Genomic DNA, 55,665 nt, shown 5'->3' with positions numbered 1-55,665 from the left:
AACCAAGCCGCTGGTAGACTTCTACCAGAAGATGGCTGCTGCTGAAGGCACGCCTAAATACAGCGCCATCGCAGGTGTTGGCTCGGTTGATGAGATCACCACCAAGGTCATGGCTGCGCTGTCTTAAGGTCAGACTGCACTCCCACAACGGCTCGCTTAGGCGGGCCGTTGTTGTTTCTGGACTTGAACACAGGCACGCCTACAGCTTCTGGTCTCTAGCGTTTATACTGCGCGACCATCTGTTTGCCGGACTCCGCCATGACCACCTTGTTGGCCCTCGATACCGCCACCGAAGCTTGCTCGGTTGCTTTGCTGCACGCCGGCAAAGTGATCAGTCATTACGAAGTGATACCGCGCCAACATGCGCAACGCCTGTTGCCGATGATCAAGACCTTGATGGCTGAGGCCAATCTGCCCTTGTCGGCGCTCGATGCCATTGCATTTGGCCGTGGGCCCGGGGCATTCACCGGTATTCGCATTGCTATCGGCGTGGTGCAGGGCCTTGCATTCGCCTTGGATCGACCGGTTATTCCAGTCTCCAATCTAGCGGTGTTGGCGCAACGAGCCATGCGCGAGCAAGGCGCTGTTCAAGTTGCTGCCGCGATTGATGCGCGCATGGATGAGGTCTATTGGGGTTGTTACCAAGCCCAGCAAGGTGAAATGCGCTTGCTCGGGCGTGAAGCGGTAATGGCCCCGGAGCTTGCCACGCTGCCGGACGGTGCCACGGGTGACTGGTTTGCCGCAGGCACTGGCTGGGGCACTTTTGCCGAGCGCATTGGGGTCAAGCCAAGTGCCCAGGATCCATCCATGTTGCCTCACGCCCAAGATTTGCTGACGCTGGCCCAATTTGCCTGGGCACGGGGTGAGTCGCTGGTGGCGGATGAGGCGCAACCTGTTTACTTGCGTGATCAAGTCGCGACGCCTAAGGCACCGAAATAGAGGTCGTCCGGCACTTTTTCGTTGATCTGTCTTGTGCCTGCGTACCTCGGTAAGTCGCTTAGATCTGACAGTTTGCGCATAAATGCTCGCGGCTGATCAGTTGCGGATTGCCAAGTGGTTTACACAGGGTTAAATTGCTGCTGCAAGCACCGTAGTTACTGAAGCTCAGAGTTTTAATTGATGCGCATTGATGGCTCCATAGCCCCATACTCGCCGGATCGCGGCCCTCGCTCGGGGACTGCGGTCACCCCGTATCGCGAAGCCCAGCGCGAGGCTGAGACGCGCCGTGAACAACCGGCAGCGGTGGGTGCGACTCAAGGTTTTGAGCCAACGCCACAAATTCGTCGTGTGCAAGCGTCCAGCGAAGGTGAGCAGAGCCGTGCAATGCAGGCGCAGGATCTTGTCTACCAACAGCCGGCGATCAGCAATCGTGCCTCGCAAGCGATTGCCAGTTACAGCACCACCGCACAATTCATCACCGAATCCGATGCGCAGCAGGTGCTGGGTCTCGATCTCTACGCCTAGTGCTCCCGTATTTTCTTGGCTGCCCATCATGGAGTGAAGTCGCCTGGCGCGGTTCGGTCTATGCACAAGGCACGCGCTCTACTGATTTCCTCAAGCACTATTGCCAACTGTTCAATGCAGTCGAAGGCAATACCACTTTCTATGCCCGACCCGCGGCTGAAACCATTAGCAAGTGGTCCCAGGCAATGCCTGAGCATTTCCGCTTTTGCGCAAAATTGCCACGGGATATCAGCCACTGCGATGATCTGCGTGGGCAGCTCCAGGCGCTGGATGACTTTCGCACACTGCTGGCCCCGCTAGGCGCGCGCGTGGCGCCCTATTGGTTGCAATTACCGGCAAGCTTCGGCCCTCAACGCTTGTCTGAACTGGCGCTATTGATTGAGCATTGGGGCGCGGGCGAGGGGCATTTTGGTGGTCGGGCCCTAGCAATAGAGGTGCGTCACCCTGAGTTCTTTGCCAAGGGCGAAGCTGAGCGTGCGCTTAATCGCTTATTGCTCGATCAGGGAGTGGAGCGCATTTGCCTGGATTCGCGGGCGTTGTTCAGCTGCAACTCCGGCGAGCCGCATGTTATCCATGCTCAAGACAAAAAGCCGCGTTTGCCCACACGACCCACCGCGTTTAGCCAGGCGCCGCAACTGCGCTTTATTGGTCATCCTGAAGTGCTTGAGAATGATCCATTTATGGTGCCTTGGCTGGATAAGGTCGCCAGTTGGATCGAGCAGGGCTTGAGCCCCTATGTGTTTTTGCACACTTCGGATAATCGCCTCGCGCCGCAGTTGGCTCGGCGCTTTCATCAGCAACTGATGACGCGTCTACCCGGATTGCCCGACTTGCCTGTACTTGAGGTAGAAGCCCCGGCAGAGCAACTGGGGCTTCTATAGACGAGTTGCTCCTTCAATCCCCGCGTTTTTTACTCATCAATAGATAGGCCGCCGGCAGCACCAATAGCGACAGCAGCGGTGCGGTGATCATGCCGCCGACCATTGGCGCGGCGATCCGACTCATCACCTCGCTACCGGTGCCGCTGCCCCACATGATTGGCAGCAAGCCAGCAATGATCACTGCCACCGTCATGGCCTTGGGGCGTACACGCTGCACTGCACCTTCGCGAATCGCCTCCAGCAGTGCACCTTGATCCTCTCGCCCTTGTTGAATACGCTCAAACCAGGCGTTTTTCAGGTACAGCAGCATGATCACGCCAAACTCGGCCGCCACTCCAGCCAGGGCGATAAAGCCGACGCCGGTTGCGACCGAGAGGTTGTAATCGAGCAGGTACAGAAACCAGATACCGCCCGTGAGGGCGAAGGGCAGTGTGGCCATGATCAGCAACGCCTCGCTGAAGCGCGTGAATGTCAAGTACAGCAGCACGAAGATAATCATCAGTGTGGCCGGTACCACCAGCTTCAGGCGTGCATTGGCACGTTGCAGGAACTCGAATTGCCCGGCATAGCTCAGGCTCATGCCGGGTTGCAGGGTTACCTGCTGATTGATCGCGGTGCGCAATTCGGTCACCACCGAGGATAAATCCCGTCCGCGCACATCCACGTAAACCCAGCCGGAAGGTCGCGCGTTCTCGCTTTTAAGCATGGGCGGACCATCGCTTATCTTCAGCTCGGCAACGCTGCCCAGGGTGATCTGGCTGCCTTGGGCGGTGTAGATCGGCAGGTCTTTCAAACGGCCCAATGAGTCGCGCCATTCACGCGGGTAGCGCACATTGATCGGGTAGCGGGCGAGCCCTTCAATGGTTTCACCGACATTGGCCCCACCAATGGCGCTGGCGACTATTGCCTGGACATCTGCGATATTCAAGCCGTGGCGTGCAGCCGCTTGGCGATTGATGTCGACGTCGATATAGCGCCCGCCGGTAAGGCGTTCGGCCAGTGCGGAGCTAACGCCATCGACCTGCTTGGCAACGTGCTCGACGGCTTGGGTGACTTGGTCAATTTGCAACAGGTTGGTGCCCGCCACCTTGACTCCTATCGGGCTCTTGATGCCGGTTGCGAGCATGTCGATACGGTTGCGGATAGGCGCAATCCAGATGTTGCTCAGTCCTGGCACTTTTACAGCGCGGTCGAGTTCCTCAATCAACTTCTCTGGTGTCATGGATTCGCGCCACTGATCGCGCGGCTTGAACTGAATGGTTGTCTCAAACATTTCCAGTGGCGCTGGGTCGGTCGCACTTTCAGCCCGCCCAGCCTTGCCAAAGACGCGAGCGACTTCCGGCACCGTCTTGATCAGTCGGTCCGTCTGTTGCAGCAACTCTGCGGCTTTTTGTACGGATAGACCCGGCAGGGCAGAGGGCATATAGAGCAGGTCGCCTTCATCCAGCGGCGGTAAAAACTCTCCACCCAGTTGAGAGGCTGGCCACGCTGCGCTGAGAAAGATCAGCGTGGCAACCACCAGGGTCGTTTTAGGTTTGCGTAGTACCGCGTCCAGCGCTGGCTGATAGACCTTGATTAATCCACGGTTGATTGGATTGTTTTGCTCGCTTGGGATCTTTCCGCGAATCCAGTACCCCATCAGGACCGGAATCAGGGTAACGGATAAACCAGCGGCGGCTGCCATTGAGTAGGTCTTGGTGTAGGCCAGGGGGGCGAACAGCCGGCCCTCCTGAGCTTGCAAGGTGAAGACTGGGATAAACGACAAGGTGATAATCAGCAGGCTGAAAAACAACGCGGGCCCAACCTCGATGGCGGCATCGCTGATCACTTGCCAATGCTGTTCGCCGCGCAGTGTTTGATTGGGGTGCTTGGCATGCCATGCCTCAATCTTTTTATGGGCGTTCTCGATCATCACCACGGCTGCATCGACCATCGCTCCAATGGCGATGGCCAGGCCACCCAGAGACATGATATTGGCGTTGATACCTTGCTGGCGCATGATGATAAATGCGACCAATATACCGATTGGCAGCGAAACAATTGCTACCAACGAGGAGCGCAGGTGCAAGAGAAATATCAGGCAGACCAGCGCCACTACGATGAACTCTTCGAGTAGCTTGAAGCCAAGGTTGTCAATGGCCCGGTCTATCAGCTCGCTACGGTCGTAGGTGGTGACGATTTCGACGCCGGACGGCAGGCTGGCCTTGAGTGATTCCAGTTTGTTCTTGACGGCTGTCAGGGTCTCGCGCGCATTTTTGCCGCTGCGCAGGATCACCACGCCGCCAGCCACTTCACCTTCGCCATCGAGCTCCGCAATGCCACGGCGCATTTCTGGACCGATCTGGATGCTGGCTACATCTCCCAAGGTGATGGGCACTGCGTTGGCATCCAGGCGCAGTGGGATCGCACGGAAATCATTGAGCGTATTCAAATAACCCGAGGCTCTGACCATGAACTCGGTTTCAGCAAGGCTCATTACCGCGCCGCCAGTTTCCTGGTTGGCCATGCCAATGGCGTCGGTCACTTCGCGTTGGGTAATCCCAAGGTGGGCCATCTTCAGCGGGTCGAGCTGAACCTGATATTGCTTGACCATGCCGCCAATACTGGCGACCTCGGCAACATTGGGCAGGGTTTTCAACTCGAACTTGAGAAACCAGTCCTGTAGCGAGCGCAACTGCGCGAGGTCATGCTTGCCACTGCGGTCGACCAGTGCGTACTGATAAATCCAGCCGACCCCGGTTGCGTCCGGCCCAAGCGATGGTTTGGCGCCATCAGGCAACTTGCCCTGGATCTGGCTGAGGTACTCAAGCACCCGTGAACGTGCCCAATACAGATCTGTGCCGTCCTCGAACAAGACATAGACATAGCTGTCGCCGAAGAATGAATAACCACGGACCGTCTTGGCTCCTGGCACCGACAGCATGGTGGTTGTCAGCGGGTAGGTCACCTGGTTCTCGACAATTTGCGGCGCCTGCCCGAGGTAGGGCGTGCGAATGATGACCTGCACATCGGACAAATCGGGCAGGGCATCGATTGGCGTATTTTGCACTGACCAAACGCCCCAGGCAGTGGCAAAAACAGTGGCAAGTAGCACCAGAAAACGGTTGCCGATTGACCAGCGAATCAGAGATGCGATCATGGTTGCACAGCCTTTTCCATGAGTTCTACTTGTTCGATTATCAGGCCGTTATCACCTTCACTTACCGCTATGCGAATGCTGTCTCCAGCCTGTAAACCTGAAAGCAACCGAGCATTTGCAACCGGGAATTGCATGGTCATTCCTGGCATGGACAATGTTTTGAAGGGGCCGTGGGCAAGGGTCATGCTGTCTGCATCCAGACTGATGATTTGGCCTTCGGCTTGGTGCAAGGCGTTGTTCAGTACTTGTGGCTGTGAGTCGCCGAGCGCTGTTATCTCGATGCCGTGCAAGCTGGCTTCCGAATCCAGCAGAAACTGACCGGAGACCACAACCTGTTGGCCAGTTTCCAGGCCCTGGGTAATTTCGACGTGTTCGCCTGTCTCCTGGCCGAGCTGCACTTGCGTGGGCTGGTAGCGACCATTTTCGGTTGCTAGCATCACCAAGGCGCGACGCCCGCTGCGGATAACGGCCTCGCTAGGCACCACTAACCTGGGTTCAGTGGCGATTTGTGCAAGCCGTACGTTGGCGCTTTGCCCTGGGCGCAGCTTGCCTTCCGGGTTATCCAGCTCAACGCGTACGCGCAAGGTCCGCGACTGCAAATCAGCTTGTGGCAAGACCGCGCTGATGCGGCCTTGGATTGCCTCCCCAGCAAGCCCTGGCAAGTGCGCCTCAACAGGTTGCCCGGTCGCCAAATGCGCGGCTTGTGCTTCTGGAACCGCGACATCGAGCCAGATGCTGCTCAAGCCGTTTATTCGAGCGAGGGTCATCCCGCTGGAAACCGTCATGCCCTGGCGAACATCAAGTTGTTCGATCATGCCGGCAATCGGGCTGGTAACTGTCCACAGCGGCTGTAGTTTTGCGCTGCGCTCGACTTTATTGACAAGGCTTGCAGGCATGCCAGCAAGGCGCATGCGTTGCTTGGCCGCCGCAATCAGGCTGTGTGCGCCACTGCTGCGTAGCGCCAGGTAATCTTCTTGAGCGCTGACCCATTGCGGAACCAATATGTCCGCCAGCGGAGCGCCGGCCGCAATCACATCTTGGGTGGCGCGTGCATACACACGTTCGACAAAACCCGCGCTACGGGCTTGCACAACAGCAACCTCACGCTCATTCAGAGTCAAGACGCCTGCTGCTTGTATCTCGCGCTCAAGTGACGCCAGTTTCACTGTGGCCAGACGCATGCCAAGGTTTTGCGTGATGCTTGAATCGATGCTGATACCGGCGATATCGCCACCGTCTTCTTCGTAACGGGGTACCAGTTGCATGTCCATGAAGGGTGACTTGCCAGGTTGGTCGAACTTTTGTTGCGGGAACATCGGGTCGTACCAGTACAGCGCTTTTTTCTCTGTGCTGGCAGCGTCAAGCATCTGGGGTGAGCTATTTTTGTTGGCGAACCAGTAGCCGCCAGTTGCGCCAAGCGCAAGTAACAGGCTGCTGAAGATTAGGGATTTAGTGTTCACAGGCCAGCCTCGATGTCAGTGAAATGCAGGCGTGCGCTGATCAGTGCCCGCTGTTGTTCGATATCAATCTGTTTCAGTTGCGCCTCTATAAGTGCTTGGCGTGCGCTGATTACGGCTGACAATTGGTTGCGAGCGGCACGGTAGTCCGCCATCGCCAGTTTGACCTTGTCTCTGGCCAGTGGAATCAATGTCGTCTGGTTGCGTTTCAAGGCGCGGTCCAGGCGTTGATAGGTTGCAAGGTCGTCCTCTAATTGCTGGGTGTGCATGCGCAGCTGGGTCTGATACTCAGCTTCGATTTTGTCCAGTTCGGCGTGGCGTGCGGCAATCTTTGGGTCTTGGCGTGAACCACTGAATACCGGTAGATCAATGCTCAGTTGCAGGCTGACCATGTCACCGAAATCCTGATCGCGGTTCTGGTAGGCGACTTCCCAGCTCCAGTCGGACTTTTTCTCGGCCTTCGCCTCGCGAAGCTGGGCTTGTTTTTCATGGGTCATTGGCCCATATGCCGCAAGTTCGGGGTGGCGTGCGAGGCTATGTTTGTAGTGCTGCGCATCCACAGGCCAGTTGGGCATTGCTCCTGTCAGTTTCTCGTTCGCTCGCACTCCAACCCAGCGCCGTAATGCGGCGCGTTGTTGCGCCAGTTCCTGATGTAGCTGGTCTTCTTGCTCTTCCAGCAATGCCGCCTGGATTTTCGGAGCAATGGTGTCGGCAGTCTGTCCATTGCCGCTGGCAAGACGCGCCTGCACTGCTTTGCCAAGCAGTTGGTTTTCAGCGTATAGCGTCTTGAACAGGGCGATCTTATGTTCAACCGCCAAGGTCGAAATCCAAGCCATTGCGGTTTCACGGCGCACATTCAGGCGTTCAATCTGCGCTTCAATGCTGGCCCGTTCGACGCTCGCTTGGGCTGTATCGACCCGTGCTTCACGCTTATCGCTGTTGAGCATTTGCTGCATGACACCAATCTTGGTTGATGTCATGGGTACAGCATTGAGTTCGCCGCGATCCGGGCCATTGATGGGGAAGTTTTGCAAGCCAAGCAGTAGTTTGGGGTCAGGCAATTCGCCTGCGGGTATTGCGTTATTGCGCGTGACTTCAAGCTGAGCCGCTTGAGCCGCTAGTGAGGGGGCATCACGTTCTGCCTCTCGCATGGCTTCTGCGAGTGTCAAGGCGTAGGCGCCATCGCTGAGCTGCGTGACCAGCACAGCTGTGAATGCCGACGCCAGTGTGCGCAGGCATGGATATCGAAGTTTCATTACGGCGATTCCAATCATGTTGAAGTTGCGCCAAGTGCTGCATCCCGAAGCGGGAAGCCAGACACACAGCGCTCAGCCGGGGCAAACCCAGCTGGAACTCAATGCACAGAAAAGGAATCAGGCGCGGGGAGGGCGCCAAACACTGTCGGGGGAGGAGGATGCAATGAAGTCGTTTGGCGCCAACACGGGCGCTTGATGAGCAAAATTTGCCGGGGACTTAATGCTTAGAACCTGGACAGTAACGCTATTGGCCTGGCATTCCAGGCCGCTTTTGCAGAACTTTTCAGCGATGTTCATTTGCTCGGCGCAGCACTCCATGGCGTCGTGCTGCGCCGAGCTGCTGTTACCCATTGGGCATGGCAAGCGCACGTCTGCTTGAACCAGTCCATTAAAGGCCAGTGTCAGGCAGATCATGATGCGCAGGGCATGTCGAATAAGCAGGTTCATCTAATAGCCGTAGCCGGACTTAGTGGTTATAACCATAGCGCCGTGCAATTAGATGGTCTATAGAAAATATGCCAGGCCCTTTGCTCATCAGGATTAACAGCACCGCAGCCCAGACGCCATGAGTCGGATAAGCACCCGGATAGACAAATAGCTGGATAACCAAGGTCATCATTAGCAAGCCGAGTGCAGAGAAGCGTGTGGCAAAGCCAAACAGGATCAGAATAGGCAGCAGATGCTCGCCAAATGCGGCCAGAGTGGCCGCAAGTTCAGGGGATAAAAAAGGCAACTTATACTCTTCCGTGAATAATGGAATTGCCGAAGGGGATAGTTTCGGGATACCAAGCACAAATGTGCCGGATACGATATCGATTTCAAGGCCTGAAACCTTGGTTTGCCCAGATTTCCAAAACACGGCTGCAATGGCGAAGCGACCGATAAAGGCGATCAGGCTGTATGGAATCTGTTTGAACAGCTCGATGGCGTTACTGATGATGCGTACCGGCGCAGGAGCCTGTGGGTTGGTTGAGTCAGTCATGATGCATCCTTGTTAAACAGCAGAGTTGGAAAGGCTATAGCGGGTGATTGCACCTGTTTGAATCAGGTGGGCCAGCAGTGGGGTCAAGTCAAACTCTGGCTCGCAAGCAATGGCGTACTCAGTCGCCTCTGCAAGGGGTTGCCGGTCCATCAGTGCACCAAGAAACGCTGCTGCAGCGGCTGATATCTGCAGCACTTCAACCTCCATGCGGTTACGCAGTATCAGTGCATGCTCAGGTGTGTTCGGGTTGACCTTGGCGATATCAATATGGCCTTGGTGCGCGGCCCACAGCGAGACAATTGCATGGCGCGAATTAAGCACCGTAAGCGATGGGTGCAGGCTAAACGACATGCGCTCTAGCGCTTCGGGCTGACCCAATATCCGGCCAATTTGCTCAGGGCCAAGTGCGACTACATCGGCACTGTGATAGGCCTGGATGCGGGCAAACTCAAGGCGTGCCACGTCCGCTAGATAAGGCAGGCCTTGAGCAGGAGGAAATGCCTCTATAAACCGGGCAAGGCCAGCGCCGTAATAAGCCAGAATGCGTGTTTGTGGTGGAAATTCACGAACAAAGATATTCGCCATCGCCTTGAAAAATTCATCACCAACCAACTGCATTACCACAGGGAAATTATCGGCAAGTGCGTTGATAAGTGAGCTGATAACGTTGTTGCGATACACCGCAAAACGACTGCTGCTATCCGAGCCATTCCAGGTTTTAAACTGAGCGGGACAAGGCTGCTCAGCATTGGTCAATGCGCTAGAAAACTCATACTGGTAGCCCATGTTCATGCACGCTCCAACCATTGGCCGTGTTGTGCTAACAAAGCTTCGGCCTGCTGTACTTCAGCCAGCAGCACTGCAAGGGGGGGGATGTCATTGTCCCGTTCAATCAATGTCGGCAACGGGCCGGTACGGTTGAGGACGTCGCGGTATAACGCCCAAACAGCGTTATCGACTGGCGCACCGTGTGCGTCAATCAACAGCCGACTGCCTGCACTGTCTTGATCCTCCACAAAGCCCGCCAGGTGGATTTCGCCGACTGCTTCAAGTGGCAGGTTGTCGATGTATTGCTGCGGCTCCCAGTTATGGTTGACGCAGGATACATACACATTGTTTACATCGAGCAGCAAACCACAGCCGGTACGCTCGACAACTGAGCGGATGAAGTCGGTTTCGCTCATGCTTGAATGTGCAAACTCAACATAGGTCGAGGGATTTTCCAGCAGCATTCGCCGCTGTAGGCGCTCCTGAATGCGATCGATGTGTTCACAGACTCGGGCCAAGGTGGCCTGGTCGTAAGGAACGGGCAACAGGTCGTTGTAGAAATTCTCGCCGTGGCTAGACCAGGCCAGATGCTCCGAAAACGAGTGGGGCTGATAACGGTTGAGTAGCTCGGCCAAGTGGTTCAGGTGGTCTTCGTCTATGGCCTGTTCAGCGCCGATCGACAAACCAACACCGTGAATCGACAGGGCGTAGCGCTGACGAATCTGGGTTAGATAATGGTGAAATGGCCCGCCAGCAACCATGTAGTTTTCGGCGTGTACTTCAAAAAAACCAATATCGGGTTGTTCACTCAGAATCTGCGGGATGTGCTGGGTTTTTAAACCTAACCCCGCTCGGACGGGCAGGGTCAGGTGTCGATCGGAAGCGCTGCTTGCATGCGGCAATGGGGGGGAAGTCATGGGCAGCGTTCCTTATCGTTCGTACTTAAGCCTTTGGCTTGTACTCAGTCAACTGGCCGAAACCGGTTGGCGAAGTTGGTGATTCAGTTTTTTCGCAGGTGCCAGCCGGTACATATGTCCAGGCGTTGGCTTGGTAATCAGTTTTTGAGGTGCCTGCGCAAGTAGTGCCAGCGCCTGCCGCGCAATCGTTTTTACCCTTGAGGGAAATACCGAAGCATTTTTCGTTGTCGGCAGCGTGTGCGGTGCTGACAGCTGCAGAAGACAGTGCCACGGCAGCGCCCAGTGCGAGTGCGAGGCTAGCAGCAGAAACAGTACGGGTTTTAGCATTCATAAAGGTGAATCTCCGTTCGTTGGATGCATAGAGTCAAACTCAGGGTTGACGATGAATGTGGCTATCGTCGTGAACGCACGGATCTAGTCAAAAGGGGGGACAACCCTTTGTTTGATTTAGTGCGCCTACTAACAGAGAGGGAGCAGGTATGGATTTATTACAGGGCAGGCTGAAAAAAACTAAGAAATTCACAGGCGTGAGCCTGATACGTTTAGCGGACACAAGGCCGTTATGCAGATGACTCACCCATGCCGGTTCGGCTCTGGCAAAATAGCGCTCGGTTAAGCGCGGGTTATTTCTGCGCAGCCAAGCCAAATTAGATGCAGATGAGCAGATGTTGATGAGCGAAGACAAACCCGACAGCGCTGTCCGTATGGACACCTTGGCGCCTCATTTAGCCGTTGACGCTACGCAATGGGCGACGCGGCTTGGCCTGCCGCAGACAGGCGAGGCGGCGTTTGCTCTGCAACTGACGGACAATGGCTTGCAACTGGCCGAGCTGGGGCCGCAAGCGCCCGGGCCGGTGCGTGTGGATTTCGTCGAGGGAGCCGTTGCTCACCGGCGATTGTTTGGCGGCGGTAGCGGCCAAATGATCGCCAAGGCCGTGGGCATTCAGGCGGGGGTGCGCCCGTTGGTATTGGATGCAACGGCTGGGCTTGGCCGCGATGCTTTCGTGCTGGCGAGCCTGGGGTGTTTCGTGAATATGATCGAACGCCAGCCATTGATAGCGGCGCTGCTTGAGGATGGCTTGGCCCGTGCGGAGCAGGACCCGGATGTAGCGCCGATTACCGCACGCATGCGCTTGCATCTGGGCAATGCGATCAGCCTGATGAATGAATGGCAATGCGAGCGGCCGCAGGTAATTTACCTGGACCCAATGTTTCCCCATCGCGACAAAAGCGCCTTGGTCAAAAAAGAAATGCGCGTGTTTCGCCCGTTAGTCGGGGATGACATGGACGCCCCGGCCTTGCTGGCGGCGGCACTGCAGTTGGCGACCCATCGAGTGGTGGTCAAGCGTCCGCGTAAAGCGCCAGTCGTGGAAGGTGCAAAGCCAGGTTATGCGCTTGAGGGAAAATCCAGCCGTTACGATATCTATCCGCTGAAAAAGCTGGTTCCAGCTGGCAAGTAAGGCCGTGGGCGCTGCTTGGGGTCAGTCTGGCTTGTAAGCACGCATGAACATGGCAACGTGCTGTTCAATGTGTTCCAGCGCAGCGTCGCCTTCCAGGGCTTCCTCCAGGCCGATCAGTACACAAAAGTTGGCTCCGCCCTTGATCAGGCAGAAAAACTGGTCGGCTGCGATATGTGTATCGTCGATTTTTAACTTGCCGCTGGCGTTGGCGCGCTCCAGCAAACGCTGCATTGCATCGAGCAGGCGTTGGGGCCCTGCCTCGAAGAACAGCTTCGAGAGCTTGGTGTCCTGGCCACTGAGGCTGACCATGACCCGGTGCAGCTCAATCGACTCACGGCTGTTGATCAGCGTATGAAAGGCGAGTGCAACCTTGAGCAGGATTGTTTCGATTGGGGTTTCGTCGGGCAACTCGAATAGCAGTTCAGGTATCTGCTCTTCGCATTTGGCCTGGACCGCCGCCGAGAACAGCGTCTCTTTGTCTGTGAAGTGGTTGTACACCGTGAGTTTGGATACGCCTGCCTCGGCGGCAATCGCGTCCATGCTGCTACCGTCGTAGCCGTTGCGCAGAAACAGGGTTTTCGCAGCCTCCAGAATAGCGCTGCGTTTTGCGAGATCCTTGGGGCGACCCGGGCCGTTTGACTGTAACAACTTGTTTGGCATTGGCGATTTTTAATACTGGACTGGTGAGTTTGGTATTTATACTATACCGCCAAGTATAAATATTCTAAAACTTTCCTGAAAGGCCAACGGTCATGTTCCAACATGTCTTTCGAATTGCGCTTCCCCTGAGTCTCATTGCTGTCCTTGCGGCCTGTGGTAATGGTGAGAAAACCGAACCGGTGATACGTCCGGCAATGGTGGTCCAGCCCGTGCCTTCTACTGCGTTAACGGATACTTATCCGGGCGAAGTGCGCGCGCGTTATGAGCCTGATCTGGCATTCCGCATCGGCGGCAAGGTGCTCAAGCGCCATGTTGATGTGGGTGATCGCGTCAAGAAAGGCCAGGCGCTGGCTGAGCTTGACCCGCAAGATGTGCGTTTGCAGCTTGAGTCCGCGCGCGCGCAGGTGGCTTCTGCGCAGGCGAATCTGCAACTGGTCAAAGCAGAGCGAGACCGCTACAAAACCCTGCAGGGTCGTCAGTTGGTCAGCCGTTCGCAGTATGACAATGCAGAAAACCTGTATCGCGCGGGGGTTGCCCGTCTCAAGCAGGCCCAGGCTGACTTCAATGTCGCCAACAACCAAAGTGACTACGCAGTATTAGAGGCCTCTCAAGATGGGGTCATTGCTCAACGTGCTGTTGAAGTTGGCCAGGTGGTTGCTGCGGGTCAAACGGTCTTCTCATTGGCTGTGGACGGTGAGCGTGAAGTCCGTATTGATTTACCGGAGCAGGCATACAGCCATTATCGTGTAGGCCAGCAGGTGAGAATTGAGCTCTGGTCACAACCTGACAAGCGCTTTGACGGGCATATCCGTGAAATGTCACCGGCAGCTGATGCGCAATCGCGCACCTTCGCGACCCGGGTTGCGTTCGACGCAGGAGATGTTCCCGCTGAGCTGGGTCAGAGCGCGCGGGTGTTTATTGCCCGTGAAGGCGAGGTTGCGCTGGCCATTCCTCTCTCGGCTTTAACCGCGGATGCAGGCAAGCCTTATGTATGGGTGGTTGACCCGCAGAGCTCAACGTTGAAGCGCACAACCGTACGGGTCGGCCCCTACAGTGATAATTCGGTGCCGGTTCTGGCTGGGTTGAAAGCTGAAGACTGGATTGTCGCGGCTGGCACGCAAGTCTTGCAGGAGGGGCAACAGGTCAAGCCGCTTGATCGTGAGAATCGTGCGATCCAACTGACGGCGAAGGAGTAATCCATGGATTTCAACCTTTCGCGCTGGGCCCTGCAAAATCGGCAGCTTGTGCTCTACATCATGATTCTGCTGAGTGTTATCGGCGCGCTGTCCTACACCAAGCTTGGCCAGAGTGAAGACCCGCCGTTTACCTTCAAGGCGATGGTTATTCGTACCAATTGGCCAGGTGCTTCCGCTGAAGAGGTTTCGCGGCAGGTTACCGACCGCATCGAAAAGAAACTGATGGAAACCGGTGAGTACGAGAAGTTGATCTCCTACTCGCGTCCCGGCGAATCACAAGTGACCTTTCTGACCAGTGATTATCTCAAGGCTGATGAAGTCAAAGAGCTGTATTACCAGGTCCGCAAGAAGGTCGGTGATATCCGCCATACCTTGCCGCAAGGTATTCAGGGGCCCTTCTTCAACGATGAGTTCGGTGACACCTTTGGCAATATCTATGCACTGACCGGCAAGGGCTTCGACTATCCGATCCTGAAGGACTATGCCGACCGGATTCAGTTGCAACTGCAGCGGGTCAAGGATGTCGGCAAGATAGACCTGCTCGGCCTGCAGGATGAAAAGATCTGGATTGAGCTATCAAATACCAAGGCCGCGACGCTGGGCTTGTCCTTGGCCACGGTGCAACAAGCGCTCAACCAGCAGAACGCGGTGACCACCGCTGGCTTCTTTGAAACGCCAACCGACCGTGTGCAGGTTCGTGTAGACGGACGATTCAAGACCCCCGAAGAAATTCGTGATTTTCCGATTCGCGTCGCTGGCCGCACCTTTCGCCTGGGTGATGTAGCCGAGGTCAAGCGCGGCTTCAATGACCCTGCTGCGCCGCGCATGCGCTTTATGGGTGAAGATGCGCTTGGTATTGCCGTGGCGATGAAGGACGGTGGCGATATCCTGCAACTGGGCGCTGCGCTGCAAAATGAATTCGCCCGTATTCAACAAACCCTGCCCGCAGGCATGCAACTGCATAAAGTGTCTGATCAGCCTGCAGCGGTTAAAACGGGTGTCGGCGAGTTTGTTCGGGTGCTGGCCGAAGCGCTGGTTATCGTATTGCTGGTGAGCTTTTTCTCTTTGGGCCTGCGCACCGGCTTGGTGGTGGCGCTGTCGATACCGCTGGTATTGGCGATGACCTTTGCCACCATGTATTTCCTGGACATAGGCCTGCATAAAATCTCGCTGGGCGCGCTGGTGCTGGCGCTTGGCTTGCTGGTGGATGACGCAATCATTGCGGTTGAGATGATGGCGATCAAAATGGAGCAGGGCTACGACCGTCTCAAGGCGGCGAGTTTCGCCTGGACCAGCACGGCTTTTCCGATGCTTACCGGTACGTTGATCACGGCGGCAGGCTTCTTGCCAATCGCCACTGCGCAGTCTGGAACCGGCGAATACACGCGCTCGATCTTCCAGGTGGTGTCCATTGCTCTGCTGGTTTCGTGGATTGCGGCGGTAGTCTTTGTGCCTTACCTAGGCGCCAAGTTCCTGCCTGACCTGGCCAAGCTGCACGCTCGCAAACACGGCGGCAGTGAAACCGGGCACGACCCCTATGCAACGCCATTCTATCGGCGTGTACGGCGTACTATCGCCTGGTGCGTGCGCCGGCGCAAAACCGTCATCGTTATTACCGTGGTGATGTTTTTGACCTCGTTGGGGATGTTCAAGCTGATTCCGCAGCAATTTTTCCCTGCGTCCAATCGTCTTGAATTGATGGTCGATTTGAAGCTGGCCGAAGGCGCTTCCTTGCGCGCCACCGAAGAACAAGTCAGTCGCTTGGAAACCATGCTTAAAGCGCATAAAGGCATTGATAACTACGTGGCGTATGTAGGCACGGGCTCTCCGCGTTTTTACTTGCCGCTTGACCAGCAACTGCCGGCGGCGAGTTTTGCCCAGTTTGTGGTGTTGACCAAGAGTATCGAGCAGCGTGAGGAGATTCGCAGCTGGTTGATTAAAACCATGAATGAGCAATTCCCAACCTTGCGCACACGTATTTCGCGTCTGGAAAACGGTCCGCCGGTTGGTTATCCGGTTCAGTTGCGGGTTTCGGGTGAACACATAGATAAGGTGCGGGCGCTGGCACGGCAGGTTGCGGTCAAGGTGCGTGAAAATCCGTACGTAACCAATGTGCATCTGGACTGGGAAGAGCCGAGCAAAGTCGTGCGGGTCAATATCGACCAGGCGCGAGCGCGTGCGCTCGGTATTACGTCTGAGGATGTTGCCAACTTTCTGCGTTCTACTCTGGTCGGCAACAGCGTAAGCCAGTTCCGTGATGATGACGAATTGATCGAGATACTCCTGCGCGGTACCGATCAGGAGCGGCGCAGCCTGGACATGCTGCCGAGCTTGGCGATCCAGACCAGCAGCGGCAAGAGTGTTGCGCTGTCACAAGTGGCGACACTGGAGTATGGCTTCGAAGAGGGCATTATCTGGCACCGCGAGCGCTTGCCAACGGTCACAGTGCGCGCGGATGTCTACGGCAAGGAGCAGCCCTCAAGCATTATCCAGCAGATATTGCCGACCCTTGATCAAGTGCGCGAGCAATTGCCAGCGGGCTATCTGTTGAATGTCGGTGGCACAGTCGAGGATTCGGCCAAGGGCCAGAAGTCGGTGAACGCGGGCATGCCACTGTTTATTGTGGTGGTCTTGACCCTGTTGATGCTGCAACTGAGAAGTTTCTCGCGTACGGCAATGGTGTTTATCACTGCACCGCTGGGGTTGATTGGCGTGACCTTGTTCTTGTTGCTGTTCAACCAGCCCTTTGGTTTCGTCGCCATGCTCGGCACCATCGCGTTATCGGGGATGATTATGCGCAACTCGGTGATTCTGGTTGACCAGATCGAGCAGGACATCAGCGCGGGACAAGACCGCTGGAATGCAATTATTGATGCCACAGTACGGCGGTTCCGTCCCATCGCCCTGACTGCGTTGGCTGCGGTGCTTGCAATGATCCCGTTGTCCCGCAGTATCTTCTTCGGGCCGATGGCGGTGGCGATTATGGGCGGCCTGATTGTCGCGACAGCCTTGACCTTGCTATTTCTGCCCGCGCTCTACGCGGCCTGGTTCAGGGTCAAGGAGCAGCCGCAAAACTAAATGTGCAGGCTCCCGCAAGGGAGCTATTGCGCGTTTGACTTGTCTACCCCCTGGCGAGGCGCGTAATAGGCACTACGTTTGGGAGCGTGCCCGTCACCACCAGCTTTGGTAACACAGCCTGTACTTCACAGTGCTTTCACATGCGAGAGTGCATTGTATGCAGGGTGTTCACTCAATGAGGGCATCACTTTGAAATTGTCGTACATAAAAGCACTAGCCGTATCAATTCTCGCATTGGGCCTCGCCGGGCCGGTAGTTGCAGCTCAGTCGGCCAAGGTTTTTGGTTGGGTAGAGGAAGGCGAGATCGAGCCGGAAGGCATCGCCGTCAAGATCAAGCTCGACACTGGCGCCAAGACCTCATCAATGGATGCCAAGGACCTGGACCGGTTTAGCAAAGATGGCGACGAATGGGTACGTTTTAATGTTGAGCTGGAAGACACTGATACCGGCAAGCTGAAAACCATGGAGGTTGAACGCAAAGTCGTGCGCAATATCAAAGTGCGCGGTGCCGGTGGCTCAGAGCGTCGTCCGGTGGTGATGATGAGCATGTGCATTGGTGATCAGGTTTACAAGGAACAGTTCTCACTGAAAAACCGTGGCAAGATGAACTATCCCGTACTGATTGGCCGTAGCACCATCGAGCACTTGGGTTTGGTCGATGTCTCCAAGACATTCACCAGCGAACCCAATTGCAAAAAATAGCTATTGTTGGCAAATATCAGCCATGAAAAAGCCGCGATTATCGCGGCTTTTTCATGGCGTCTGGCTTAACAGTTCGCGGGTTTAAACCAGCTCGGCCCACATGTCGTATTCGTCTGCATCGACTATCACTGCCCGGACTTTATCGCCCGGTTTTACGTCTGTGCTGGCGATAAATACGCTGCCGTCGATTTCCGGGGCATCGGCGTAGCAGCGAGCCACGGCGCCTTGATCGTCAACTTCATCGATCAACACATCCATCTCTTTGCCGACTTTCAGTTGCAGGCGGGCGGTGCTGATGGCTTGTTGATGCGCCATGAAGCGATCCCAGCGATCCTGCTTGACATCGTCCGGCACTAGGTTGTCGAGCAAGTTGGCTGGTGCGCCTTCAACCGGGGAGTACTGGAAGCAACCTACGCGGTCGAGTTGGGCTTCGGTCAGCCAGTTGAGCAGGTACTGGAAGTCTTCTTCGGTTTCGCCGGGGAAGCCAACAATAAAGGTCGAGCGGATGGTCAATTCCGGGCAGATTTCCCGCCAGTTCTTGATCCGCGCCAAGGTTTTGTCTTCAAAGGCCGGGCGTTTCATCGCTTTAAGCACTTTCGGGCTGGCGTGCTGGAACGGAATATCCAGGTAAGGCAGGATCTTGCCTGCGGCCATCAACGGGATCAGTTCGTCGACGTGCGGGTATGGATATACATAGTGCAGGCGCACCCAAACGCCCAGGCTAGAAAGCGCCTCGCACATTTCGGTCATGCGGGTTTTAACCGGCCGTCCGTTCCAGAAATCGGTTTTGTACTTCACATCAACGCCGTAAGCGCTGGTGTCCTGAGAGATAACCAGCAGTTCTTTGACGCCGGCTTTAACCAAGCGCTCAGCCTCGCTCAACACTTCGCCAACCGGCCGGCTGACCAGCTTGCCGCGCATCGACGGGATAATGCAGAAGCTACAGCTGTGATTACAGCCCTCTGATATTTTCAGGTAGGCATAGTGACGCGGCGTCAGCTTGACGCCTTGCGGCGGTACCAAGTCGATCAGGGGGTTGTGGTCCTGGCGCGGCGGCACCACTTCATGCACGGCGTTGACCACTTGCTCATACTGCTGCGGGCCAGTAACCGAAAGCACACTAGGGTGAACGTCGCGGATCGAGCCTTCTTCAACGCCCATGCAGCCGGTGACAATTACCTTGCCGTTTTCAGCAATGGCTTCGCCAATCACTTCCAGCGACTCAGCCTTGGCACTGTCGATAAAACCGCAGGTGTTAACCACCACCACGTCGGCGTCTTCGTAGGTCGGCACGACCTCGTAACCTTCCATACGCAACTGGGTCAGGATGCGCTCGGAGTCCACCAGGGCCTTGGGGCACCCTAAGGAGATAAACCCTACACGCGGATTACTTTTAGTATTTAATGTCGACATGGGCCATTCACGGGAGAGCAAAAATTAGCGCACGAGTATACAGTTATCTGCGGTTTTCTGATCCACGGCAATCGACCGGCAGCAGTGCCGACCGTCAGCTGCTATACGCCCAGCGGTGGGCGGCTGAGCGGGGATTGGTGCTCGATGAGTCTCTGTCGCTTCGTGATGAGGGACTATCAGCCTACCATCAACGTCATATCAAGCAGGGTGCGCTTGGGGCGTTCCTGCTTGCCGTCGATGAGGGGCGCATTCCTGAAGGGTCGGTGCTGATTGTCGAAGGTCTCGATAGACTCAGTCGAGCTGAGCCTCTGCATGCACAGGCTCAGCTGGGTCAGATCATTAATGCGGGTATCACTGTCGTGACTGCCAGCGATGGTCGTGAGTACAACCGGGTCGGGCTTAAAAATCAGCCTATGGATTTGGTCTATTCGTTGCTGGTGATGATCCGCGCCCATGAAGAGTCGGACACTAAAAGCAAGCGAGTCAAAGCCTCGATCCGGCGCCTCTGTGAGGGCTGGTTGGCTGGTTCTTACCGGGGAATTATCCGCAATGGTAAAGACCCGAGTTGGTTGCGCTGGGATGGCCAGGCATGGCACCTGATTCCTGAGCGTGTTGAGGCCGTGCGGTATGCCATCGAGCTATACAAGCAGGGCAATGGTGCAACACGGGCCGCCCGCAAAATGGCTGAAAGCGGCATGGCTCTTACAGACAGACCTATGGCCGGGCAGCAGCTATACCGTTTAGTGAAGTTACCGGCATTGCGTGGCGCCAAGCGCATCAGCGTAGATGGAGAGGATTATCTCCTCGAGGACTACTACCCGCGTTTGATGAGTGACGACGAATTCAGTGAGCTTGAATCGGTCGGTGCCGTGCGCCATGGCCGACGCGGAGCCAGTGACATCGTCGGTATCGTCACAGGAGTTGGGATAACCTATTGCGGATACTGCGGCACGGCTCTGGTCGCGCAGAACCTTGTGAGCCGGGCGCGTGAAGATGGCTCAATCGCAGATGGTCATCGTCGCTTGCACTGCGTTTCCTATTCCAATGGACTTGGATGTTCGGCTGCGAGTTGTAGCTCTGTGCCGGTGGAGAAGGCGGTGCTGTCTTATTGTTCAGACCAGATGAACCTTACTCGACTGTTGGAGCCTGCGGAGGATGGCCAGCTATTACAGAAGCGATTGCAGACCGCTCGCCGCAAGCACGGTGAGGTCGAGAAAAAGTTATCGCGGGTGACTGACGCTTTGTTGGCTGCCGACCAAGGTGTTGCCCCTCTGGCATTTGTGCGCAAGGGGAGGGAGTTAGAGGCAGAGCTGGCAGTACTGCAGGCTGAGCTTGATCAGTTGGAGCGGGAGCAGAATGCACAGGGTAAAAGTAGAACGCCTGCAGCAGCTGAACAGTGGGAGAAACTAGCGTCCGTAGCAGGTGATATATACAACCCTGCGCGGGAACAGTTGCGCCAGTTGGTGTTAGATACCTTCAGCCGGATTGTGGTTTACATGCGAGGATTGGTGGCTGACCCGAAGAGTAAGACCATCGCTGTCTTGCTCGTTTCCCGTTCGGGCCAGCGGGTTTTGCTTGAAGTAGATCGCCGGTCTGGCGAATGGGTCTCCCGCTCAGACCGGGTATAGTTCGGTTGGGTTACGCGGCTTTGCTTTTATTCGTACTAGCCGCTGGCGCAACAGGTGGGCCGCTATGTACCACCAGATGCCCTTGGCCTTCCCAGAAGTTCTCTTGTACTTCAATGCATACCCGCCAAGCAGCCCATGCCACGGAGCTGCCGGACTCTATGACCTTTCCGTCTTGATCGACAATGGCCAAGTATCCCGGTCGACCTTCAGTGGTTGTGGCGCTGAATCCTTTGCTGACGGTAGCGCTGATGCGTGCAGCATTCAATTGTGGGTTAGGCACTGAGTTTTTCACGCCGCCTCCTTTGTTGGCCATGCGCCGACAGCATCGTAAATTTTCGCAGCTTGCTCTTCGTCGAGCGAAGCGCCGCATGGGTTTGCAATCCAGCCCGAGCCGACCAGGTGTTGCTGGTTGCACTCGTTCACCAACTGGCGATAGTAGGTCTCGATCACGTCAGTGATTTGATCGGCTCGATATACACCTTGCGGTTCGACCTCGCTGCTTTTGATGTAACGCTGACCTGCTTGATCGATACACAGGGCGCTGAAGTAAATCACCCAATGGTGCGGGATATCGCAAACTGCGTCTGCAATCGCCTGGCCGGGTGCAATTGACTTAGCGCTCTTGTAATTGATCAACCCCTGTTTGCCGCTTGGGTCGATGTTGACCACGGCCACATAGTTGGTGCTGAGGATTGCGCGTAGATTGCGTTCTAGGCGGCGTCGGCGGTTGTACGGGCGTCGTGTGCTCATGCCACAGCCCTCCCGCGATTTGTGCTGCTAAGCAATTCCATCAGTCGGTTGAAATACAGAATGCTTGCAGCGCTTGGTGGCAAGGGCTCAATGCGTTCGGCCATCGGTTGAGTGCCGGCGAGGCAGTCCCATGCTGCAGGGTGGTCCGGCATCAGATCCCGGCGCTCAGTTGCCAGCGCGATCATGTCGGCGTCGTGCACGCAGGGAGGCAGTTCGGGATTGATCTGGAAGTGACTGCAGATGGCCAGCCAAACCCGTCGCTCTACAGTCTGGTAGATTGGCTCGATACCCATAGCGTAGGAGTATTCGCGCATCTCCATTTTTAGTGGCCGAACAAGGTCGCCAACATAGGCTTCAGCCGCGTCATGGAGGAGGGCAACCAATTGGTGCTCTTCGGGTACCAGGTCAGCCACGATGCAGGAATGCTGAGCAACACTGTAAAAGTGCTCGGTGTGACCGTTGAAGCGGCACTGCATGCTAAGGCTGTGAGCAATGTCCATGGGATGAATCATGGCGGCAGTGGGCGTGAGCAAATCGAACTTCACGCCGCTGCGTGTGAGTATCCACGTCATACCGCTACCTCCGGATCAGCTGCTTTCAGTGCTGTGCGAAGTCGTGCGGCCATATCGAGCAAGCCCTGATTGGCTTGTCTCGCAAGCTTTCCTTGGTCAGGCGCGTCCAGAGCATGAAAGGTGGTGGCTGCAATGCCCAGCAGCTGCGCCGCCTGACTAAGCGCCATACGGTCTTGCTCTGTGAAAGGATTCGCTCGGCGCGCATAGACTGCGATACGGGCATCGCAGTCCTGCAGGATGCTTTCAATGCGTTGTTGGTGACCTTTTTTCTCTAAGTCCCGGGCGTGTTTTACCCGACACAGATCAGCGTTCAATGCGCCGAGTCGTTCTTGTTGATCAGCCAGGCATGATGCGCGCCCACTTGCGTAGCCGATCGCTTTGTAGCGGTTGCGTACTTGTAGTGAAAGCGGGATGAGTAGTGCTAATCCGATGAATAGGCCGACTGATAGCCCTGTATAGATTGGATTCATGTGCTGTGTCCCCTGTTAAGTCCGGCGCCTGGTGAGGGCGCCGTTTAAATGACAGTTGCTTAAGATTCAGAAGTGGTTTGTCGATTTGTGTTATCCAATCGCATATCGCCAAGTGGTGCGGTTGCGGCGCCTTCCCTTGCCAATTGCGTTCGGGCTTTAATCTCTACGGCGATGCTTGTGTTGATTTGGTTTGCACATCCAATGACGCCGCGTAGAGCGTCACCGGAAAGACTACCCTCGCGAGCCAATGTGAAGCAGCGAGCTAGTTCGGCTCTAAGTTCTCCAGTGGTTTTCATGCTTTTCTCGCTATTTTGAGTAAATTGATCATTACGGCTTCACGGTTTTTACCGTTGAAGCGGCGAATGACATCAAGCACTTCTCGGTAGTGGGGTTCGTAGAGCTGAGCTGGTGGTTCACCTCTAAGCATTCCAACGCCCTGGCAGCACCATGGTATTGCTGCCTTGTAAACCGGCCCGGCACTACCGTGGGATGCTTCTCTACAAAGGTGAGTGCCTATTTGGCAAACCTCCTCCGGGGACAACCATGTGTTCCATGTAAGTCTTCGCATGACGCTACGGACTCTGTATGAGGGCTTGTCCTTTCGGGTTGACCGAGGGTTTAGGTTGCGTACCTTCCTCCGCGCTAAGTGGGGTAGCTTTTCGTTGTCACTAGGAGTCATGTGCTGTGTCCCCTGTTAAGTCCGGCGCCTGGTGAGGGCGCCGGTTTGGTTGTTGCTTACTTGTTAGCGTCGAATGTGCCGATCAACAGAGTGGCCGAGCCGCCCACTTCTGTGGTCAGTACGGTTTTGAACTCTTTGGCGATTTCTTCGCGTTGCTGTTCTTCCCCGACCCATCGTGGTTTGAGGGCTGGTTTCTCTTCGCCGGTCAGCACGCTGAGTGCCAGCGTGAATACACGCATGCCGAGACCTTCAAATGGCACAATGTTGAAGTGCAGCTTGGCTGGCAGGGTGTCTTGGCTTGCGGCCTCGATTGCGTCCATGCTGCTGCGGTTTGCGTGGAAGTTGCCTTCGGCAGACGTGCGCTCTGCGCTGGCTTTGATGGTGATGTTGCGAACAGCTGCGATGGCTTGAATCATGCTCAGGGTGTCGCCGCCTGAGTCTTCCGCTGTCAGGTTGTTGCGCCAATCTTCCATCCACTCGGCTAGTTCTTTCTGGCTGAGCTTTTTGCCTGCCAGTTGTTGAAGCGCGACGTAGGCGGCAGTGGGTTTCAGTCGCAGAACTGCGGTGTCATCAGCATGGCCAGGGGCTGTTTCATCGCCGAGGTTGAAGAACACCTCGCAAAGCATGGCATCCTGGTTGATGAAGCCTTGGGCGTCGGTGCTGTTGCGATCAATCACATAGTTCGAGAAGTCCGCCAGCGACTGAGTGCTCAGCGTGCCGCGAAAGCGAGAGCGGCCACTCTGGTAACGCTCCAGATTGTGAAGCTTTACGGATTCCGGCAATGCAGCAAGGCAGGTGTCTGTACTAGGCAGTTCTGCTGCGGCCATTGCATTGGCGATGATCAGTTGCAGCGTGTCTTTGTTAAACATCGGGTGAATCCTTTTGGTAAGTGGTTTTTGGTGTTGCGATTTCAGTGGTTGAGCCGGGGCTTAAACCTCGCGGGCTTTAACCGGTGCCTGGTCGGGGGAGAACATCTGTGCTGTCGGGTCGTTCTGAAACAGTTCGATCCCGTTGGCAGTGACGTACATAGGTGTGTCGAGAGTGGTGTCCTCTCGGCGCTTGCCGCGCTTGGTCGGTTCAACAAAATCCAGGGTGTGAGTGATTGCCACCTGGTTGCTCTGGCCGATTTGTTTCAGCTTGAACTTGACGGTGACTTCACCTGCTTTGTTGAACTCAATAACGCCAGCTGCGACGTCAGATAAGGCGCGGCCAACCTGCTGGCTAAACACACCCGCGTTGAGTGAGCCAATAAACTCGCTGGTATCGGTTGCTTTCATTGTGCTGTGTCCCTGTTGGGTCATTGGTTAAGCCGCTTGGTCGGCGGCGGGTTTGTTGCTCGGGTCATTGCGGTCAATGAAGGCCGCAAGATCTGTTAGGTAAACGATGTGCGGTGCTTTGCGCGTGCTGTGATGCTTCGATAGGCGCAGGTTGATGCGACCTTCACGAATCTCCGTGAGCATGTGCTTCTCGCTTTCGATGTGCGGGAAGTACAGCGCCATCACCTGAGCCAGTGTTGGGCACGGAGAGGCAAACTGACTGCGCAACTGGTCAAGTGTCGTCATGCTCGCGCTCCGTTACTTGCCAGTGGCCGCATGCGCGTTGCGATCAGTTGCGTCAGGCCCTCAATCGTTTTGCCGGTTTGGCGGTCGACAACATTGCCCGCCCTGTCGGTAATCACTACGCCATAGGGCACACGCTCATCATTAGTCAGCGTGACGTGAGGCAGATGAAAGCGTGGCGTTACAGCCAGCACTGCGCTGTAAAGCCGCCCTAAGTCATCAATGTGCACGGCATTGCTTTGCAGTTGCTCTATGGCTGACAAAGCTGCAGAGCGCAGCTGTGCCTGGCTCACCACGGCAGGGTGGTCCAGTTGCAATAGCGCAAGTTTGAGGGCGCCAGTGGCGTTATTCAGGGCACTGGATTTCATGCTGCAGCGTCCTTTTGTTGCGTGACCGTAATGTTGAGTTGCTTTGCCAGCCAACTGACGCCGGACTCAGTGACCATGACCACGCCGTAATGACTCCAGCCATTAATGCTGGAGTTCCAGCGTGATCGGGTATCAACGAACAATTGGCCCTCAGTGCGCGGCGATACTTGAAGCTCGCCAGAACTATTAAGTACCTTGAGCTCGCGAAGCTTGCTACGCAGGTGGCGTTCGCTGATACCGAGCAGGGCAGCTGTGGCTTTGAGGTTCCGGTGCATGTGAGTTACCTCAGGCAGCGTCGAGCAATAGCTCGATATGTTCAGCAAGCCCTGAATACACATCGCTCGCAGAGCCTGAGCAGAAGTGAGTTGTTTCATCTTTGCAGGCAATAGCTTTGGCAAGTGCTTTGTGCATGTGAACGCTGATCACAAAACCGCTGGCCAGTGTTTTGCTACCGCCTTTGCTGCAGACGTGGCGCAGCGCTATCTCATCGTCGTTACTAAGCACTGGCTTAGGCGCGTGCCCCCCAGCTCTAGGCAGAGACGGGGCTGCTGACTCAATGTCTCCATTGGCCATGTCGAGAATAAAATCACGTAGGTGCAAGTGATTAGCTCTGTCTGAACGCCGAAGTTTCACTTCGCCGCAGTGCCCGCCAATCTCTACATTGCAGCGGATCTGGGTCTCGGTGAGCTCAACCTCAAAGTTGGCTTGAATCACCTGTTCAGGGCTGTGCAGGTGCACTACAGCCTTGCCGCCCACTTGCAGCATGTGGTGAAGCAGCTCTTGCTTTGAGAGGGGAATGTCGTAACAGCTCATGCGGCACCGTCCCAAGGACCGAAGTCCTCGAATGCCGGTAGGGAGGGTTGCTTGAGTTGCGGGCGCCCACCATTGATGACGATCAGCTGGCCGGTAGCCTGCTGAATATTATGAATGGTGGTGGGGTTAGAGGCCGCTGCCGGGTGTAGATACACCGGACAGCGGGTGTTGCTGCGTGCTGTGTCCATTGATGCGTTCCCTTGGTTGTGGGGTACGCAGACACATTACCTAATGGTAATTGGTTGGGTCAATACCTTTTGGTAATTTTTGATAAAAAGGTACTAGAGTAAAACGGAGTACCAGAATACTTTTCCGATCACCCTAATGTTCTCTCTTACAAAGTCGCCTTCGTAGCGTTCGTCTGGGTGTTCTTCTGAGTTATAGCTGCGCAGCCTCAAGCCTCCGGCCGGTAATCGATAAAGTAGCTTCACCCGTAACTGACCGCCGTGATCAATAGCGTACATTTTGCCATCGACTATCTGGGTCGTTGAGGTGTCGACCCCTGCAGTACTGCCATCTGGTAGTACTGGCTCCATGCTGTTACCTGTAACTGGTACGCATGCAGCGGCCTCGGGTGGGACGCCTTTGCGTTGCAATGTGCGCCGGCCAAAGCGCAGCTTCCGGCCAGTGGTTTCCAGCATAACCTCGGATCCTTTTCCTGCTGAAAGTTCAACTTCCTTAAAGAACGGTAACTCAACTTCCTCGGGGCCTAGAGGTGTTTCATCATCCCAAATTTCTATTGGGTCGAGATGTACAGAAGACGAGCCTTTGAGCATGTCTTGGCGTTCAGGAGTATCTATGCCTGGCGGTGAGTCAAGTGCGCCTGGGAGCAAGCCAAGAGCTTGCTCAACATGGCGAGCGAATTTCTCACCTATTGGCTTTGAGTTTTTACCGGGTTCAGCCAAGCAGCGGCTTATGTAGCTAGCCTGTCTGTCTACTGCCGCAGCCAGTGCGCTCTGGTTTCCACTGAACCGAGTGCGTACTAGTGAGGAAAGATTGGTGCGTCTGATGTTTTGAGTGTCCATGCAGCAATAATCCGTGGCTGTTACTTTAAAGTAAATTTCCTTTAGGTATTGACTGCAATTACCAAACGGTAAATACTTTGCTCGAACTTTGTCCTCAGCTGAGAACCTTTATGAAATTGCTGGATTACATCAAGCCCCTGACAAAGGAGCAGTTGGAGGTGTTTTCATCCAGCTGCGGTTCGACAGTAGGGCAGATCAAGCAGGTCGCCTATGGTCGGCGTGCGAGCGCCGAGTTGGCGATTCGCATTGATATTGCGAGTCTTGGACAAGTCAGCTGTGAGGATATCCGCGGTGATATCGACTGGAAGTATTTGCGAGACAGCAGTGCCGATTCCAAGCAAGCCGCTTAGCTGGCTTTAGCAACAAGCCTGACGCCTTGGCGGCAGGTGCAATAGAGGCCGAGACACAGGGTAGTCCACTTACCAAGTTTCAACCCTGGTCTCGGCGGTCCGGTAATCGGTTACCACACCGAAAACCTCAACTACATCCCGCCGGGACACAGCACGTATACAGGCGGGGTGTTGCTGTAGTCGCATCATAAGGCATCTGCTTTGGTGCTGCTACGGCGTTACAGGGGCGTTAAGACCTATGAGTCGTAGAGATCTATTACCGGACGCTGGTCCGGTTTTGAATTTACGCCAAGCGCTTTACCGCGCTTCGCGTGATTACCACGGTGGCCAGAACTCTCTGGCACTTGATTTGGGCATACCAGCCGATGAACTGGGTAAGCGGTTAAGCCCGAAGGACAACCGTCCGATTAAACCTGAGCTGATTGAAGAAATTGTCGGGCTGACGGGTGACCCTCGTTTGTTGGATGCGCTGACACGCCCTGCAGGCGCCGTTTGGTTTCGGCCTAAAGCCGTCGAAGCGTCCGGTGACGCGATGAAAGCATTAGGCGCGTTTCTGCATGAAGAGGGCGAGTTTGTTGGCAGCTTGCATAGCGGCGCAGCAGACAATAAGTGGGAGCAGCATGAAGTGGTCCTGCTCGAGCAACATGGGTACCACTTAGTTGCTCGCATTCTCGGCATGATGGCCGGTGCGCGTATTGCGATGGAGGGTGCTGATCATGGCTGACTTCGCAGACTTGGGTAGTGCGCTTTCTGAGCTACAACTGGCTGAAGCCTTGGCGCGTCAACAACGTGCAGCAGCATTACCGGCGACCAGCGCCATCTGGTGTGAGGACTGTGGTGAGGCTATCCCTTTGCTGAGGCGAGAGAAACTGCCAGGTTGCCAGACCTGCATCGATTGCCAGCGATTGAGGGAGGTGACGCGTGGGTGAGCAAATCCCTGTCACGCTGCAAGACTTGCCTGTGCTTCTGGAATTCATCTCTGCAAGTGATCGTGATACCTGGGTGCAGGTTGGAATGGGCATTAAGGCTGAGTTCGGCGGCGATGGCTGGGATGCATGGAACACCTGGAGCCAGAGCGATAAAGACTACAAATCGAGTGATGCAGAATCGGTATGGAAGTCGTTTCGTAAAAGCGGTACCGGGTTCGGAACGGTGCTCAAGTTGGCGCTGGATAATGGTTGGACACCTGAGAAAACCGAACTGAGCGCCGAGGACAAACGGCGTTTTGCGCGTGAGCAGGAGGCGCGTCGTAAAGCGCGCCAAGCCGAGGTTGAGGCCGACGAAGCGTTGCTTACACGTATGCGTGCATTGGTTGCAGCGCGATGTTCAGAAATTGTTGCTGAACATTTGACCGACACCGGCACAAGCCCGTATTTGGAGAAAAAGCAGTGCCCGGCGCTAGGTGTTGGCTTTATGCGGCACACAGTGGTTTTTGAAATTGATGATCAGGCAGAGCGTTGCCAGCTTTGGGTTGGCGAGGATGCTGCAGATTATTTGAAAAATGTTCCTAGGCCTCGGCCAGCCCATCTGTCGATGATGGTACTGAAACGGGGCGATTTGATAATACCGCTGCGTGATGTGAGCGGGCATATCCATACCCTTCAGCACATCAATAGCACGGGTACAAAGCTGTTTCCCAAGTACGGCCGCAAAAGCGGCTGTTTTCATGTTTTGAGTGATATTTCCGATTGCGAGCTGATTGGCTTGGCCGAAGGTTACGCGACCGCTGCCAGCTGCCAACTTGCGACAGGGTGGGCAATGGCGGTTGGCGTTGATTCAGGCAACCTGCCTAAAGTCGCTGCCGCTCTGCGGGAGTTGCGCCCTGATGCACGTATTGTTGTTTGCGGTGACGATGACCCGAATGCGCCTGGTAATCCGGGCCGCACCAAAGCCGAGGTGGCTGCGAAGGAAGTGGGCGGGGTAGCGGTTTTCCCAGTTTGCGATTCCGGCACAGATTGGAATGATCTGCATGTGGCCAAGGGGTTAGAGGTCGTCAGCGACCAGCTTTTGGCTGGGCTTGAGCAGGCTGATGCGCATGCAGCACTTCCCCCGACCCCATCTGCTGTTGAGCCTACGGCGCCTGGCGGCAGCTCCGGAAACGGGGGGAAGGGGGAGGAGCTGAACATAGCCAAGGTGTTGCGGCGCTATGCATTAGTTGAAGGCACTACCCATGTGTGGGATCGCGATAAGTCGATGCTGATGAAAAAATCAGCATTTGAAGCCCGGGTCGGTAAGCCGCTTGCCAAAGAGTGGGTAGACAACACTGATAAGTGTTTGATTGCGGCTGACCAGGTTCGCGAGATCGAGCAGGCACGCCGTATGGCTGGCAAGAAAGGTGGCGCGCTTGGGATGCCGCCTGTTGAACGTTATGTGTACATCGACGGCACCAAGGATGTGTGGGATCGCGAGAAAAAGCGGCGGGTACCGGAAGGCGCGGTGAAAATGGCGCTGGGCGATGCCTATGCGTTATGGCTGAACAGTGCTGAGCGACGTGTAGTCGATGTCGAACACATCGTTTTTGACCCGACAATGAAGAAAGACCCTGCGGTGTATATCAATACTTTTGAGGGGTTGCCGCTTGAACCAGTGCGCGATGATGAAGCCTGCGCAAGCATTCGCTGGTTGATCGCATTTTTATGTAATCACGATGAGGATGCATACAGTTGGCTGGTGAAATGGCTGGCCTATCCGCTGCAGCACCTTGGCGCGAAGATGGATACTGCGGTATTGATGCATTCGACAATGGAAGGCTCAGGCAAAAGCCTGTTGTTTGCAGACATCATGGGCGCGCTATATGGGCAGTACGCGGCCACGGTCGGGCAGACTCAGCTCGAGAGCAATTTCAATGCTTGGCAGTCGCGCAAGTTGTGGGCTGTGTTTGAGGAGGTTGTCAGCCGTGACCAGCGCTACAACCAAGTAGGGAAGATCAAGCACCTGGTCACAGGTAAAACGGTGAGGATGGAATCGAAGTTTATTAACGGTTGGGAAGAGTCCAACCATATGAACTCGGTGTTTCTCTCAAACGAGATTTTGCCTTGGCCAATCAGTGAGAGTGATCGGCGCATGCTGGTTATGTGGCCAATGGAAACGTTACCGGCGTTTCGCCAGCAGGCCATTGGCCGGGAGCTGCGAGAGGGTGGTGTGGCTGCGTTATATGCCTGGTTGCTTGATGTCGATTTGGGTGACTTCAATGAACGGACTAGGCCACCAAAGACTGAGGCGCGTGAGCGTTTGGTCGCACTTAGTCGGACTGGTTGGCAAACCTTTGTTCAGCTGTGGCGATCAGAGGAACTCGGTGCGGGGCTTTGGGGAGGGTGCTTGAGTTCTGATTTGTATGCGTTGTTCCTTGAATGGTGTCAGCGCAACAAAGAACATACTATGAGCCAGACCAAGTTCAGTTTGTTCGTGAGTAGTGAAGTTGAGAAGACCCGAAGTATCCCCTGGAACGAGGGGAAAAACAGACGCTTTGGTGCATTTTTCATCCCGGATGACAGTGAAGCCTCCCTTCCCCCATCATTCAAAGCCGCAGAGCTGGGCCAGATGGTTGCCTGGTGGCGTAGTAAAGCCCGCCAAGCAGGCTGGAATGTTGAGGGCTGGGACCATCTCAAAGGGGAAGCCGCATGACTTCCTTATCAAGTGTGTTGGGTGTGTTGGGTATGTGTCGGGTTGGTTTTCGCAACCCAACACAATTTCAGCCCAGTATTTCCGGGGTCTCTAGCGGTGTGTGTTGGGTGTGTTGGGTTTTGCCTCGCGCATGCGCGTGCTTACACAAAATATTCCCTGAACACTCAAAAGCCACACGAAAAAAACTCTACGCGATAGCTGAAAAACCCAGCACACCCAACACACCCGACACAAATAATAGTAATCCTTTGATTTATATAGGATTTAAGTGTGTTGGGTTTGTGTTGGGTATGGCGGTTTTGTGTTGGGTTGATGATTTGAAACTGGAGAGCGGCCATGATTGAAGCAATTGAGGCCGCTTTGCGGCATTGGGGCGAACAAAACCACAAGGCTGGGAGTGCTGGTGGCCTTGGCAGCATGATGGGCACCATCATCGAGTACGGCGGCTGTGCCCCGCGTGGTGGCGTACCAGGCGCTCGCATATTGCTGGCGGGTGCAGGGCCTGACCATTTGGCGAGTGAGGTGGGGCTTGCATTGGCAACAGTGCAACGCACTGGGGAAGATGGCCAGCGGTTGTGGAAGTTGGCGTGTAAGCGCTATGGCAATCAACCTGAGCTTGCGCTTTGTGACCAATTGGCTGATCTGGAGCTAGCTGGCGGGGCCACAGGTGAGCGCGCCTATTATCGAATGTTGCATAAGTTGCATGTACAGGTTGAGGCTGAACTGCATGCCAGAGCACAAAGGACGCGGGGCGTTCAGCGGGAGGCAAGGGTTGCTGGCGACAAAGTACGGAAGGCTGCTAGAACACAAGCACGTAAGGCACATGCACAGCGTGGGACTGACTTATACAAGGGGTCTGCCTAATACCATTCGTCGAGCAGCAATGCAGGATAACGCCGCATTGAGCTGTGAAACGGAGATATAAAGAAGCGGCTTAAATCGACGGTTTACGCCGTGTCAGTCGAGGGGTACAAAGTCATCACGATTTCATAGGTACGCCGATACGACGCGTTTCTTTGAAGTTGGACCGCCAGCTGCTGTGTCTGGCTACCCCGAGCGTTCCCTGGCGCTCACCAACGAAGCCCCGCCAAGTGCGGGGCTTCGCCTTTTCTGGCTATTGCATTTACCTGGCGGCAGTAGCCTTTGCCTGTGCTGAGCGGGCCTTTTTATTTGAGGAGTACCCATGACGCAGGAGCAACAGCAAGCTTTGGCTGAGATGCCCGTATGGGTTGTGCTCGTTATCGCGGTGGTAGCAGGTTTCAGCGGTGAGATGTGGCGCGCCGATAAAGCTGGCCTGCGCGGCTGGGAGTTGTTTTACCGCGTCATCTTGCGCGCCGGTGCATCGGTCGTGTTCGGTCTGGCAACCATGCTGATGGTGTGGGCAAGCGGCGCGGCCTTGCTGGTTGCAGCCGGGTTTGGATTTATCGTCGCGACCATGGGCGCCGATGTTGCCAGCGCGCTTTACGAGCGCTGGATAGCGAAGCGGGCAGGCGTCTGTGATGTGCCATCAACGCCAGAAGACAACAAGTGAAAGCGCTAATATCAGCTCTTTGACTACACCGGCTCAGCTTCAGGTGGGTCTGCTTCATCGTCAGATGAGTGCCGCTTTTTCAATGCTTTGACAGGGATTGAAACAGTCAAGAATCCGTATGTGAAAACGTTGATGAAGTGGAGAACAAGTAAAACGACTTCCTTGCGTTGGATTGGCTCGCTGCCAGTCCAAAATAGATAGATTCCTGCAAACGAGAGCATGAATGTGGTCACGATAACCGCATAAGCAAAGATTCTAAAAGCTGATCCCATAAGCTTACGCAGTAGCTTGTTGAGCTGATCCTTATGCTCTTGGTTGCTCTTTAGGTATTGCATGTAGAGCCCAAGCATTGCCATTACAAGCATGAGGCCTTGGATTACCGTGTCCATTTATGTATTCCGTTAAGTGTGAATTGCCCAGTAACAGCGGGTCTTTGGGGTAACTGTAATGCGTAGCACGATATCCGCCAACGGTCTTGATGAAGCATTAGCCTCATTGAGTTCATTGGGCGAAGGTCTCGCGGCAAGAGCATTAGCCGATGCGCTTAACCACACGGCCAATCAAGCGCGGCTGGCGTTGCGAGCCGAGATGGCTGATGTGTTTGATCGGCCAACACCTTTCACGCTGAATGCGATACGAATCCTCAATGCCAAGCCCAATACGCTTGAAGCTGCCGTGTGGGTTAAGGATGAAAAGGACAACGCTTCCAAAGGTTTCGCGCCCGAAGACTGGGTCGCGCCGCAGGTGTTCGGTGGCCCTCGCGCAGAGAAGAAGAGTGAGTCATTGCTCAGGGCCAAACGGATACTGCCTGCGGGTAAGTTCATCGCGCCTGCGGCAGGGGCTCGCTTGGATGCATACGGCAATATCAGCCGGGGGCAGATGCAGCAAATACTCTCTGGCCTATTGGCTATTCAAGGCAGCGCTGGCTACACCGCCAACGCCTCCAATAGCTGGCGATCAATCAAGAAGGGGCACGAGCAAGCATTCTTCGTGATGCGCCGTGGCAAGGCGCCAATTGGCATTGCAGAGCGTCGAGGCAAGACTGTTCTGATGGTTCTCGCGTTCGTATCCCAGCCCCAGTACCGACGCCGCTTGGACTTCCACGGCGTAGTTGAACGCACTGCTGATGAGAGCCTTGAGACAAACGTTGATAAGGCCATCAGCAATGCCTTGAACGGTAACTTGCCGAGCAACTTCAAGCGCAGGCCGCAGTCGCAGCCCAGCCGCTAGCGGCCCTTCGGAGTGCGGCACAAATTCACGGGTCCTCCCTGGGCCCCGCCGCCCTATACGGGTAATTCGAACCATGTTTTCTCTCTAGCTGATATTTGCTCGGGGATGTCTGTCTTTTCAGAGGGTTAGGTATGGGCCAGCGAGTAACCAAGGCTCAGCTCAGTGAGATTGTCGGGCGTGATGAGCGAACGATCAGCCGCTGGCAAAACACCGGCATGCCAGTTCTTGAAATTGGCTTAGGCCGTGGCAACGAGAACGAGTACGACACCCAAGCTGTGATCGAGTGGTTAGTGCAGCTCGCCCAGCAGCGCGGTGAGAAAGAAAGCGTGCGTGACCGGCTCGACCGCATCAAGGCCGACCGTGAAGAACTTGCCCTGGCAAAGGACTTGGGCGAGGTCGTGATTGCTGCAGACCTGGTTGATCGCTTCGAAGCATCGATCACGGCGGCAAAGGTCGAGCTGTTAAACACCTTTCCTGAAAATCTGGCCAGCGTGTTGTCGGCTCGCTACGGCGTTGAAGTGGATGAACAACTGATCCGCGAGCCGATTGAAACCATCCTCACGGAGCTATCGAACTATGACCCTGACGACGATGACCCGTCAGCCGGGGATTATGACGAACCGGAAGATCCTGAGGACGCTGAGGACTAGCGCAACCAAAGCGTTGCGCCGGGCATTTCGCAAGTGGGCACCGCCACCTCGGATGTCGATTATCGAGTGGGCCGACAAGTATCGTTGGCTTGCTCCAGAAGAAGCGGCCCGTCCTGGTAAATATCGTTTTGAGGTGACGCCTCATTTGACCTGGCCGGGTGGCCCGCTCGAGGCGCTTGATGATCCTAACGTTACTGAGGTGGTCTGTCGCAAATCAGCGCAGGTGGCCTGGACATCCGGGGTACTGGGCAACGCACTGTGCAAGTGGATTGACATCGATCCCTCGCCAATCCTGGTGCTGTTCCCCAAGGCAGAGGCTGTCAAACAGTATGTCGGTGAGAAGCTGGAGCCGATGATTGAAGCAACGCCGCGCCTGCGTAAGAAAGTCGACCTGCGCAGCCGCAAGTTGCAACAGCGGCAGGACTTTAAGAAGTTTCCTGGTGGTTTTCTGAAAATGGTCGGCTCGAACAGCCCGGCCAGCGTTAAGTCCACGCCGGTACCACGTGTAGCCGTTGAAGAGCCAGATGACTGCAACCTGAACCTGCGAGGGCAGGGCGACAGCATCAAGCTCGCGAAAGAGCGGATGAAAACCTTTCGCCGCTCGAAAATCATCATCGGTGGTACGCCTACCATCAAAGGGCTCTCGGCCATTGATGCGGAAATGGAGTTATCCGATAAGCGCCGGGGCATGGTGCCTTGTCACGATTGTGGGCAAGAGCACGCGCTCAGCTTCGACAATCTGCACTGTGATGAAGATCCAGAGTACAGCCATGAGGTTTACGGTAAGCAACGCCCTGAAACCACGTTTTACACCTGCCCGCATTGCGGCTCAATTTGGGATGACAACCAGAAAAACGCCAATCTCAAGCATGGGCGCTGGGTGGCAACCGCGGAGTTCCGGGGCATCGCGGGTTTCGATCTGAACGAGCTGTATGCAACGTTCTGGGGTTCTCGCTTTCAGGTGTTGATGGAAAAGCAACTGCAGGCTCAGCACGATGCAGAGCAGGGCAAAATCGGCTCGATGATTGCCTTCGTCAACAGTTCAAAAGGTGCCAGCTATGAGTATCAAAGCGATGCACCTAAGACTGATGAGCTGGAAAAACGTGCTGAAGCCTATGCAGAACTGACCGCACCAAAAGGGGTGTTGCTCATTACCGCCGGGGTAGACGTCCAAGGTGACCGGCTTGCTGTTGTGATTGTGGGCTGGGGCCGGGGCGAAGAATCTTGGCGTCTGTACTGGGGCGAGTTACCAGGTAACCCGATTGACCCGAACGATGGTGTCTGGCGAGAGCTGGATAAGCTGCTGGCTACAGCGGTTCCGAGTGAGCACGGCTGTCAGTTGGTGGTTTCATCGGCCAGCATTGACAGCTCTGACGGGAATACCAACCACTCGGTTTACACCTACGTGCGGGAGCGGCAACGGTTCAATATTCACGCGATCAAGGGTGCATCCATTGATAGTCGTGAAAAGGAAATCTACACCAAGCCACCACAATCTCATGACACCAATCAGAGCAATACCAAGGCTGCCCGTTATGGCTTGCGCGTACACATGGTCGGGACCCATAAGGCCAAGACGCTGATTGATGCCCGACTTCGGCTCAAGGGCACAGGGCCAGGTCGGATGCATTGGTACAGCGAGATTCGTGCTGACTACTACGAGCAGTTGACCAATGAGGTGCTTGCTCCGCATCCGCGCAACCCAAGCAAAATGGTTTGGCAGAAAAAGGCAGGCCGTCGCAACGAGGCGCTGGATTGTGAAGTGTATGCATTGCATGCCGCTCGCAGTTTGAAAACGCACTTGCTCAAGGATGCCGAGTGGGACCAGCTCGAGCAGCAATTGCTCCAGCCGACATTATTCAACACAGAACAACCCGTCTCCGCAGTTCCCCGCCGTGCGGTAAGTCGTGGCCGTGGAACGCGTAGTCGCGCCAATCACTGAGGTAACCCATGACTGAAGCACAACAACGACTGGCTGAGGTCAGGGCGTCGATCAAGGCCATCCTCGAGAAAGGTCAGCGTGTGCGCAAGGGTGATCGCGAGGTCCAGCGCGCCGAGTTGGCCAGCTTGCGCATTTTAGAAGCTCAGGTGGCCCGTGAGGTCATCAATGAAACTGCTGCCTTGACAGGCCGTGGCCGTAGCCGCATCAAGTATCCGAGCATTTGATCATGGGATTTTTTAGCAAAAGACCCGAAGAGCTGCTCATCCGAGAGGCTATCCGGCTAGCCAAATCGACTTCGCCAGACGGCAAGATTGTCTCCCAGGGCGGTGGTGGCGGGGTAGAGACGCGCTGGCGTGGCGCATCCCGCATGCTGCGCAGCATGGCCAGCTGGATACCGGGGCTGGGCAGTCCACGCCGGGATCTGAATACCAGCGAACGCAACATGCTGGTTGCCCGCTCGCGTGATGCCATGCGCAACCATTTGATTGCGCGTGCAGCCGTGATGCGCATTCGCACCAACGTGGTAGGTACCGGCTTGGTCTGCCGCGCCCAGGTCGATTACGAAGTGCTGGGTATTGATGAGGTCAAAGCCGAGCAACTCAATGCTGACCTTGACCGGCTTTGGTCGCTCTACGCAGATGATGCACGTGAGTGCGATGCAGAGGCCATGCTCAACCATTACCAGTTGCAAGCCTTGGTGCTGGTCTCGGCCATGGTGGGCGGTGATGTGTTTATTGCCACGCCAGATGCTGAACGACCTGGTTGCTTATTCAGCACGCGCCTGCAATTGATCGAGACTGATCGGGTCTGCAACCCAAGCAATGCGTTAGACAGCGCGCGCATGGTTGACGGTGTTGAGTTTGATGAACTGGGCGCGCCAGTGCGGTACCACGTTTGTACCGGTTACCCGAACGAGCTAAACCGTGGCGCGACCATCAAGTGGGAGCCGCTTCAGGTGTTTGGCGCTGTCACAGGTCGCCGCCGTGTCATGCATGTGATGGCGGACAAAGAGCGCCCCGGTCAAAAACGCGGCGCTCCATATCTTGCACCAGTGCTTGAGCCATTGCAGAAGCTGGAACGCTTCAGCAGCGCTGAACTGATGGCTGCCGTAATCTCTGCGATGTTCACCGTGTTCATTGAGAAGACAGAGTCTTTTGATGACGGAAAGATGAGCCTTGCAGCACTCTCACAGGATGGTAATGGCTACAGCACCGATGATGCTGGTGGTGAGGATATCCAGCTGGGCGAGGGCGCCATTGTTGACCTGGGCAAAGGCGAAAAAGCGACCACGGCAAATCCTGCGCGTCCGAATGCCCAGTTTGACCCCTTCTTTGTATCAGTGGTTAAGCAGATCGGCGCCGCGCTTGAGGTTCCATTTGAAGAGCTGCTCCTGCATTACAACACCAGCTACAGCGCGGCACGCGCAGCCATGTTGCAAGCCTGGCGGTTTTACAGCTTGCGCCGTTGGTGGCTGACCTGTGACTTCTGTCAACCAAGCCGTGAGCTGATCATTGATGAGGCTGTTGCACGCGGCTTGATTGACTTGCCGGGGTACGCAGATCCAGCAAAGCGCAAGGCTTACTGCTCAGCACTTTGGATTGGCCCAGCACGCGGCGCCATTGATGAGCTTAAAGAGGCGAACGCCGCCGGTAAGCGCATCGATATCGGCATCAGCAATGAAACTTTGGAAACCGCCGCAATGACCGGCGAACCATGGCAACAGGTCTACCGCCAACGGATGCGCGAAGTCACGCAACGCCGTAAAGACGGTCTGTACACCCTGCCTAAAGGCGCAACGCCTGAAGCTGAGCCAGCCAAACCGGAAGAGGAATAACCCATGCACCGTGCATTTGAGCTGGCCGCGTCGCGGCCTTGGCTAATGCTGCCTGACGCCCTCGATAACTTGATGGCGATTGCTGATCGTCAGGGTGATCCAGAAGCATTGGAAGCCCGACTGGGCAAACCTCTGGATAACACGCGGGCTGTGACCATGCGCAATGGCATCGCTGTGATTCCTGTTACCGGGCCAATTATGCGTTACGCCAATTTGTTTACGCGTATCAGCGGCGCCACCAGCACCCAAGAGCTGGCAACCGACCTGCAGGCAGCGCTGGATAACCCGCAGGTCAAAGGCATTGTTCTCAACATCGACAGCCCAGGTGGTGAGGCCAACGGCATCAACGAACTGGGCGACATGATCTTCGCCGCCCGAGGCAAGAAACCCATCAAAGCCTATGGCGGTGGCTTAGTCGCCAGTGCTGCTTATTGGTTGGGCAGCGCCGCCGAGGAGCTGGTGGTCGATGACACCGCTTTGTTGGGCAGTATCGGCGTAGTCGTGGAAGTAGTGATGCGCGCTGCCAGAGATGGCGAGAAGCGTTACACGATAACCAGCAGCAACGCGCCCAACAAACGGCCCGATATCGAAACCGAAGAGGGCCGTGCCGAGATCGCCAAAAGCATCAATGCCCTCAGCGAAGTATTTGTCGCCAAGGTTGCTCGCAACCTGGGTGTCGATGCCGACCAGGTTCCCGCAATGGGTGACAACGGTGGGTTGAAAGTTGGGGCAGAGGCGGTTGCCTCAGGTCTTGCCCATCGGCTCGGCTCACTTGAATCACTTATCACCGAAATGGCCAATCAGGCCGCAACCCCGAGGAAACTCAGCATGACAATCGTGAAAACCACGGCGGAGCTGCACGCGGCCCTAGCTGCAGGTACTGACCCGCAAAGCATTCAACTGGCAGCAGTTGAACAGGTTGATACCGCCGCCATTCAGGCCACTGCCGCCGAAGAAGCAACCAGCGCCGAGCGTGCCCGCATCAAAGGCATTAACGAACTCTCAGCCAAAGGCTTCGAGAAAGAGATCGCAGCGGCCATCGATAACGGTACCAGCATTGAGGCTACTGCTTTGACGCTGTTCAAGGCTGCTCAGGATCGCGGCATTAACTTGGCGGGCATCAAGGCCGATGGTCAGGGCGCTGAAACAACCAGCCCGGAAGGCCAAGATGATGCCGACGCCGCCGAACAAAAAACCGCTGTCAGCGCCATTGTCGCTGGCGCCAAACGTCGCTGACCGGAGAGCACCATGCCGAATCCAACTCGCAACACCTATACACCTGAGCATTTGTCTGCAGGTGACTTCCCCATTGTGAAATCCAGTGGCGTGATCGCTGCCGGGCAAACGCTGTTAGCAGGCGCTGTGCTGGGGCAAGTCACTGCCAGCGGTGAATACCTGCTGTCAGCGAGCGCGGCTACCGATGGCTCAGAAGCACCATCGGTGGTGCTTGACCAGTCTATCGATACCACCTTGGGCGCTGCACCTGGTGTGCTTCGTCTCACCGGCGAAGTTGCTGGTGACGCCCTGACGCTCGGAGAAGGCCACACCTTAGCGGGTGTCAAAGCCGCGCTCCGTCCTTTTTCCCTGTTCGTTCGCTGATCGGAGCACACGTAAATGGATATGTTTGATACTCGCACTATGCTCGACGCTGTCGAGCAGATGAAGCTGCCGCGCCGCTTCTTGATGACCACTTTTTTCAATGGAGGGGTACCCAGTACCTTTGCCACTAAGTCGGTCGACATCGACATCATCAAGGGACAGCGCAAGATGGCGCCCTTCGTTCACCCGCGTCTTCCCGGTAGCCTGGTGAATCGCGAAGGCTACCGCACCGGCACTTATGTGCCGCCCTACATTCAACCGAAGATGGAAACAACCGCAGAGCTGATTCTCAAGCGCTCTGCCGGTGAAAGTCCATATGCGTCCCGTCCGCCCATGCAGCGTGCAGGTGAGCAGTTGGGTAAGGACATTGCCGACCTTGATGATCAGATCATTCGCCGCGAGGAATGGATGTGTGCCCAGTCCCTTACTACTGGACAGGTACGAGTTGTAGGTGAGGGCGTTGATGACACTATCGACTTCATGATGGCGCCCGACCACAAAATCACGCTTGCAACTGGTCAGTGGGGTGGTTCAGGTTCTGATCCTATCGGCAACCTGCGCGGCTGGAAGCGTAAGATTGCCAAGGACTCTGGTCGTACTGCCAACACCGGGGTGCTCAGCGGCGAAGCGTTGGATGCATTTCAGCGCGACGAAACGGTTATGAAGCAACTTAATACCCGACGGGTAGACATGGGCATCATCAAGCCAGAAGAGTTGCCGGATGGTGTCACGTACTTGGGTTATCTCAATGATCCAGGCGTGGACCTCTATGGCTATGACGAGTGGTTCCTCGATGGTGCTGGTGCTGAGCAGCCAATGATCCCTGCTGGTGGATTGATCCTCGGTTCAACCAACACCCGCAACGCCATGCTTTATGGAGCCATTCAGGATCTTGAAGCCATTGAAAGTGGTTTGGTGGAAGCTGCCCGCTTCCCGAAATCTTGGATCACCAAAGAGCCTAGCGCTCGCTGGCTGAAGCTCCAGTCCGCTCCGTTGGCTGGGTTGTTGGAACCGGACGCATTTATCTACGCGAAGGTGGTGTGAAATGGCTAAGAAACCTGAAGTGTTCTTGGTGGTCGACGGTTGTATTCAAGAAGGCAAAACGATCTACGTCAAAGGCAAGGAATACACCCCGCCTAACGCAGAACTTGCCGAACAGCTTGTCAAAGCGGGAACCATTGCACCGATCCGTAGTGCAACCGCTCAGGCGTTAATGCGTGCTGATGCGTCGACACCTGCCGCACCGGGTACCCAACCGCCACCTGCTAATTCTGATCTGCTGAATCAGCAGGACGAATAGTCATGACCGGCTTTGCCGAGCTGACCGACGATATGGATGCAATGCTCATGTCGTCACTCAATGACGGTGCTGCTGATTACCTCAATGCTGCCGGTGTAGTTGTAGCCAGCGGTATTGAGGTGATAGTCGACAAAGATGTCGAGCGGGTAAATCTGGTCAGCGGCATGGTTGACCGGGTAGTGACCATCACTACCAAGAAGGCTCTGCTGCAGCCCTTTGATCGCAAGGGAGTGTTTAGCTCCAATCTCGATCAGCCCGTAAAGGCCCTGGCCGATAAGACCTGGCACATCGACGGCATTGCCGAAGATGACGGCCACTTGATCACCTTCTACGTGGTCCCATAACCATGCCTATCGATATGCAATCCGCCATCGTCGCGGAGGTAATTGCGCGCCTGGCTGTTGTTGAAATCTTCGGTGTTCGGGTCTTTGAGGACAGTGTGATGCGTGTTCTCGATGCGGCTGATGAGTCCTTGCCGGATTACTTCATTGTGATTCAGCCGGGCTCAACTGAAGAGGTCGAGCGCCAGGCGCACTTGAGCGTTCGTGAGCGTATGACCTTGAACATCACTGCCGTCACCAAAGTGCGCGGCTTTGCGCCGTTATTGCGCGCCGCTCGCTGGGGTATCAAGTCAGCCTTGCCGGGAGTGAAGGGGGGGATCTCGGTTCAAGGCGTTCAGACGGTCAGCTTTCAGCCTGAAACCCCGTTACCGCCTGCAGAAGGTCATCGCTGGGCGGCGCATGTCATGCCCATTCAAATCACCTATGTACAGCCCCTCAAGTGAGGACACTGCAATGCCCAAGATCACGATCACCCAAGCGTTTAACTATTCCTCTGGTGGCGTAGTTAAGACCTACAAACAAGGCGAGCAGAACGTGCCCCAGGCAGTTGTAGATCACGCCCAACGCAAGGGCTTCGCTGCTAAGCCTGGGCTTGCTGCAAAAGCTAAGGAAAAAGCCGCCGAGGCTATTCCTGCTCAACCGGTTGCAGCCAAGTAAGCCTGCGTTCTCTTCGCCCTGAATACACGGAGTAACACCATGTCCCAGATTGACCGCTCGTTTGTTGGCGAGGGCATTCCCTATGCTCGCGCCTATCAGTCGCAGGATGCCTTGCTCGACATGGGCAACTGCGATTCTTTCACTATTGGTTTCACCACCAACCGTCAAACGCTGCCTAACTTTCGTGGCGGCGGTGGTAACCGTAACGTGCGTGAGCAAGTCACCGATGTGACAGCCACTATTGGTCTTTACGACCTTACCGCCACTAACGTGGCGCGGGTCACGCGTTCGACAATCACTGCGGTCGCCGCAGGCATTATCACTGAAGAGCCACGGGTATGTGAGGGTATTCAGGGTGAGCTGATCCCATTCAAAAGCCTGCCTGATCTGTCAGCGCCAGTCACCGTTGTGACGGCAGCAGATGAACCGTTGGTTGCAGGCACTGACTACTTGCTGACACCTCACGGCATTCTGGTGACGGGCAGTGGTGCAATTACCTCTGCCGGTGTGAAGCTCACTTATACCGCCCGCAAGTCCAGCGCTCTGCAAATGCTCAACGGTAGTCAGGTGGAGTTGGAAATCTTCATCGCGGGTCTCAACGATGCTCAAAGCGGAGAGCCCTATAGCCTGCACCTGCGCCGCGTGAAGTTCGGCATGCTCGCGTCCTTCCCTGTGTTTGGTCAGGAGTATTTGAAGCTGGAAGGCCCAGCTGAGTTGCTGGCTGATCCGCTGGTGTTGAGCACTGACATCTCCAAGTTCTGCGAGATGAACATCGTCGACAAGGCTGCTTAAAGACGACCAACCCCTCACTATTACAGGCGACAGTGCTGGCACTCTGATATAGAGTGCCAGCACTGTAACTCTGGGAGGGGAACAATGAATTATCGAATTTTAATTGCCTTGGTTTCAGCTGTTTTGTTGGCAGGTTGTGGTGAGCCAAGACTGGATGGGTCCAGCGAGGCTGCTTTGAAAGCTTCAGTTGTGAAGGTTTCCGAAAAGCTCGACAGCACAAAAAAAGAAGAATTTACCGAAGCACTTCAACTGGTGGCTCTCAGCAAAATGGATTTGGCGGCGGTGATGTCTGGCAAAAAATCCTCAGACACGCTGGCTGTCGAAATGCTTACTGAGGTTAACGGTAAGACTGCTGATGAGTTAATAGCTCAAGCCAATGTCATCAAGGCAGAACGAGCCGCCAAAGAAAAAGAACAAGCGCTGAAAGAAATATCTGAGTTGGAGGGTGAGTTAGCTGCTGCTGAGAAGTCCAAAGTAGAGTTAGCTAAATTCACTGTCAGTCGCTCGCGATTTTATCAGCGAGACCGAAAATACTCCGCTATCAAAGAGCCTATTATAGAAATGACCGTTTATAACGGTACAGCTCACCCTGTTTCTCGGGCTTATTTCAAAGGGACGATAGCAAGTCCTGGTCGATCCATACCTTGGATTGTCGAAGACTTTAACCATGTGATCTCTGGCGGGATAGAGCCCCTAGAATCTATGGACTGGGCGCTAGCTCCGAATATGTTCAGTGAATGGGGAAAGGTTGACGTTCCTAATGATGCAGTGTTCACGATTGAAGTAGTGAGGCTTGATGGTCCAGGTGGTGAGGCACTGTTTGATTCCAGCGGTTTGTCTGAGAATCAGCTTGACCGTCTAGCGAAACTGAAAGAGAAGTACTCAGCTAAATAGCTCAACAATTTGCATCTAAAACCCGCTTCGGCGGGTTTTTCTTTGCCCGGAGAAAAGTACATGGGTATCAAAGACCGCCTGATTCAGTTTGTGCTACGGGGCAAGGACGAGCTGTCGCCCGAGGCCAAAAAGAGTGAGGAGGCTTTAGCGGCGCTTGGTAAAGAGGCTGATGAGCTGGGTAAGTCGCTTGATGCGGCTAAAAATGCACAAGGCTTGGTTAATAGCCTGAAAAGCGCTGAGCGCTCCGTCGAGCAGGCCGGCAAGGCTGTCCAGCGCAGCGAGCAGCAGGTTAAAGAGTTGCGTGATGCCCTGGACAAAGCGCCGGGCTCGAAGGGCCTGCAACAGTCCTTGAAAGACGCTGAGCGTGAAGCGCGGCGTATGCAAACTCAGTTGGACAGGCTCGAAGCTAGCCTGAACGATCAGCGCAAGGCTGCCAAGGCCGCTGGTATTGATACCAATAAGCTGGCCGACGAAGAAAAGCGGCTGGCAAATGAGGTTGAGCAAGCCAAGCAGGCGTTGAATGAAAACAGCGCTCAACTCCGAACCCTGAGCCGCGAGCAAGCCGCTGCAAGTCGCTCAGCTGATCAGCATGCCGACAGTGTGAGCGCCGTTAGAACGGGCGTAACACAAGCTGTTGTTAGCTTCTCAAAATGGCTGGTGACCATCTACCTGGTAGACAAGGCGCTGCAAGGTCTTGGTGCTGGCATTGGGTTTGTCAAAGACGGCATCTCATCGATGTTGAAAACTGGCGACCAGTTTGAGTTGCTGGATAAACGCATCGCCTCGTTGATGGGCTCGATTGAAGGCGGTGAACAGGCGGTTAGCTGGATCAAGGACTTTGCCAAAAACACACCGCTGCAAATCAGTGAGGTGACTGAGGCGTTCGCGCTGCTCAAGTCCTACGGACTCGATCCTATGGACGGAACGCTGCAGGCTGTAGTTGATAAGAATGAAGATCTCGGTGGCGGGATGGAGCGCCTGCAAGGTATTGCCACTGCGCTGGGTCAGGCATTCGCCAAGCAAAAACTACAGACCGAGGAAATTATCCAGCTGGTTGAGCGCGGCGTACCTGTTTACGAGTTGCTTGAGAAAGTTACCGGTAAGAACGTTGCCCAGTTGCAAGAGCTGGCGACCAAGGGCCGGTTAGGCCGTGATGTTATCAAGTCGCTGATTGATGAGATCGGTAAAAGTGCTGAAGGCGCTGCAGCCGAAAACATGAGCACGCTCACCGGGCTTGCGAGCAACCTGAGTGATGTTTGGCAAAACTTCCTTGATCGGGTTGCAACGTCGGGTGCGCTGGACTTCGCAAAGAACAAGCTGCAAGAGCTTGGAGCAAAAATAAGCGAGATGGATCAAGACGGGCGGCTGGACGCGCTTGCGCAGTCGCTGTCAGATACCTTTGTTAATGGTGCCAAATCCGTCGAGCGATACATTCAGCAGCTGGGTAAGCTCGACTTTGTGGGGTTGGCAGACAAAGCCAAGGAAATGGCCAAGCAGGTCGGTCCTGCTATCGATCAGGTTGTCACCACCGGGCAGTATGCGACGGCGACGTTGGGCACGGTCTGGAACGCTTTCAGTATCCTGGTCACCAGTTCGGCGGCAACGCTGATCAAAGGCGTGCAACTCACACTAGGATCGGTGCTGCTGGCTGGCGGGCAAATCGCCGGGTTCTTTGGCGGCTCTGAGATCAAGGCCAAGGCCGAAGGGCTGTACACCTTTCTTGGTGAGCTGAGCGACGGCTATGCCAAGCAAGCCGATACTGACCTGAAACAGATCGGCAGTGCCTGGGATTTTCTCAATAAGAAGTCTGCAGATGGTGTCAAGCAACAAACGGCGATAGTTAAGGATGCCGCCGCTGAGCGTAAGGCCCTTGATCAAGCGCTCACTGACCAAGAGCTCGCGAACCGTGAACGGGTCAAACAGGCGACGGTAGATGCAGCGGTTAGCGGTAAAACAGCCATCGTTGACCTGGCTAACGCAGTCAATCTGATCGACACAGCCAAGTCCCGCAAGCAGCTCGAAGGTCTGCGCACCGCCCTCAACAAGGCATACAAAGACGGTGCTCTGAGCCTTGAGGAGTATCAGCAAGCGACTGGCGTGCTGAGCGATAAGCTCAAAACGTTGGGCGTGACTGCAGGTGGAACAGCCGATCTGGTCTCCGACCTCGATGAAAAGCTAGGTGACCTTTCCAAGGTTCAGGCTGCGATCAGCAATGCCAAAACCGATGTCGATATCAATAACATCCGTGCGGCGCTGAAGAAGCTCTACGACGATGGTTCGATCACGGCCAAGCAGTACAACGAGGAGCTGAAGAAAACCACTGAGCGGCAGAAAGAACTCAAGGGCGCAGTCGAGCAGGGCAAGAAAGCTCAGGACGCGAAAAACGACTCTGACAAAGAGGCCATTGTTACCAGCGAGCAGTTGCGCCGGGAGTCAGGCGAGCGCATGGCGCAGGAACGCCGCGCTAGTGGCCAGGCGATGGAGGACTCGCGCCGTGGTGCTGAAGCTGTCCAGAAGGACTTGGCCGATGTTGAAAACTTCTTTGGCGGTGTGCTCACGCGCTCGCGTGAACCACTGGCGCAGCTCAGCGCTGCTGCGCTTGAGGCGTTCGACAAGCTAAACGGCATCAGCACGGTTAATCTGGAGCTGGACACCAGCAACCTGGATACCACCACCGAGTCTTTACAGCGTGCAACTAAGGCAATGGGGGAAATGCAGAAAGCGGCCAGTACGGTCGGCGTGAGTGCGTTCGGCAAGTGGGCGGTTGAAACCCAGTTGCAAAGCCAGCGCCTGCAGGTGCAGTTCCTCAAGCAAAAAGCCAGCTTGCAAAGCCTTGAGGAAGGTTATGCAGATGGCAGCATTACGGTCGGTGAGTTCGTGCGTAAAGCTGAATCAGCCCGCCACACGCTGGGCCTGCTGAATGACTCCGACCTGCGCACGCTTGAGGGGTCAATCGAGTCAGCTAAGCAAAAGATCGAGCAACTGAGCGAGGGTAGCAAAACCACCTTAAACAGTCTGCGCGATGAGCTGGCCCAGCTGCGCGGTGAGCAGGACAGCATTGATCAGCGCCGCTTTGCCAGCCGCCAGTCAGACCTCAAGCAACAGTTGGCCGAGGCTCAAGCCGGTGGCGATTCAAATGCGGTCAGCAACTTGACTCAGGCGCTTAGCACGCTTCGCCAGATCGAGCAGGAGAGCAACCAGAAACGCCAGCTCGAGCAGCAACAAAAGCGCATCGATGCGCAAAAGACAACCACTGCAGCACCTACAGTTGCCCCGGCGAAAATCATTCGCCTGGAAACGGCCAAGGGCAAAACCGTGGATGTAGCGGTGAACGATGACCAGGATGAAACCAACTTGCTCGACATCCTGCAGGATGCCGGGTTGAGGGCGTTATAGATGATGCTTGATAGCGTTGAGCTAGATGATCAGTTTGAGTGGGCTGATGAGTTCGAGTGGGATGTAATTGCTCAGGAGCAAGAGCGCTCACTGTCGGGCGCTTTGCTTGTGCAAGAGGGCGTCAAGTTACACGGTCGCCCGATCACCCTGCGCAGTAACGGCGGCGTCTGGACGCCGCTGTCTGATGTTCGCCAGCTCGAAGTACTGCGCGATCAGGCCGGGCGGGTTATGCCGTTGACGCTGCCTGATGGGCGTGAGTTCTTCGTGATCTTCAACCGCATCAATGGCGCCCCTGTTGAGGCACGCCCGCTCGAACGCCTAGTTAATCCACCTGACGATCATCCGTATGATGTAACGCTCAGGCTGATCACCGTTGCACCGCCGCCTGCGCCATAAACCGCGTTATAAACCCTGCCGATAGCCCGCCCCGTGCGGGTTTTTTTATGCCCGGAGATTGGCATGACGATCAATGTTGATGATGTAAAGCTGTTAAAAAGCCAGCGCCTGACCGACGAAGAAGACGGCGGCGGGCGCGCCACTGGGCAGGCTGTGACGGATGCAGAAATTAATAACCTGTTCCCTGATATCTCGCGTCTCGACCGCACAACCGGCCGCATCAATCTGCGCAAGGTGTTTGCCGGGGTCAGCACCACCAATGCCGACCCGTACCTGGGCGCGCATTCGATTGTAGTCAAGGCCCCGCTTGATCCACGCGTGTCGGTGCTGCTGTTCAACACCGGCAGCCAGACCGATGAGCGCAAGGATGCGCGCAACGCTATCGAGAGCTATGTGGTGCCAGCGGTCTCGGCGCCATTTGAATTGCTTGGCAACCAACTAAAAGGCCAGCGCGCCATCGCCTGCGTGCAGCGTGAAGAACAGCGCATCCCTGAAATTGGCGAGGTGTATCAGCTGGTCTCAACGGCTCATGAGCAGTATGTGCGCATCAGCTCGGTCGACTCGCGGCTTGAGCAGTTCACATTCGATTACGGTAACGGCAACTACATCACCTTTACGCGCCGCCGCCTGGATCTTTCGATCAGCGCGGCATTGCTCGAGACCATGCCAGGCGGTCAGGTAACGCCTGCCGGCACATCGACCACCTCGCTGGATGGCAAAGCCAAGGCGCAAGTGTTGACCACGCAAGTGGCCGATGCGGCGCGCTATTACAGCATCAGCCCGCTGGCGTTGGCCGTGGCCGAGGGTGATCTGTCGCTGCGGGTGCAGAGCGTTTATTCACAATTGGTGCCCAGCGCCACGCGTGAGAGCGCGCTGATCGACCAGTTGGGCGGGTACCAGCGGCGCATGGTGCTTGCTGCTGGTCCAGCCCGCTCGGTGGCGCTGACCTTTGCGGCAGTCACGGGTGGGCAGTCGCGCTCGTTTCTGGGTACCGGCTGCGCACCTGGTTCGCTGAACCTGACTGCGAATAATGGCGTGTTCGGTGATGACAGCAAGGGTGGCTTGCGCTTTATCTCAGGCAGCAACTGGATCACCAGCGGCACCATCGACTATGAGACGGGTGAAATCAATGTAACCCGTTCCGGTTCAGCATGGACGGGCGCCGCGCCTGCCAGCTATCAGCCCGGTGCGGCTGCCACTGGCGAGACGGTGAGCGGTGAAGTCGAGATCACGCTGGGCAACCGCGGCTATGTGTACACCTTGAATCTGGCCGATGCGGTACCGCGGCCCGGTACGCTGGTGGTCAGCTATCTGGCGCTGGGTAAATGGCAAGAGCTGCGCGATCTGGGCAACGGCGAACTGGTCGGCGAAGGTGCGGGCGGCATTGCCTTTGATACCGGCTCGGTGTCGATCACGCTCAATGCGTTGCCCGATGTGGGCAGCTCGATCATCTATGCCTATGTGGGCGCCAACGCTTCAGCTGTTACTCAGCGTACCGGCGCGGCGCTGGCTTCAAAGGCCAAGATCAAGCACACCCTGCCGCATGACGGTGTTTTGCCCGGCTCGCTGGTGGTTTCTTACACCGCAGGCGGTGTGGCCAAAACCATCACCGACAGCGGGCAGGGCACGCTTGCAGGCAACGGGGGCAGCGGTCTGATCGTGTACGCCTCGGGCGAGATCACCCTCGAACTGAGCCTGACGCCCGACGCCGGTACCGGCATCTTGTATGCCTACGAACAGGGCACGGTCAACAACTCGCCATTGGCGGTGACCAGCGACAGCAGCGGAGTCTCGAACTTTACGATTCCCGGTGCGCCGCTGCAGCCTGGCAGTGTCCGCATCACCTGGAACACCACGCGCCGTTCTGCAGTGCCAGCCATCAACTGGAAGGTCGTGGAAAGCGGCGGCACCTTGCCGGTGTATGAAACCGATGTGGACGTGGCCAACAGCATCAGCGACAACGCCAGCGGCGGCTGGGTAGGGCGCACTGGCACCATCAACTACAGCACCGGCGATTGCACGCTGCAGGTGGCCAAGCTGTATGACTTTGTTGAATACACCTACACCACCAAGCTGACGCACGGCGTGTGGGGTACTCCAGAGCCTGTGCTGGTCAGCACCACGGTTAATTTGCGCGAGAGCTTTGGCGGCACCTTGGTGGCTGCGGCTCAGGGGGCGGGCGAAGAGTACGGCGAGCAGACCGATACGCAATCGGTTGCGCCGGTGAGCATCGACTTGCTGCCAACCATTGGTGAGCCGATTGTGCCGGGTTCGCTGGTGTTTACCTGGGGCGGTGAGACGTATGTCGACCGCTCGGGCGTGCTGTACAAAAACATCTCTACTCAAACCAATGCCGGGGTGGCGGTCGGCTCGGTGGATTATGCAGGCGGTACTGCCGTGCTCAGCAGCTACCCGGCGGGCGCAGCTGCCAGCGCCACGGTGCTGGCCTGCCTGACCACTAACGCCGGGTTCAGCGTCAACAGCATGACCTTTCGCACACCGGGTGCGCCGCTGCGTTCTGCCAGCTTGCAGGTGACTGCCGTGCGGGTGGACAACGGCACGGTGGTGACGGCTGCTGCCGATGCCAACGGTATTTTCGATAACCCGGTGATCAAGGGCGAGGTTGATATCGCTACCGGCATCGTGCGCTTGCGCTTCACCGCTGACATCGATGATGAAACGGGTGAAAGCGACATTCCGGTGATTCCGCTGCTGCTGCGTTACAACGCCGTGGTGCTGACCAGCTTGCCGCTCGATGCGGGTCTGATCGGTCTCGACCCGGTGCGCCTGCCATCGGATGGCCGGGTGCCGGTGTTCCGCGAGGGGGATGTGCTCATCATCCATCACACCGATGAAACAGTGGTGGCCAGTCCGGCTGCAGGCGGGACGCTGCAACTGGCTCGCACGCAACAGGCGGAAATTGACGTGGTCGATAGCAACGGCCTGGCACTGGTGGCGACCAGCTACAGCGTTGATCGCAAACTGGGCCGTGTTACCTGGGCTAACCCATTGGTGCTGCAGGACGCAGAAGGCAGCCCGCTCAGCTTGCCGCTGACCGTACGTGACCGGGTGGAGCACATGACGCAATGCACCGAAGTGCAGATCAGCGGCCAGTTGAGCATCAGTTCACCGATGCCGTGGGCGCTGCCTGCCAGTGAAACCAAAGTGTCGAGTGCTGTGAGCTGGGGCGACCTGCAGGCGCGGGTGCATCACTGGTTTACCCAGGCCACCTGGAATGTTGGCGCGCCAAACTGGACGGATGCGCCGCAAGGCAACAGCACCACGGCCAATTACAACCAACTGAGCTATCCGCTGATCATCACCAACCGTGGGGCGATTGATGCCAAGTGGGCGCTGGTGTTCACCGGCACCACCAGTTTTAACGTGGTGGAGGAAAAGCTGGGTGTGATTGCAACCGGCACCACGTCCTCAGACTGCTCTCCGATCAACCCTGAAACCAGCGAGCCGTATTTCACCATCCGTAAAGAAGGCTGGGGCAGTGGTTGGTTCGCAGGCAACGGCGTGCGCTTTAACACCGACAGCTGCCTCGGGCCGCTGTGGGTCGTGCGTACTGTGCTGAGTGGCCAGGGCACGGTTGAAGATGATCAATTCAAGCTGCAAATACGAGGGGATGCTGACTGATGGCTGATGCAATCTATTACACAAACGAAGACATTGGCGGCCCCGGAAAGATCACCGCAACCTCAACATCGAAAGGCCCTGAGGGGCTTTTTGATGTCCTCAATGCCTGCCTGGTTACTGGGTATGGTACTGGGGAGGATGCAAAGCCGGGACAGGGCTGGACGGTCGTCGATAACTCTTTGCCGCTGGGTTTCAAGCTGCTTGCACCCGATGGCGTGTACTACACCTTTTGCCGTGGCCCTAGCCAGGCTTATGCATATTCACGCGCCTTTCAAGTGTATATGTCCGAGACGATTAGTGACCCGGCAGCCTATCCGCCCCAAGGCTCTAATGTGCGCTCTGGCCATCATTCAGATGATTATTCAGCTCATGCATATCGGCACTGGTGGGGGCTAACTTATTACCTGCGTAGCAGCTTGCACTGGCGGCTGTTTGCCCGTGGCTCGCAAGTGTTGCTTGCAGTATTTGCCGGGGATTATTCATCGCTGACAACAGACTATGGCACCACTGCAAACTCTATTAGCTGGGATAAAGGCAATACATTGTTTTTAGGCAATATCAAAGCCAGCGATCCGATGACCCCAGCATCAGGCCCGCAAAATTCATGTGTGCTCGGTGGTACAAATAGTCAGCCAGATACCTGGAATCCGTCCTCTGAATGCCCCGGAGGCATGCTGTATGACGGTTATACGCGGCTCAGGGAGCCTGTGTCAGGTGCGGTTGAAACGGCATCGTTGTCGCGGTTTTATGGCTATCCACCCAAGCTAACAGGCTTATCGACCTATACCAATGACCTGGATTTATACCCTGCTGATCTTGAGTTTACTCAGGCCGATGTGTGGGAGTCAGGTCGTGGCCAGCTTGGCAAGGTGCCGGGGTTGTTTCATATGGGCTACAACTCCCACGCGAAACTCGGCTCGGTGCTGACAATGTTAGGCCGGGGAACCGGCATCGGAGATACAAAGGCGCCGGTCATGGTCGGTGATGAGCCGTTTTATTTGTTCCCGACTGTGTACGGTAGTTTTGCAATGTGTCCGTTGGAAAAGTACTGGGTATGAGCCGCTCAATATTGGTTCCGGGCTTTGCACTAAAGCCTCAAGCGCTTGAGCTGATGGCGCGGGTGAAAAGGCGACAGGTGGTTAAGAAGCCTATCTTTGCGCCCTGGTCTGAAAAAGTACCGGTCAGCATCGCAGTCAAGCGAGACTCAGTTGACTCAACCAACTACTTGGTCACGCTGCAGGACTCGGTGACTTCAAAAATGCTGGCGATTTTTACGCCTGTTGGCCCAAGTGTGCAGTGGTTTCAGCGTGAAGCCATCTACGTCGAAGTGCTGGCTCAGGCCTATGAGTACAGCAGCCCAAGGCTGGGGCAGTCGCGCTGGCCAACTCTCAGTGAAACGGCCAACAACCTGCTGTTTAACATCTCCGAGGGCAGTGGCGAGGCTCCGGTTGCCACGGTGCCTGCACGGGTGGATGTTGCGGCGGCGGTCGATGGCGTATCAGCAGTGCGCGAGGCTCTGATCGTCGAGAAAATGGATGACGGCCAATGGCGGGTCGCAGGCTACGGGGCAACCAGCGGCGTTGGATTGTCTGGCCTTGATCTGGAGGTTACGACCTCGGGTACCGTTTATGCCATTGGCCTGGACGACTATGGGCAGACCTTTGTGCCGGGCGGGGCCGCTGCGGTGGGTGATCGGGTGAGGCCAACAGTGTTTACCGGCTGGCTTTACCAGATCACCGAGGCCGGTAACTTGCCCTCATCTGAGCCTGAGTGGTGGACAGCAGAAGGCGATAACCCTTCACGTTTGCTGGGAACAGCCCGCGCCATCGCGGTGCGTTATTACCGGCCCCTGGCCCATGGCCCTGTAACTGTCGAGTTGACCTGATGCTTATTCGAGAAGTGGGCGCCGTCTGGCAACAGGCACGGCGCCGGGATCGTGCTGCCTGCAGTTTGCCCTGGTCAAAACTCCTGCCGCTTTCCACTGGAGCTGCAGCCGGGTGGGGTGTCGGTCTGAGCCGTGACCAGTTTGGCTGCTCAGCCTGGCGCGATTCGCCAGCAGCAGATCTGGCGCCCTCATCTCGGTGGGGCACAGCGGCGCCGCGTTCGATTGCCTGCGGTTCGCGCTGGGATGATGTCGACCCTAAGGATTGGTCCCGGTGGTTGGGCTGGAACCACAGCATCCGCGCTCGGGATCTGCGCCTGCACTTGATCTATAACCCGATGCCGGGTCAGCAGGACAGTGCGGTGGGTCAGGTCTGGCAGCGCAGTGATGAGTTCGGCCCGCGTTACGACTCTGCAGGTGAATTGCTGGCGAGTTTGTATGTGCCGGGCAGTAGCGCCCTGCAGTTTTCGTTTGAGGGGAAGCGTTACTCGCCCAGCAGCTCGCCGCTGGTGTTCTTTGACTTTCGCTATGAGCCTGCGCCTCGGGCCATTCAGCCGGTCGACAGCGGTGTGGGTGTGTCTTTCAGCTCTGCGCGGCAGTTGAGCAAGCGCCTGACATTGCCGTGGGGCTGGGGGCGACCGACTGACCCAGTGCCAACGGGCATCACCTACCCGGATTACACCGGGCCTGTTTACGTGATCGACACACCGGCTGAGCCGGATATTCTGGAGACCTACATGATCGCCAACCTGGTGACCCTGGTTGTACTGCCTGATCGCACGCCGATTGAAGCCGCCAATATCAAGCTGGGCCTCGACATCGACGCCTACAGCTGGAGCTTTAGCGCGGACATTGCCGGGCGCACAGCTCTTAACCTGGTCAAGCCTGATGGCGGGGGCCAGAAAACGCTGGAGCTGACCATCAACGGCTGGACGTGGAACCTGCTGGTTGAGCGCTACAGCCGCAAACAGAACTTTCCGGGTGAGCGTTACAGTATTCAAGGCGCCACGCGTAGCCAGTTGCTGGCCGCGCCATACGCGCCGCTGCGCAGTAACCTGAATGCCGCGCCGATCAATGCCCGGCAAGCTGCTGAAAACGAACTGCTCAATACCGGCTTTACCCTGAACTGGGACAGCGCCGCGCTTGGCCCGGCTGACTGGACGATTCCTGCAGGTGCGTTCAGCTACCAAAGCCAGACGGCCATGCAGGTGATTGCGCGCATTGCTGAAGCAACAGGTGGCGTGATCCGTCCCGCTCGCGACAGCGATGCCTTGAGCGTACTGCCGCGCTACCGTGAGGCGTCTTGGAACTGGGGCGGGGCGCTGCTAGACCGCATCATCCCTGCAGCCATCATGACTGAGCTTGCCGGTGACTGGACGCCACAGCCTGCATGGAACACGGTCTATGTGTCGGGTACCAATCAGGGCGTGGGTGTTCAGGTTCGCCGCACAGGTACTGCAGGCGACAACCCGGCCCCGGACGTGCTCGATGACTTGATCACCGACACTGCAGCCGCTCGTTCACGCGGTATCAGCGAGCTGAGCAAAGGCGGCAACGTGTCGATTGAGACATTTTATATCCCGCTGTTTCCGCCCAGTGACACCGGCAACCCGGGCCTGGTTGAGCCTGCCATGCTCTGCGAGGTGCGTGAGCCAGAGGGCGGTGATATCTGGCGCGGGCTGTGCCTCGGTACCGACATCAGCGCTGAAGGCGTTGGCGCTGTGCGGGTCAAACAAACACTGCGCCTCGAGCGCCATTACTAGGAGCGCCCATGGCAACGGTTAATCCGTGGAAAAAGTTTATTGGCCTGCTGCCGGGTGGCATGCGCACTGTGGGCGATGTGATCAGCATCGACACTGCCGCCGCGACCAGCGTCATCGAGCTTCGCAGCGGTGTGCAGATCACAGCGCGGGGTGTTGATGTAGCGGTGGGGCTGAAAGCCTTCATCGTTGACGGCGATATCACCGGGCAGGCGCCAAGCCTGCCGCAGTATGATATAGAGATCTAAACCCTTGTTGATTTGGCCAAGCTATGATTGATGACTACGATTGTGAGAATGTTTTATACAGGTATAAATACCTAAAGTTTGATGAGAGTAGTTTGAAGATGCTCACTGATGGGACTCTGAAATTTACTTGTCCGTCTGAATTCAATGACCCTTTTGATTGTGCTCCTGCATTTGAACTTGGTTCAGAATTCGACTTGGCCGAAAGAATGAAGTCTAAATGGTCTCTCTCTCCTGAGGAGTATGCGAAAACTCATAAGAATATTTCAGAAAGCTTAGAAAATGGCTCCTATTTAAACGGGTTGCATAATCTTGTAGGGGTTTTAAGTTTGAGCAGGACTCCAGTAGGCATTCTTATGTGGT

The 55,665-nt window shown here is 56.0% G+C and carries 60 protein-coding genes (2 of these 60 cut by a window edge); 37 read left to right on the top strand and 23 right to left on the bottom strand.

What is annotated here, in order from left to right; translation table 11 throughout:
• From adk to AACY26_RS12700, 4 genes are all read left to right on the top strand, one after another.
• Positions 1-127, top strand: partial view of an adenylate kinase gene (gene adk, locus AACY26_RS12715; RefSeq protein ID WP_339514545.1) — the 3' portion only. It extends 521 nt beyond the left edge of the window; the window shows 127 of its 648 coding nt (coding positions 522-648); the start codon falls outside the window, past its left edge; its stop codon occupies positions 125-127.
• Between the two features lie 131 nt (positions 128-258).
• Positions 259-939, top strand: a complete 681-nt coding sequence (tsaB, locus tag AACY26_RS12710; RefSeq protein ID WP_339514543.1) for a tRNA (adenosine(37)-N6)-threonylcarbamoyltransferase complex dimerization subunit type 1 TsaB — start codon at positions 259-261, stop codon at positions 937-939.
• Between the two features lie 180 nt (positions 940-1,119).
• Positions 1,120-1,464: a hypothetical protein gene (locus AACY26_RS12705; protein WP_339514541.1), complete on the top strand. Its 345-nt coding sequence runs from the start codon at positions 1,120-1,122 to the stop codon at positions 1,462-1,464.
• Positions 1,464-2,345: a DUF72 domain-containing protein gene (locus AACY26_RS12700; RefSeq protein WP_339514540.1), complete on the top strand. Its 882-nt coding sequence runs from the start codon at positions 1,464-1,466 to the stop codon at positions 2,343-2,345. The genes AACY26_RS12705 and AACY26_RS12700 overlap by 1 nt, the downstream gene beginning before the upstream one ends.
• 13 nt (positions 2,346-2,358) lie before the next feature.
• On the opposite strand, the gene AACY26_RS12695 is transcribed toward AACY26_RS12700, so the two are convergent.
• From AACY26_RS12695 to AACY26_RS12660, 8 genes are all read right to left on the bottom strand, one after another.
• A complete protein-coding gene (locus AACY26_RS12695; protein WP_339514539.1) occupies positions 2,359-5,484 on the bottom strand; it encodes an efflux RND transporter permease subunit in 3,126 nt (1,041 codons plus the stop codon).
• Entirely contained in the window at positions 5,481-6,944 is a 1,464-nt protein-coding gene (locus tag AACY26_RS12690; protein WP_339514538.1) for an efflux RND transporter periplasmic adaptor subunit, read from the bottom strand. Before AACY26_RS12690 ends, AACY26_RS12695 begins: the two co-directional genes overlap by 4 nt.
• Positions 6,941-8,197, bottom strand: coding sequence for a TolC family protein (locus AACY26_RS12685; protein ID WP_339514536.1), 1,257 nt, complete (start codon positions 8,195-8,197; stop codon positions 6,941-6,943). Before AACY26_RS12685 ends, AACY26_RS12690 begins: the two co-directional genes overlap by 4 nt.
• 117 nt (positions 8,198-8,314) lie before the next feature.
• The gene (locus AACY26_RS12680; protein WP_339514534.1) at positions 8,315-8,644 is read right to left on the bottom strand and encodes a hypothetical protein; all 330 of its coding nucleotides are present in this window, start codon (positions 8,642-8,644) and stop codon (positions 8,315-8,317) included.
• Positions 8,645-8,663: 19 nt separating this feature from the next.
• Positions 8,664-9,179: a DoxX family protein gene (locus AACY26_RS12675; protein WP_339514532.1), complete on the bottom strand. Its 516-nt coding sequence runs from the start codon at positions 9,177-9,179 to the stop codon at positions 8,664-8,666.
• A 12-nt stretch (positions 9,180-9,191) separates the two neighbouring features.
• On the bottom strand, positions 9,192-9,971 hold the full coding sequence (locus tag AACY26_RS12670; protein WP_339514530.1) for an HvfC/BufC N-terminal domain-containing protein: 780 nt from the start codon (positions 9,969-9,971) through the stop codon (positions 9,192-9,194).
• A complete protein-coding gene (gene bufB / locus AACY26_RS12665; protein ID WP_339514528.1) occupies positions 9,968-10,864 on the bottom strand; it encodes an MNIO family bufferin maturase in 897 nt (298 codons plus the stop codon). Before bufB ends, AACY26_RS12670 begins: the two co-directional genes overlap by 4 nt.
• Before the next feature lie 25 nt (positions 10,865-10,889).
• Positions 10,890-11,195, bottom strand: a complete 306-nt coding sequence (locus AACY26_RS12660; protein ID WP_339514526.1) for a BufA1 family periplasmic bufferin-type metallophore — start codon at positions 11,193-11,195, stop codon at positions 10,890-10,892.
• 373 nt (positions 11,196-11,568) lie between these two features.
• Here AACY26_RS12660 and AACY26_RS12655 point away from each other — a divergent pair, with 373 nt between their 5' ends.
• A complete protein-coding gene (locus tag AACY26_RS12655; protein ID WP_445261306.1) occupies positions 11,569-12,324 on the top strand; it encodes a class I SAM-dependent methyltransferase in 756 nt (251 codons plus the stop codon).
• Positions 12,325-12,345: 21 nt separating this feature from the next.
• Here the strand turns inward: AACY26_RS12655 and AACY26_RS12650 are convergent, their stop codons facing one another.
• Positions 12,346-12,984 (bottom strand): TetR/AcrR family transcriptional regulator, encoded by a 639-nt coding sequence (locus AACY26_RS12650; protein WP_339514522.1) that lies wholly within the window; start codon positions 12,982-12,984, stop codon positions 12,346-12,348.
• Between the two features lie 92 nt (positions 12,985-13,076).
• Between AACY26_RS12650 and AACY26_RS12645 the strand changes: the two genes are divergently transcribed.
• The 3 genes from AACY26_RS12645 (at position 13,077) to rloA3 (ending at position 17,960) form a co-directional block, all read left to right on the top strand.
• Positions 13,077-14,180: an efflux RND transporter periplasmic adaptor subunit gene (locus AACY26_RS12645; protein WP_339514520.1), complete on the top strand. Its 1,104-nt coding sequence runs from the start codon at positions 13,077-13,079 to the stop codon at positions 14,178-14,180.
• Positions 14,181-14,183: 3 nt separating this feature from the next.
• The gene (locus tag AACY26_RS12640) at positions 14,184-17,258 is read left to right on the top strand and encodes an efflux RND transporter permease subunit (protein WP_339514518.1); all 3,075 of its coding nucleotides are present in this window, start codon (positions 14,184-14,186) and stop codon (positions 17,256-17,258) included.
• A 189-nt stretch (positions 17,259-17,447) separates the two neighbouring features.
• The gene (gene rloA3, locus AACY26_RS12635) at positions 17,448-17,960 is read left to right on the top strand and encodes a retropepsin-like aspartic peptidase RloA3 (protein ID WP_339514516.1); all 513 of its coding nucleotides are present in this window, start codon (positions 17,448-17,450) and stop codon (positions 17,958-17,960) included.
• Positions 17,961-18,041: 81 nt separating this feature from the next.
• Here rloA3 and rimO read toward each other — a convergent pair whose 3' ends face one another.
• The gene (gene rimO / locus AACY26_RS12630; protein ID WP_339514514.1) at positions 18,042-19,373 is read right to left on the bottom strand and encodes a 30S ribosomal protein S12 methylthiotransferase RimO; all 1,332 of its coding nucleotides are present in this window, start codon (positions 19,371-19,373) and stop codon (positions 18,042-18,044) included.
• Here rimO and AACY26_RS12625 point away from each other — a divergent pair.
• Complete coding sequence (locus AACY26_RS12625; protein WP_339514512.1) at positions 19,364-21,001, top strand: recombinase family protein; 1,638 nt, start codon at positions 19,364-19,366, stop codon at positions 20,999-21,001. The genes rimO and AACY26_RS12625 overlap by 10 nt on opposite strands.
• A gap of 10 nt (positions 21,002-21,011) precedes the next feature.
• Here AACY26_RS12625 and AACY26_RS12620 read toward each other — a convergent pair whose 3' ends face one another.
• The 12 genes from AACY26_RS12620 to AACY26_RS12565 all read right to left on the bottom strand — a co-directional run bounded on the left by AACY26_RS12620 (position 21,012) and on the right by AACY26_RS12565 (position 27,237).
• On the bottom strand, positions 21,012-21,293 hold the full coding sequence (locus AACY26_RS12620) for a hypothetical protein (protein WP_339514510.1): 282 nt from the start codon (positions 21,291-21,293) through the stop codon (positions 21,012-21,014).
• Complete coding sequence (locus AACY26_RS12615) at positions 21,290-21,751, bottom strand: hypothetical protein (protein ID WP_339514508.1); 462 nt, start codon at positions 21,749-21,751, stop codon at positions 21,290-21,292. Before AACY26_RS12615 ends, AACY26_RS12620 begins: the two co-directional genes overlap by 4 nt.
• Entirely contained in the window at positions 21,748-22,323 is a 576-nt protein-coding gene (locus tag AACY26_RS12610; RefSeq protein WP_339514506.1) for a phosphohydrolase, read from the bottom strand. The genes AACY26_RS12615 and AACY26_RS12610 overlap by 4 nt, the downstream gene beginning before the upstream one ends.
• Positions 22,320-22,793: a hypothetical protein gene (locus AACY26_RS12605; RefSeq protein WP_339514504.1), complete on the bottom strand. Its 474-nt coding sequence runs from the start codon at positions 22,791-22,793 to the stop codon at positions 22,320-22,322. The genes AACY26_RS12610 and AACY26_RS12605 overlap by 4 nt, the downstream gene beginning before the upstream one ends.
• 735 nt (positions 22,794-23,528) lie before the next feature.
• Positions 23,529-24,341, bottom strand: coding sequence for a DUF2303 family protein (locus AACY26_RS12600; RefSeq protein ID WP_339514502.1), 813 nt, complete (start codon positions 24,339-24,341; stop codon positions 23,529-23,531).
• A gap of 60 nt (positions 24,342-24,401) precedes the next feature.
• Positions 24,402-24,749, bottom strand: a complete 348-nt coding sequence (locus AACY26_RS12595) for a hypothetical protein (protein ID WP_339514500.1) — start codon at positions 24,747-24,749, stop codon at positions 24,402-24,404.
• Between the two features lie 27 nt (positions 24,750-24,776).
• On the bottom strand, positions 24,777-25,034 hold the full coding sequence (locus AACY26_RS12590) for a pyocin activator PrtN family protein (protein ID WP_339514498.1): 258 nt from the start codon (positions 25,032-25,034) through the stop codon (positions 24,777-24,779).
• Complete coding sequence (locus AACY26_RS12585) at positions 25,031-25,399, bottom strand: hypothetical protein (protein ID WP_339514496.1); 369 nt, start codon at positions 25,397-25,399, stop codon at positions 25,031-25,033. Before AACY26_RS12585 ends, AACY26_RS12590 begins: the two co-directional genes overlap by 4 nt.
• Positions 25,396-25,674 carry a hypothetical protein gene (locus AACY26_RS12580; RefSeq protein ID WP_339514494.1) on the bottom strand — a complete coding sequence of 93 codons (279 nt, stop codon included), beginning with the start codon at positions 25,672-25,674 and terminating at the stop codon, positions 25,396-25,398. Before AACY26_RS12580 ends, AACY26_RS12585 begins: the two co-directional genes overlap by 4 nt.
• A gap of 10 nt (positions 25,675-25,684) precedes the next feature.
• Positions 25,685-26,212, bottom strand: coding sequence for a hypothetical protein (locus AACY26_RS12575; protein ID WP_339514492.1), 528 nt, complete (start codon positions 26,210-26,212; stop codon positions 25,685-25,687).
• On the bottom strand, positions 26,209-26,400 hold the full coding sequence (locus tag AACY26_RS12570; RefSeq protein ID WP_339514490.1) for a hypothetical protein: 192 nt from the start codon (positions 26,398-26,400) through the stop codon (positions 26,209-26,211). Before AACY26_RS12570 ends, AACY26_RS12575 begins: the two co-directional genes overlap by 4 nt.
• Before the next feature lie 93 nt (positions 26,401-26,493).
• Entirely contained in the window at positions 26,494-27,237 is a 744-nt protein-coding gene (locus tag AACY26_RS12565) for a S24 family peptidase (RefSeq protein WP_339514488.1), read from the bottom strand.
• 110 nt (positions 27,238-27,347) lie between these two features.
• On the opposite strand from AACY26_RS12565, the gene AACY26_RS12560 reads away from it, so the two are divergent.
• The 6 genes from AACY26_RS12560 to AACY26_RS12535 all read left to right on the top strand — a co-directional run bounded on the left by AACY26_RS12560 (position 27,348) and on the right by AACY26_RS12535 (position 32,742).
• Entirely contained in the window at positions 27,348-27,587 is a 240-nt protein-coding gene (locus tag AACY26_RS12560) for a YdaS family helix-turn-helix protein (protein ID WP_339514486.1), read from the top strand.
• A gap of 238 nt (positions 27,588-27,825) precedes the next feature.
• On the top strand, positions 27,826-28,311 hold the full coding sequence (locus AACY26_RS12555) for a phage regulatory CII family protein (RefSeq protein ID WP_339514484.1): 486 nt from the start codon (positions 27,826-27,828) through the stop codon (positions 28,309-28,311).
• Positions 28,304-28,516: a TraR/DksA C4-type zinc finger protein gene (locus AACY26_RS12550; RefSeq protein WP_339514482.1), complete on the top strand. Its 213-nt coding sequence runs from the start codon at positions 28,304-28,306 to the stop codon at positions 28,514-28,516. Before AACY26_RS12555 ends, AACY26_RS12550 begins: the two co-directional genes overlap by 8 nt.
• Positions 28,509-31,211, top strand: coding sequence for a DUF5906 domain-containing protein (locus tag AACY26_RS12545; RefSeq protein ID WP_339514480.1), 2,703 nt, complete (start codon positions 28,509-28,511; stop codon positions 31,209-31,211). The genes AACY26_RS12550 and AACY26_RS12545 overlap by 8 nt, the downstream gene beginning before the upstream one ends.
• Positions 31,212-31,547: 336 nt before the next feature.
• On the top strand, positions 31,548-32,075 hold the full coding sequence (locus tag AACY26_RS12540; RefSeq protein WP_339514478.1) for a hypothetical protein: 528 nt from the start codon (positions 31,548-31,550) through the stop codon (positions 32,073-32,075).
• A gap of 319 nt (positions 32,076-32,394) precedes the next feature.
• Positions 32,395-32,742 (top strand): phage holin family protein, encoded by a 348-nt coding sequence (locus AACY26_RS12535; RefSeq protein WP_339514476.1) that lies wholly within the window; start codon positions 32,395-32,397, stop codon positions 32,740-32,742.
• 23 nt (positions 32,743-32,765) lie between these two features.
• Here the strand turns inward: AACY26_RS12535 and AACY26_RS12530 are convergent, their stop codons facing one another.
• Positions 32,766-33,131: a hypothetical protein gene (locus AACY26_RS12530; RefSeq protein WP_339514474.1), complete on the bottom strand. Its 366-nt coding sequence runs from the start codon at positions 33,129-33,131 to the stop codon at positions 32,766-32,768.
• 58 nt (positions 33,132-33,189) lie between these two features.
• Between AACY26_RS12530 and AACY26_RS12525 the strand changes: the two genes are divergently transcribed.
• From AACY26_RS12525 to AACY26_RS12420, 22 genes are all read left to right on the top strand, one after another.
• Positions 33,190-33,972: a hypothetical protein gene (locus tag AACY26_RS12525; protein ID WP_339514472.1), complete on the top strand. Its 783-nt coding sequence runs from the start codon at positions 33,190-33,192 to the stop codon at positions 33,970-33,972.
• A gap of 131 nt (positions 33,973-34,103) precedes the next feature.
• Positions 34,104-34,622 (top strand): terminase small subunit, encoded by a 519-nt coding sequence (locus AACY26_RS12520; RefSeq protein ID WP_339514471.1) that lies wholly within the window; start codon positions 34,104-34,106, stop codon positions 34,620-34,622.
• A 52-nt stretch (positions 34,623-34,674) separates the two neighbouring features.
• Positions 34,675-36,564 carry a phage terminase large subunit family protein gene (locus tag AACY26_RS12515; RefSeq protein WP_339514469.1) on the top strand — a complete coding sequence of 630 codons (1,890 nt, stop codon included), beginning with the start codon at positions 34,675-34,677 and terminating at the stop codon, positions 36,562-36,564.
• An 8-nt stretch (positions 36,565-36,572) separates the two neighbouring features.
• The gene (locus tag AACY26_RS12510) at positions 36,573-36,788 is read left to right on the top strand and encodes a hypothetical protein (protein ID WP_339514467.1); all 216 of its coding nucleotides are present in this window, start codon (positions 36,573-36,575) and stop codon (positions 36,786-36,788) included.
• A 2-nt stretch (positions 36,789-36,790) separates the two neighbouring features.
• Complete coding sequence (locus AACY26_RS12505) at positions 36,791-38,398, top strand: phage portal protein (RefSeq protein ID WP_339514465.1); 1,608 nt, start codon at positions 36,791-36,793, stop codon at positions 38,396-38,398.
• A gap of 3 nt (positions 38,399-38,401) precedes the next feature.
• Entirely contained in the window at positions 38,402-39,634 is a 1,233-nt protein-coding gene (locus AACY26_RS12500) for a S49 family peptidase (protein ID WP_339514463.1), read from the top strand.
• 12 nt (positions 39,635-39,646) lie between these two features.
• Positions 39,647-39,997 (top strand): head decoration protein, encoded by a 351-nt coding sequence (locus AACY26_RS12495; RefSeq protein ID WP_339514461.1) that lies wholly within the window; start codon positions 39,647-39,649, stop codon positions 39,995-39,997.
• A gap of 15 nt (positions 39,998-40,012) precedes the next feature.
• Positions 40,013-41,041 (top strand): major capsid protein, encoded by a 1,029-nt coding sequence (locus AACY26_RS12490; RefSeq protein WP_339514459.1) that lies wholly within the window; start codon positions 40,013-40,015, stop codon positions 41,039-41,041.
• Position 41,042: 1 nt separating this feature from the next.
• Entirely contained in the window at positions 41,043-41,297 is a 255-nt protein-coding gene (locus AACY26_RS12485) for a hypothetical protein (protein WP_339514457.1), read from the top strand.
• 2 nt (positions 41,298-41,299) lie between these two features.
• The gene (locus tag AACY26_RS12480; protein ID WP_339514455.1) at positions 41,300-41,641 is read left to right on the top strand and encodes a hypothetical protein; all 342 of its coding nucleotides are present in this window, start codon (positions 41,300-41,302) and stop codon (positions 41,639-41,641) included.
• A gap of 2 nt (positions 41,642-41,643) precedes the next feature.
• On the top strand, positions 41,644-42,081 hold the full coding sequence (locus tag AACY26_RS12475) for a hypothetical protein (protein ID WP_339514453.1): 438 nt from the start codon (positions 41,644-41,646) through the stop codon (positions 42,079-42,081).
• Positions 42,082-42,091: 10 nt separating this feature from the next.
• Entirely contained in the window at positions 42,092-42,295 is a 204-nt protein-coding gene (locus AACY26_RS12470; RefSeq protein ID WP_339514451.1) for a hypothetical protein, read from the top strand.
• A 39-nt stretch (positions 42,296-42,334) separates the two neighbouring features.
• On the top strand, positions 42,335-43,087 hold the full coding sequence (locus AACY26_RS12465; RefSeq protein ID WP_339514449.1) for a phage tail tube protein: 753 nt from the start codon (positions 42,335-42,337) through the stop codon (positions 43,085-43,087).
• Between the two features lie 84 nt (positions 43,088-43,171).
• Complete coding sequence (locus AACY26_RS12460) at positions 43,172-43,981, top strand: DUF6694 family lipoprotein (protein WP_339514447.1); 810 nt, start codon at positions 43,172-43,174, stop codon at positions 43,979-43,981.
• Positions 43,982-44,041: 60 nt separating this feature from the next.
• Positions 44,042-47,377 carry a tape measure protein gene (locus AACY26_RS12455; protein WP_339514445.1) on the top strand — a complete coding sequence of 1,112 codons (3,336 nt, stop codon included), beginning with the start codon at positions 44,042-44,044 and terminating at the stop codon, positions 47,375-47,377.
• Positions 47,378-47,773 (top strand): hypothetical protein, encoded by a 396-nt coding sequence (locus AACY26_RS12450; RefSeq protein ID WP_339514443.1) that lies wholly within the window; start codon positions 47,378-47,380, stop codon positions 47,771-47,773. It begins immediately after the preceding gene.
• 63 nt (positions 47,774-47,836) lie between these two features.
• Complete coding sequence (locus AACY26_RS12445; protein WP_339514441.1) at positions 47,837-51,415, top strand: hypothetical protein; 3,579 nt, start codon at positions 47,837-47,839, stop codon at positions 51,413-51,415.
• Positions 51,415-52,473 carry a hypothetical protein gene (locus AACY26_RS12440; RefSeq protein WP_339514439.1) on the top strand — a complete coding sequence of 353 codons (1,059 nt, stop codon included), beginning with the start codon at positions 51,415-51,417 and terminating at the stop codon, positions 52,471-52,473. The genes AACY26_RS12445 and AACY26_RS12440 overlap by 1 nt, the downstream gene beginning before the upstream one ends.
• Positions 52,470-53,300, top strand: a complete 831-nt coding sequence (locus AACY26_RS12435) for a hypothetical protein (RefSeq protein WP_339514437.1) — start codon at positions 52,470-52,472, stop codon at positions 53,298-53,300. The genes AACY26_RS12440 and AACY26_RS12435 overlap by 4 nt, the downstream gene beginning before the upstream one ends.
• Positions 53,300-55,060, top strand: a complete 1,761-nt coding sequence (locus AACY26_RS12430) for a hypothetical protein (RefSeq protein ID WP_339514435.1) — start codon at positions 53,300-53,302, stop codon at positions 55,058-55,060. Before AACY26_RS12435 ends, AACY26_RS12430 begins: the two co-directional genes overlap by 1 nt.
• Before the next feature lie 8 nt (positions 55,061-55,068).
• A complete protein-coding gene (locus AACY26_RS12425; protein ID WP_339514433.1) occupies positions 55,069-55,305 on the top strand; it encodes a hypothetical protein in 237 nt (78 codons plus the stop codon).
• Positions 55,306-55,328: 23 nt separating this feature from the next.
• Positions 55,329-55,665 carry the start of a DUF2971 domain-containing protein gene (locus tag AACY26_RS12420; RefSeq protein WP_339514431.1) on the top strand. Its footprint extends 428 nt past the window's final position, so 337 of the gene's 765 nt are visible here — the first part of the coding sequence; it begins with the start codon at positions 55,329-55,331; its stop codon lies beyond the right edge, outside the window.

Origin of the sequence: Pseudomonas sp. RL_15y_Pfl2_60 (assembly GCF_963970595.1) — a bacterium.
In the GTDB taxonomy this organism is placed as follows: Bacteria; Pseudomonadota; Gammaproteobacteria; order Pseudomonadales; family Pseudomonadaceae; genus Aquipseudomonas.
Note: the sequence above shows the minus strand (reverse complement) of the source record. Positions and strands in the feature narration are given on the sequence as shown.

Excerpts from the sequence above, each read along its gene's own strand:
- AACY26_RS12550 (WP_339514482.1), top strand. The coding sequence starts at position 28,304 with ATGGCTGACTTCGCAGACTTGGGTAGTGCGCTTTCTGAGCTACAACTG.
- AACY26_RS12640 (WP_339514518.1), top strand. The coding sequence starts at position 14,184 with ATGGATTTCAACCTTTCGCGCTGGGCCCTGCAAAATCGGCAGCTTGTG.
- AACY26_RS12565 (WP_339514488.1), bottom strand. The coding sequence starts at position 27,237 with ATGGACACTCAAAACATCAGACGCACCAATCTTTCCTCACTAGTACGC.
- AACY26_RS12675 (WP_339514532.1), bottom strand. The coding sequence starts at position 9,179 with ATGACTGACTCAACCAACCCACAGGCTCCTGCGCCGGTACGCATCATC.
- AACY26_RS12595 (WP_339514500.1), bottom strand. The coding sequence starts at position 24,749 with ATGAAAGCAACCGATACCAGCGAGTTTATTGGCTCACTCAACGCGGGT.
- AACY26_RS12655 (WP_445261306.1), top strand. The coding sequence starts at position 11,569 with ATGGACACCTTGGCGCCTCATTTAGCCGTTGACGCTACGCAATGGGCG.
- AACY26_RS12520 (WP_339514471.1), top strand. The coding sequence starts at position 34,104 with ATGGGCCAGCGAGTAACCAAGGCTCAGCTCAGTGAGATTGTCGGGCGT.
- AACY26_RS12505 (WP_339514465.1), top strand. The coding sequence starts at position 36,791 with ATGGGATTTTTTAGCAAAAGACCCGAAGAGCTGCTCATCCGAGAGGCT.
- AACY26_RS12530 (WP_339514474.1), bottom strand. The coding sequence starts at position 33,131 with ATGGACACGGTAATCCAAGGCCTCATGCTTGTAATGGCAATGCTTGGG.
- AACY26_RS12610 (WP_339514506.1), bottom strand. The coding sequence starts at position 22,323 with ATGACGTGGATACTCACACGCAGCGGCGTGAAGTTCGATTTGCTCACG.
- AACY26_RS12580 (WP_339514494.1), bottom strand. The coding sequence starts at position 25,674 with ATGCACCGGAACCTCAAAGCCACAGCTGCCCTGCTCGGTATCAGCGAA.
- AACY26_RS12435 (WP_339514437.1), top strand. The coding sequence starts at position 52,470 with ATGAGCCGCTCAATATTGGTTCCGGGCTTTGCACTAAAGCCTCAAGCG.
- AACY26_RS12480 (WP_339514455.1), top strand. The coding sequence starts at position 41,300 with ATGACCGGCTTTGCCGAGCTGACCGACGATATGGATGCAATGCTCATG.
- AACY26_RS12555 (WP_339514484.1), top strand. The coding sequence starts at position 27,826 with ATGAGTCGTAGAGATCTATTACCGGACGCTGGTCCGGTTTTGAATTTA.
- AACY26_RS12525 (WP_339514472.1), top strand. The coding sequence starts at position 33,190 with ATGCGTAGCACGATATCCGCCAACGGTCTTGATGAAGCATTAGCCTCA.
- AACY26_RS12425 (WP_339514433.1), top strand. The coding sequence starts at position 55,069 with ATGGCAACGGTTAATCCGTGGAAAAAGTTTATTGGCCTGCTGCCGGGT.
- AACY26_RS12495 (WP_339514461.1), top strand. The coding sequence starts at position 39,647 with ATGCCGAATCCAACTCGCAACACCTATACACCTGAGCATTTGTCTGCA.
- AACY26_RS12605 (WP_339514504.1), bottom strand. The coding sequence starts at position 22,793 with ATGAATCCAATCTATACAGGGCTATCAGTCGGCCTATTCATCGGATTA.
- AACY26_RS12685 (WP_339514536.1), bottom strand. The coding sequence starts at position 8,197 with ATGAAACTTCGATATCCATGCCTGCGCACACTGGCGTCGGCATTCACA.
- AACY26_RS12490 (WP_339514459.1), top strand. The coding sequence starts at position 40,013 with ATGGATATGTTTGATACTCGCACTATGCTCGACGCTGTCGAGCAGATG.
- AACY26_RS12575 (WP_339514492.1), bottom strand. The coding sequence starts at position 26,212 with ATGAGCTGTTACGACATTCCCCTCTCAAAGCAAGAGCTGCTTCACCAC.
- AACY26_RS12515 (WP_339514469.1), top strand. The coding sequence starts at position 34,675 with ATGTCGATTATCGAGTGGGCCGACAAGTATCGTTGGCTTGCTCCAGAA.
- AACY26_RS12535 (WP_339514476.1), top strand. The coding sequence starts at position 32,395 with ATGACGCAGGAGCAACAGCAAGCTTTGGCTGAGATGCCCGTATGGGTT.
- AACY26_RS12510 (WP_339514467.1), top strand. The coding sequence starts at position 36,573 with ATGACTGAAGCACAACAACGACTGGCTGAGGTCAGGGCGTCGATCAAG.
- AACY26_RS12660 (WP_339514526.1), bottom strand. The coding sequence starts at position 11,195 with ATGAATGCTAAAACCCGTACTGTTTCTGCTGCTAGCCTCGCACTCGCA.
- AACY26_RS12645 (WP_339514520.1), top strand. The coding sequence starts at position 13,077 with ATGTTCCAACATGTCTTTCGAATTGCGCTTCCCCTGAGTCTCATTGCT.
- rimO (WP_339514514.1), bottom strand. The coding sequence starts at position 19,373 with ATGTCGACATTAAATACTAAAAGTAATCCGCGTGTAGGGTTTATCTCC.
- AACY26_RS12430 (WP_339514435.1), top strand. The coding sequence starts at position 53,300 with ATGCTTATTCGAGAAGTGGGCGCCGTCTGGCAACAGGCACGGCGCCGG.
- AACY26_RS12670 (WP_339514530.1), bottom strand. The coding sequence starts at position 9,971 with ATGAACATGGGCTACCAGTATGAGTTTTCTAGCGCATTGACCAATGCT.
- bufB (WP_339514528.1), bottom strand. The coding sequence starts at position 10,864 with ATGACTTCCCCCCCATTGCCGCATGCAAGCAGCGCTTCCGATCGACAC.
- AACY26_RS12590 (WP_339514498.1), bottom strand. The coding sequence starts at position 25,034 with ATGACGACACTTGACCAGTTGCGCAGTCAGTTTGCCTCTCCGTGCCCA.
- AACY26_RS12680 (WP_339514534.1), bottom strand. The coding sequence starts at position 8,644 with ATGAACCTGCTTATTCGACATGCCCTGCGCATCATGATCTGCCTGACA.
- AACY26_RS12650 (WP_339514522.1), bottom strand. The coding sequence starts at position 12,984 with ATGCCAAACAAGTTGTTACAGTCAAACGGCCCGGGTCGCCCCAAGGAT.
- AACY26_RS12585 (WP_339514496.1), bottom strand. The coding sequence starts at position 25,399 with ATGAAATCCAGTGCCCTGAATAACGCCACTGGCGCCCTCAAACTTGCG.
- AACY26_RS12485 (WP_339514457.1), top strand. The coding sequence starts at position 41,043 with ATGGCTAAGAAACCTGAAGTGTTCTTGGTGGTCGACGGTTGTATTCAA.
- AACY26_RS12560 (WP_339514486.1), top strand. The coding sequence starts at position 27,348 with ATGAAATTGCTGGATTACATCAAGCCCCTGACAAAGGAGCAGTTGGAG.
- AACY26_RS12600 (WP_339514502.1), bottom strand. The coding sequence starts at position 24,341 with ATGTTTAACAAAGACACGCTGCAACTGATCATCGCCAATGCAATGGCC.
- AACY26_RS12570 (WP_339514490.1), bottom strand. The coding sequence starts at position 26,400 with ATGGACACAGCACGCAGCAACACCCGCTGTCCGGTGTATCTACACCCG.
- AACY26_RS12445 (WP_339514441.1), top strand. The coding sequence starts at position 47,837 with ATGACGATCAATGTTGATGATGTAAAGCTGTTAAAAAGCCAGCGCCTG.
- AACY26_RS12625 (WP_339514512.1), top strand. The coding sequence starts at position 19,364 with ATGTCGACATGGGCCATTCACGGGAGAGCAAAAATTAGCGCACGAGTA.
- AACY26_RS12450 (WP_339514443.1), top strand. The coding sequence starts at position 47,378 with ATGATGCTTGATAGCGTTGAGCTAGATGATCAGTTTGAGTGGGCTGAT.
- AACY26_RS12540 (WP_339514478.1), top strand. The coding sequence starts at position 31,548 with ATGATTGAAGCAATTGAGGCCGCTTTGCGGCATTGGGGCGAACAAAAC.
- AACY26_RS12440 (WP_339514439.1), top strand. The coding sequence starts at position 51,415 with ATGGCTGATGCAATCTATTACACAAACGAAGACATTGGCGGCCCCGGA.
- AACY26_RS12470 (WP_339514451.1), top strand. The coding sequence starts at position 42,092 with ATGCCCAAGATCACGATCACCCAAGCGTTTAACTATTCCTCTGGTGGC.
- AACY26_RS12455 (WP_339514445.1), top strand. The coding sequence starts at position 44,042 with ATGGGTATCAAAGACCGCCTGATTCAGTTTGTGCTACGGGGCAAGGAC.
- AACY26_RS12475 (WP_339514453.1), top strand. The coding sequence starts at position 41,644 with ATGCCTATCGATATGCAATCCGCCATCGTCGCGGAGGTAATTGCGCGC.
- AACY26_RS12500 (WP_339514463.1), top strand. The coding sequence starts at position 38,402 with ATGCACCGTGCATTTGAGCTGGCCGCGTCGCGGCCTTGGCTAATGCTG.
- tsaB (WP_339514543.1), top strand. The coding sequence starts at position 259 with ATGACCACCTTGTTGGCCCTCGATACCGCCACCGAAGCTTGCTCGGTT.
- AACY26_RS12465 (WP_339514449.1), top strand. The coding sequence starts at position 42,335 with ATGTCCCAGATTGACCGCTCGTTTGTTGGCGAGGGCATTCCCTATGCT.
- AACY26_RS12460 (WP_339514447.1), top strand. The coding sequence starts at position 43,172 with ATGAATTATCGAATTTTAATTGCCTTGGTTTCAGCTGTTTTGTTGGCA.
- AACY26_RS12615 (WP_339514508.1), bottom strand. The coding sequence starts at position 21,751 with ATGAGCACACGACGCCCGTACAACCGCCGACGCCGCCTAGAACGCAAT.
- AACY26_RS12695 (WP_339514539.1), bottom strand. The coding sequence starts at position 5,484 with ATGATCGCATCTCTGATTCGCTGGTCAATCGGCAACCGTTTTCTGGTG.
- AACY26_RS12705 (WP_339514541.1), top strand. The coding sequence starts at position 1,120 with ATGCGCATTGATGGCTCCATAGCCCCATACTCGCCGGATCGCGGCCCT.